Below are 47,339 nucleotides of genomic sequence, written 5' to 3'. Positions count from 1 at the left end.
TTCGTGACGACGATGCCGATCAGCATCAGCATGCCGATCATTGCCGTTACGCTGATCGTTTCCCCTGCGATCAACAGGCCGACCAGCGCCCCGATGACCGTAAACGGCAGCGAGAACAGAATCGTGAACGGCGTCAGGGCGCCGCCGAACGTAATGACGAGAATCAGGTAAACGATCGCGACAGCGGCCAGCATCGCCAGGCCGAGCTGGGTGAACGATTCGTTGATCTGCTCCGTCACGCCGCCCATCTCGACGGAAATGCCGCCCGGGAGATTCATTTCGTCCACGATCAACTGCACTTCCCGGGAGACGGCGCCGATATCTTTCACCTTCGCTTCCGCCGTTACTTCCGCATAGACGCGGTCATCGCGGCGGGTAATCGTGTTCGGCGATTCGCCTTCCTCGATCGTTGCGACGTCCTTGAGCGATACTTCCATGCCGAGCGGGGTTTGGATTTTGACGTTTTTCAGATCGTCCAGACCGGCATAAGTTCTTTCATCGGCTTTCGGGTAAACGTTCAGCTTCTTGCCGTCCTTCTCGATCGTCGTCAGTACGGGACGTTCCCGCTCCGGACTGAGCGCCATCGCAATATGGCCGGCAGTCAGCCCGTACCGGCTCAATTTCGCCTGATCGGCGACGACGCGGTACTGCCCGTACGCCTCGGACAGACTCGAGTCGACGTTGGCGAGCGATTCATTCTTTTTCAGACGTTCGACGATATCGGCGACGACCGGTTTCAACGTCTCCATGTCAGGGCCGTAGACGAGCAGGGAGAGGCTGTTGCCGCTAAGTCCGCCGCCGGCAAAGTCCATATTTTCCACTCGCCCTCTCCGCCAAGCTCCTGCAGCAAGCTGACGACCCGGGCCGGTTCGTCGGCAAAATCGGGAAAATCCGGATCGTAATTCAGGTAGAACAGCGCTTGTTTGGATGCGCCCGGACTGAACGGATTTTGCCCACCTACCGAATATTGCAGCGTCTCGACCCCTTCGCGCACGAGCAGCTTGGCCTCCGCGTCCAGCGCCAATTGCTCGACCTGATCCCGCGTTTCGCCGGGCGCCGGATTGTAGGTGATCATGAGCGATTTCTCCGCACCGCTGTCGATGAAGCTGGTGCCGACAACCGGTACGATGGAGAGGCTGGCGACGAGCAGCACGACGGCTGTGCCGAAGGCGATCGCTTTATGATCGAGCGACCATCGGAGCACGCTTTTATACCAGCCCGCCAGCTTACCTTGATGCCCGTCCTCGTCGTGCGCTTTCTGTTTTTTGCCCTGCAGCCCTTTGCGGAACAGCGAGTGGGCCAGCATCGGCACGACCGTGATGGCCACAAGCAGCGAAGCCAGCAAGGCAAAGACGATCGTCAGCGCGAACGGCATGAAAATTTCGCCGATCGGGCCGGACACGAGACCGAGCGGCAGGAAGACCGCGATCGTAACGATGGTCGAAGCCATAATCGGGACGAACATCTCCCGCGTCGCTTCCAGCATCAGCTCCTTGCCGCTCAGCTTCTCGCCGGGCAGCGACATGCGCCGGTAAATATTTTCGATGACGACGATCGAATCGTCCACCACCCGTCCGATCGCCACCGTCATGGCGCCCAATGTCATAATGTTGAGCGTAATGTCCAACTGGTGGAGCGCAAGCAACGCGATCAGGATCGAAAGCGGAATCGAAACGACCGCGATGATCGTCGAGCGGAAGTTGCGCAAAACAGCAGGATAATGATGATGGCGAACAAGGCGCCGAGCAGCGCTTTGCTCATCATCGTCTCGACCGACTCCTCGATCGGCTTGCCCTGATCGAACACGGAAACGGCGGTCAGCCCGTCAATCTCTTCCGACAGCTTTTGCATCTCGTCCTTGACGAGGTTGACGACTGCGACCGTATTGGCGTCTGCGGCCTTCACGATCGCCAGTCCGATCGATTCTTCCCCATTCGTCCGCGAAATCGATTCGGCCTTGCCGACGACGCGGATATCGGCGATTTCGCTCAGCTTGACTGTCGGAATCGCGAGCCCGGCTCCCGCACCTCCCGGTGCGGCTGCTTGGCCGCCGGCCGGCGCACCGGCCGCGCCTGCAGCACCGGCCGCGCCTGCAGCGCCGGATGGCGCCCCGGCGGCCGCTCCGGCCAAGCCTTGTCCGCCTTCCGCGCCGGGAACGGTTCCTTGCGCGCCGCCTGTGGCTCCCTGGCCGGGGACTCCGGCCGCACCGGCTCCCGGCTGTCCTGCCATGCCGCCTTGCGCTTGCCCGGCAGCGCCGGAAGGAATGACCGGAATTTCGATGTTTTTGAGATCTTCCTCGGTGACGATGCTGCCGTCGACAAGCAGCGCCTTCTCCGTATTCCCGAATTCGAAGATGCCGAGCGGGGCCGATATGACCGAGCCTTGCACGATGCCTTTGACGACATCCTCGTTAAGCCCCAGCTCCTTCATCTTGTCGGCTTTGAATTCAAGCTCCGCCTCCTGCACATGCTGACCGGAAATTTGGACGTCGGCGACGCCTTCCAGCCCCTGGATGGCCGGCACGATCCGTTCCTCGACCGTACGGGTCAGCTCCTGCAAGCTTTGCTTGTCGTTCGAAACGCTGAGCGACAGCACCGGGAAGGCGTTCAGGCTGAGCCGCGAAATCGAAGGCTCGCCCGCTCCTTCCGGCAGTTGAACGGAAGCGAGCGCCTCGTCGACCTCGCGCTGCGCCTTTTCCATGTCCTTGTCATAATCGTACTCGATGATAATGGAAGAAGCATTTTCGAACGATTGCGATGAAACGACGGTGACGCCGTCAAGATTGCGCACCCGCTGCTCGATCGGCTCCGTCACGTTCGCCGCCACTTCTTCGGGCGCCGCGCCGGGGTAGACGGTCGTCACGTTGACGATCGGCACGGTAATGTCCGGCATCGTCTCCATCTTCATGTTCAATCCCGCGTACAGACCGGCAAAGGTGACGATAAACGTCATGATCCATAATGCAAATTTGTTGTTCAGCGAAAATCGGATAACGCTTTTCAATTCGGCTCCACTCCTTTATCTCTCGTCTATACTTTGAATCGATAACCAACGCCCCATATCGTTTCAATATATTGGGGGTTGGACGGTTCCATTTCGATTTTTTCCCGCAATCGGCGGATATGGACGGTGACCGTGGCGATATCCCCGGCCGAATCCATCCCCCAGACCCGTTCGAACAGCTCGTGCTTCTCGAACACCCGATTCGGATGCGAAGCCATGTACAGCAGCAGATCGTACTCCTTGCCGGTCAGGGGCACTTCTTCACCGTTGACGGTCACTTTGCGCGCCGGCTTGTCGATCAGCAAACCGCGGATACTGATCCGTTCGCCTCCGGTCTTCTCGCCGGTCAGCCGCTCGTACCGGGACAGATGAGCCTTTACCCTGGCGACCAGCTCGCCGGGACTGAACGGCTTGGTCAAATAATCGTCTGCGCCGAGACCAAGTCCTCGAATTTTGTCGATTTCATCCTTTTTGGCCGAAACGAGAAGAATCGGAATATTGTTCCGCTGGCGGATTTGACGGCATATGTCGAAGCCGTCGATTCCCGGGAGCATGACGTCGAGCACGATCAAGTCGTATTCCGCCTGCAGCGCCCGCTTGAGCCCGGCGTCGCCTCTCGTCTCGATATCGGCTTCGAAGCCGTGGCTTTCCAGGTAGTCCCGTTCCAGCTCCGCGATCGAACGATCGTCTTCAATGATCAGAATCCGTTTCATGACCTCCCCCTGTCTCTCCGGTTTTGCGCAACGTGAACGAAATGATGAGTCCGCCTTCCGGATGATTGGCCGCCGTCACCTTGCCGCCATGGCCTTCGACGATTTGCCGCACGATGGCCAGCCCCAGGCCGCTGCCCCCCGTGTCCGGACTGCGTGAGCTGTCCGCGCGGAAAAAATGGTCGAACAGGTACGGCACCGCCTCTTCCGCAAGTCCGGGACCCGAGTCCCGGATATCGACGCGGGCGTATGCGCCCTCCTCGGTCAGCTCGATCTCGATGCGCTTGTCGGCCCCGCTGTCCTGGGCGCCCATATACTTTCGGCTGTTATCCAGGATGTTGGCGAATACGCGGCTCAGTTTCTCCGGGTCCGCCATGACCGGGAGAGGTTTCCCGCGCTTCGGCGGGACGAGCACGATGCCTTCCCGTTCCAGATCGAAGCGCATTTCCTCCGTGATCTGCTTCACGTATCCGTTCAAATCGATGACCCGGAAATCGAACGGCACGGCGTGAAGATCGAGCTTGGAATACAGAAACAGTTCGTCGATCAGTCGGTCCATGTCGCTCGCTTTGCGATAGACGGTGCGCAAATATTTTTCCTGTTTTTCCGGCGTATTCGCGATGCCGTCCAAAATCCCCTCGACATAGCCTTTGATCGAGGTGATTGGCGTTTTCAAGTCGTGCGAGATATGGGACAGCAGCAGTTTCCGGTTCTCCTCGTACTGCAGGCTCTGATCGATCGAATGTTTGAGCCGGCGCCGCATATGCTCGAACGCCTTGCCGACTTCGCCGATTTCATTCGGCAACGCCGCCGTCTCGATCGGCGTGTTCAGATCCCCCTCCGTCATCCGTTCGGCGGCGGCCTTCAGCTTGTCCAGCGACCGGATGATGCTCCTCGACATCCAATACGTCAGAATGGCGCTGGTCAGCGTAATGACCGCCAGACCGACGATGTTCAAAACATGAAGGATATAAACCGGCACAACGTCGATCCGGCGAAACAGCACCGCCACTCCCGCGCTGCCGTCCGGATAATCGTAAACCGCCCGGTCCACCCGGAACCGGTAACCCCCGAGCTTAACCTTCTGGGGCGGCTTATCGATGAAACGGTACCAGTTCTGCTCCGGGGACAGGTTCTGCAAAACGGCGATACGGCGGCTATTTTCCCGTCTTGAAAAAGGACAAGCCCGGCGAACAGCCCGGCAAGCCGCCGCTGCACGTCATCGAGGTACGTTTTGTCGCGGTACAGCTCGGTATCGCGGCGAAGTACGTAGTCCATCTCCCCGAACACGAGCGCCTGACGATATTCCAGCTCATTGGCCGACATGAACGCCTGGCGCCAATTCCCGTCGTTGACGACGAACAGCACGAAGAGCGACAGCGAGATCAGGAACAGAAACGGAACGATGACCATGGCCAGATACGAGACATACAGTTTTTTACGGATGGACATCGCATCATCCTCGCTATTGGTTGCGCAATATTTTTATCATAAACGATAATTCTAACAAGATTGCTAACCGTTTCTTACAAAAGTATAAACGAATGAATCGGCCGGATACAACGAAGGGTTAGCGGCGGGCGGCCGTCCCGGAAGCGAGCAGGGAAACGGCGGCAATCGCCCCCGAGAACCCCCACAAGTAGGCGATCCAGAGCGCCAGATCGAGCCGGGGATGAAGCAGCAGCCTATCGGCGGCGGCTTCTTGCGCCAGCTGATAGCCGGCCATGACGAAAAGGAGCATGACGAGTCCGGCCGCTGTCTGCGCCAGCTTGCCGCGGCGCCGTCCCGTCAGCAGCGCGGCCGCCACGAACAACCCGAACAGTGTAGCGGAGAACGGGGTGACAAACCAGATGTTGACGGCCAGCGGGTCGATGGATGTCTCCAGCTTCCGCCACAGCAGCAACGCTGCGGAGGCTGCGCCGATCAGCGGAAAGACGGCGGGAGCAGCCGAGGCTGCCGCTGCCGCGTCCGTCCTGCGGACGGATCTTCTCCGCCATTCGGACCAGCGGTATGTAAAATAAAAAAACGCAATCGCCGCCCCGAGCAGCGACAATCCGTATTGGAGCAAATGATAGACCGGTTCTCCCCCCGCCGCCTTGAAGCTCAAATAAGGAATGCGGGATACGAACCAGCCCGTACGGTGCGTCCAGCCGTCAAAAAACAGATGCGTCAGAAAGCCGACGTAGAGCGAAACGAGGAAGCCGACAATCTGCCGCGGAAACGAACGGCGGCGCCGCGGGTAGCGCGCAGCTTCCGCCGCTGCGAACCGGTCGATGCCGCCGATGGCCGGCAGCAGCGAAGGCAGCGCCGGCTTGATGACAAGATGGAACGCAAGCGCGAACGCGGCGGAAAGCGGTACGCCGATGAGCGCGAAGCCCGCCGTCGAGTGGCCTATGGTGCCGACGGCCTGCAGGGCGACGAAGTATTCCATATCCGGCGCCATGCTGCCGAGAATAAGGCCCGTCACATTGAGACCGGGCGCAAGCTTGCGCAGCGGGGCGGCCAATGCGGCATGGGAGAAAGTGAACGGCATCGCGCGAGTCCCCCTAAGTCAAATTAGTCGAACGGCCGGAACCGGAAAGCCGGACTGCCGGGACCGAAGCCGGCTGCTTCCTCTGTCAATCCAGAGCTCCGAATTGCGAAAGCGGCCACAGCCGGAATACCGCCCGGCCTTCCAGGCTCGACAGCGCAACCGGTCCGAACTCGCGGCTGTCCATACTATGCTCCCGATTGTCGCCCATGACGAAAACATGGCCTTCAGGGACCGTATACGGAAGCTCCATGCCTAGCGGCAGCGTCCTTCCTTTCGCATAAGGTTCCTGCTGCGGAATGCCGTTCAGCACGAGCCTGCCGTCCTTGATCTCGATCGTGTCCCCGGCGACGGCAACGACCCGTTTCACAAGCCGCAGCTCGCTTTCCGGCCCGTTGATGATGACGATATCGCCGCGCTTCGGTTCCACGAACCGGTAGGAAAGCTTGTCTTCGATCAGCCGCTGCCCGGCGACGAGCGTATCTTGCATCGAAACGTTCCGGACTACCGTTTGCGCCACCGCGTAATTTTGAATCAGCAGCGATGCGGCAACCGCGACGCCAAGCGTCAAGGCCCATTCCTTCAATTCCTTGCGCCACCGCGAGCGCTTGCCGGCTGCGGCGGGACGGCCCGGCGAGCGGTCCGATCGGCCACCGGAAAATGGATGCACAAGCCCTCTCCTCCTTGTTCAAAATCGTACATGCGATATCCTTAATACGATTGAGCCGCCTGTAAAGTTCCAATTTCCGGATGTCTCCCTGTATCGGCCGAATACGGGAATTGCGGGGGAGTGACAATACGGGGACGGTGCGGTAGAGTAATAAAAGCGATCTCATTTCAATGGCCGAAGGAGTTCTGAAACGTTGAAAAAACGACGATGTTCGATCACGTGTTGTTTATCGCGGTAACCGTAATCTATTGGATGAGTCTGTACGTCTACGTGCCGGTTTTATCGCTTTTTCTCGACGAGCGCGGGCTTTCGATGCAAATGATCGGACTGGTGCTCGGCAGCTACGGTTTCGTGCAAATTGTCGTGCGCTTTCCGCTCGGCATGCTTTCGGACAAAATCGGCCGGAGGAAGCCGTTCATTCTGATCGGCATGGCGACCGGCGCGGCGAGCTGCCTGCTGTTTCTTCTGCCCGGATGGCTCGGACCGCTGGCGGGCCGATTGATGGCCGGTGTGTGCGCCTCCACCTGGGTCGCCTTTACGGTGCTGTACGCCTCCTATTTCACCGCTGCGGATGCGACGCGGGCGATGGGCCGCATCAGCTTTATGACCGCGTCGGGGCAGTTGATTGGGATGACGCTCAGCGGGGTGCTGGCTGACAGGTTCGACTGGGGTGCGGTGTTCGGCGCCGGCTTTGCGGCCGCCCTGATCGGATTGCTGCTGGCGGCTGCCATTCGGGAACCGCGGGAAAAAGCCGACCGGCCGGCCGTTTCATTCGCCAAGCTGGGCAGCGTCGTACGCAAGCCGCTGCTTGTCAAAGTGTCGCTCTTGTCCGTTATCGCGCACAGCATTCTGTTTATTACCATGTTCGGATTTACGCCGCTGAAAGCGGAACAGCTCGGAGCGGGCGGCCTGGAGCTGACGTACGTCGTTTTCGCGTTCATGATTCCGCATGCCTTCACGTCGCTGTTCAGTGCCAGATGGTTTGCGCCAAGGCTCGGCTCCTGGCAGACGGTGATGGCCGGGTTCGCTCTGAGCGCCCTGTTTACGGCGGCCATCGCCTTTTCGCCGTCCCTCGGCTGGCTGATGGCGACGCAGGCGCTGAACGGCTTCGCGCAAGGGCTCCATTTCCCGCTTCTGCTCGGCATGTCCATTCAGGAGGTGGATCTGCCGGAACGGGCGACGGCAATGGGATTTTATCAGGCGGTCTATTCGGTCGGCATGTTCGCCGGACCGTTTCTGGCCGGATGGCTGAACGACAGCTTCGGCCTGACGAGCGGCTTCTGGCTGGGCGCCGTTCTCGGAGCGGCGGCGGCGATGCTCGCCGCCCGCTGGAGCCGGCCGGGCTCAAGCGGCGCATCGGCCGGCATGAGCGCCGGATCGTAACCGGCAGCGTCGCGGCATGAGCGCCGGTCGCAGGCGGCATGCGGTGCGGTTAACCGCCTTCATGCGGCGAACTCGCGCTCGGAGTCGCGCAGGCGGCGAGGCTTGCGCGCCGGATTGCTGCCGGCAGCGGCGCGGCTTGCGCTTACAACCATCGGGCCATGAACCACAACAGGCCGAACCATGCCGCGGCGGCCAGCACCAGCAGCCCGTCGCGGCGGCCCGGCTTGAGCCGGAAGCCGAACGTCGGGCGCCTGACGGCCGTCCCGTACCCTCTCCCCTCCAGCGCTTCCGCCACTTGATCGCCGAGCCGCAGCAGCGCGACCAGATACGGCAGGATGGCGGACCGCAGCATCCGCAGCGGCACCCGTCCCGGTCTGGAAGCGAATTTGCCGCGGGCGACAGCGATGCGCGAATATTTCCCCCATTCGGCCGCAAGCAGCGGGATGAACCGGAACATAAGCGCCACGGTCAGCGCGATGCGCTGAACGGGTATCCCGACCCGGCCGAGAAATCCGAACGTCTGCTCGAGCGCGCGCTGCATCCGCAGCGGCGTAACCAAGGCGGCCAGCGGAAGGCCGAGCACCATAATCGGCAGCAGACGTCCGAGCCGCAGCGCTGTCGCCGACACCGCGTCCCAGTCGACGCCGAAAGGCTGCGGCCGGATGCCGGCAATGAGCGCGACAATCGCCACGAGCAGCGCATAAGCGCGAATGGCGCCGATCCACGGGCGCAGCGTCGCGCGCAGCGGATAGAGTACGGCGACAGCGGTAAGCGACGCCGCCAGCAGTCCCGGCCAGCTTGACTGCATGAGCAGGCCGGCTGCGCCAAGCAGGTACGCGGCGATTAGCGCGCGCGGGTCGAACTGTTCCCATACCGAACCCTGTGCTACCGAACCATGTACTACCGAACCAGGCGAACGGCTCCCGCGCCGTTTCAACTCCGTGGCGCCGCTCCCGGACCGGTCTGCGGCTTGCGGATCGGCGCCGGCCGCAGGCGATTCCGAAGCCGCCGCGGCCGCAGAGCGGTCCGCACGCGATTTCGCCCACTCCGCGGCCAGCATCGCCTCCCGGACGACGCCGCCGTCGATCTCGACGACCCGATCGGCGACCGGCAGCAGCGCGTCCGGATCGTGCGTCGCGATTATGGCGCCGCCGCCGGCAGCCTTATGCGCGGACAATACGGCGCGCAGCCGCGACACGCCTTCGGCGTCCAGGCCGGCCGTCGGCTCGTCCAGCAGCAGCCAGGCGGGACCGCAGGCGAGCAGACAGGCGAGCGCCAGCCGGCGCTGCTGCCCCCCGCTTAGCGTCCACGGATCCCGCCCGGCCGTCTCCGGCGGCAATCCGACCGCCGCCAGCGCCGCCTTCGCCCGTTCCGCCGCTTCCGGCCCGTCCACTCCAGCGGCCCGCTGCGAATAACGCAGCTCATCGGCCGCCGTGGCGCAAAACCATTGGGCATGCGCCCGCTGCGGCGCGATGCCGAGCTGCAGCAGCACGCGGCGGTTCGGCTTGCCCCGCCGCTTCCACAGCGGCTCCGCGCCCAGATCGATCCGGCCGGCGGCCGGTTCCCGCAGCCCGGCCAACGCTTCGAGCAGCGTCGATTTGCCCGCGCCGTTGCGGCCGATGAGCAGCGTAATTTCTCCGCCGGCAAGATGAAGCCGCCGGCAGTCGACGAGATCGCGTCCGGAACGTCCGTCCTCTGTTATCCGCAGCCCGCTGACGCTTAAGCCGCCGCCCGGCGCAAGGCGGGGGTTCGGCAGCATGCCGCCCTCCGGCCTCGCCATGCCGGGCGTCCTGTTCTCCCGGTTATCCGGCGCATCGCGCCAACCGATCCGGTCGATCGCCCCTTGCCCCGGCGAAGCTCCCCAAAAGCCGGCCAAATCGCCGTCATAGGCGATTCGGCCGGCTTGCATCGCCACGATGCGGTCACCCGGCCGCAGTTCGTCCAGCTTTTGCGTCGCCCATACGACCGTCGCTCCTCGTGCATGAAGACGGCGCACCGCCTCATGAACCGCCTGCGCCGAATTCGGGTCGAGCATGGCGGTCGGCTCGTCGAGCACGATGAAAGGCGACTGCTGGACAAGTCCGCCCGCGATCGCGGTCAACTGCTGCTGGCCGCCCGACAGTCGGTCCACATGCCGATGCATAACAGCCGCGAGCCCGACTTCGGACATGGCGCGTTCCGTCAGCGCCGGTATCCGTTCGCCCGGCACACCAATCCGTTCCATTGCCAGAAGCGCATCCTCGTACGGCGTCGCGCCGACGATGGACGCCTCCGGATGCTGCATCACAATCGGCACCCGTCCCACAGTTCCGAACGTCTCCGGGTCCCGCTTCACCTTTCCTTCCACCTTCCCGCGCCAGCAGCCGGCCAGCAGCTTGGCCAACGTGCTCTTGCCGCTGCCGTTCGGTCCGATGAGATGCACCCATTCCCCTTTCCCGATCCGCAAATCCAATCCGCTCGCAATCGCCTTGCGTCCGCCTTCCGTACCGCCCGGCGCGTCCGGATAAACGGTCACGTCAGACAACTCTACTACCGTTTTCACCAAAAACTTTTCCTCCAACCTCTTCCGCATGAAGCGTTTCTATGGTAAAATCCAATTTGTTAACCACATTATATCGAAATAGGTTAACAATTAAAATAGGGAAAAGGAGCTTTTGAATCGATGTTTCATGAAATTCGTCGTCTCGTATTTATCGCCTTATTTGCCGCATTGTTTATCGTGATGAGCGCCATCAAAATCGATCTTGGCTTTACGCCGGTTCCGATTACGCTGCAAAATTTGGCCGTCATGCTGGCCGGCGCCTTTCTCGGGGCCGGTCCGGGCTTTGCCAGCATCGCCATCGTCGTCGCGCTTACCGCAACCGGCTTGCCGCTCTTGCACGGACAGGGAGGCATTACGTATATCGCCGGACCTACCGGCGGCTTTATACTTATCTTTCCGGTTTGCGCGCTGCTGATCGGCTTCTTCGCCGCCCGGCTGCTGCGCAGCGAGAAGTTCGCCGGCAACCGGATCCTGCTTGCGATTGCGCTGTTTTTCGTCTTCGAGCTGTTCGGCTCGGCGCTCGCCTATATCGGCGGCGTCCCGTGGTTTATGAACGTCACCGGCTATTCGCTCGAGCGCGCGCTCGCCGCAAGCTGCTATCCGTTCCTGCCGGGCGATGCGATCAAGTCGCTGCTCGCGGCGATATTGACGGTTGCCCTTCGGCCTTATTTGCCGGCGGTACGCGGTTACGGCAACCGGCGCGCAACGGAATAACCGTCGGGCGAACCGCCTTCGCGGCGGAACGATTCGGCCGCCCGACAAACAACGACCGCCAGTCCCTCCGGGACTGGCGGTCGTACTGTTAGGGAAGCTTGTCCGTCATGCCGGCCGAAGCGTTCAATCGCTGCAATCGGCGGGAGCGGCCTGTCTGTTGTCATTCTCCAGCTCCAGCTTCTCGCCGACCGTATCGCGAATGACCGAAACGACAAGCTGGAGCAAATAGTTGATATCCGATTGGCTCTGCTGAAATTCCGACACAATCGGAATGCTGTCGAGCTCGTCCTGCAGCTGCTCCATCTCGCGCTCGATTTTGGCAACCATTTTCTCGTTTTTGAACGTCGTCTCGAACGCGACGAGCTCCTTCTGCTTTTTCTTGATTTGGGCGATCAATCCCTGAACCCGTTCATTGGCCTGGATTTGCTTTTCCGCGCGGCGGAAATGCTGCACCTCTTCGGACGTGTAGATCAGTTCGGCAAGCTCTTTGGCTTTGGCCATAATATCCTCGCGAACGATCAAATCCCGGGTATGATAAACCGGAATGGAGCAGCCTGCGGACCCGTGGCCGTGCCGATGCTCCTTCTCATGCGCCCTGCCCGGCGCCTCGCTTGATTGTGTCATCGTCATCTCTCCTCAAACTTTTCGCCAGAAAAGTTTTTTCGTCAGCAATTGGCTTGCAGCAATCGGCATCCGGCTTTAGGATACCGCGCCCTGGACGGTTGCAAGCTCGACCGGCTCCGCTTTGATATACCACGTCTGCGGCTCCGTAACCCGCACATGAACGAATTGTCCGATCCATTCCTTCGGTCCTTCGAAATGGACGAGCTTGTTCGTTCTTGTCCGTCCCGACAGCATATTCGCCTTGTTTTTGCTTTCGCCTTCGACAAGCACTTCGACGATCTGCCCCTTCAGCCGCTCGTTGCTTTCACGGCTCAATTCGGCCATCAGATCGTTCAGCCGCTTCAGCCGCTCCTTCTTCGTCTCGGCCGAGACGTCGTCGGTCATTTCGGCTGCCGGCGTGCCCGCGCGGGGCGAATAAATAAAGGTGAAGGCGGAATCGAAGCGGACTTCGCGCACAAGCGAAAGCGTCTCTTCGAACTGCTCCTCGGTTTCACCCGGGAATCCGACGATAATATCGGTCGTCAGCACGACGTCGGGAATCGCGGCCCTGATTTTGCGCACAAGCTCCAGATACGATTCGCGCGTATATTTGCGGCTCATCTTTTTCAGAATGGCGGTGCTGCCGGACTGTACCGGCAAATGGATATGCTCCACCAGATTGCCGCGGCCGGCCAGCACTTCGATCAAGTGATCGTCGAAGTCGCGCGGATGGCTCGTGGTGAAGCGGACGCGCGGGATATCGATTTTCGAAATATCTTTCATCAGATCGCCGAAACGATAGTTGCGGTCCGTGAAATCTTTGCCGTATGCGTTGACGTTCTGGCCGAGCAGCGTAATTTCCTTGAAGCCTTGCCGCGCCAGTTCCCGCACCTCGGCGATGACGTCTTCCGGCAGCCGGCTCCGCTCCTTGCCCCGCGTATACGGCACGATGCAGTAGGTGCAAAATTTGTCGCAGCCGTACATAATGTTGACCCAGGCGCGCATCCCTTCCCGTTTTTCGGCAAGTTCTCAATAATGTCGCCTTCTTTCGACCACACTTCGACCACCATCTCCTTGCTGAAGATGGCGTTCATCAGCAGTTCCGGCAGGCGGTGAATGTTGTGCGTGCCGAAGATGAGGTCGACGAACGAATGCTTTTGCAAAATCCGGCTCACGACCGATTCTTCCTGCGACATGCAGCCGCAGACGCCGAGAATAAGCTCGGGCTTCTCTGTCTTGAGCGACTTCAGATGCCCGAGCTCGCCGAATACTTTGTCCTCCGCGTTTTCGCGGATCGCGCACGTATTGAGCAGGATGACGTCGGCCTCGTTACGGTCTTCCGTCGCCGTATAGCCCATCTGCTCGAACAGCCCTTTCATCACTTCGGTGTCATGCTCGTTCATCTGGCAGCCGTACGTATATATCAAATATTTCTTGTTCGTTCCGAGTGTGCGCAGCGCTTCCGGCACCGCATTGTCGTACAGCACTTTCACTTCTTCTTTGCCGCGCTGCTTTTCCTGACGATAATTGGGTTCGGATACGATATGAATATCGCGGCCGCCCAAGCGGATTTTTTTGCCATGCTCATCCTCGGAAATGACTTTGGCTCCCGAAAAATCGAAATATTTGCTGTAATCTTTCGTTTCTTTCGCCAACGTTGATCACTTCCCTCCGGTTGTATCCATCAAATTATAGCATGTTTTGCAGGAGGCCGCCACAAGGGTATTCCGAGGCATCGGGCCGGTCGCCGCTTACCCGATAATTTCGGCCGTATCGCCGCTTTGGACGCCAGCCGCGTTCGCTTCATCGGTATCGATGTGCATATCGAGCGCGAAATCCGGCGACACTCTGGCGATCACCTGCTCGAATACGAGTCCCCGTTCGCCGCCAACGCGCACCTTCAGCCTTTGCTTGTCGGCAATCCCCCACCGTTCGGCGTCGGTCGTATGAAAATGGATATGCCGCGCAGCGACGATGACGCCTTGTTCGATCGTCAGTTCGCCGGCTGGCCCTTTGATCGTGATCCCCGGCGTGCCCGCGATATCGCCGGATTCCCTGACGGGCGCGTCGATGCCGATCGCATACGCGTCGGTGCGCGATATTTCGAGCTGCGTCGCGCTGCGGGCCGGCCCCAGTATCCGCACTTTCGGGAACGAGCCTTTCGGGCCGACAACCTCCACCGTTTCATTGGCCGCAAACTGCCCTGGCTGCGATAGCGGCTTCATGACCGTCAGCTCGTAACCCGGGCCGAACAGCGCCTCCACATGCTCCCGCGAAAGATGGATATGCCTCGCCGATACGCCAACCGGTACAAGTTTTGCCATGAAAAGATCATCCTTTCGTTTGTCCCTGTAAAGTATACCCTATCGCCAGTATACGCCAAACATCTTCCGACAGCAAAAAAGCATGCGGCCGATTCGGCAGCATGCCCGGGCTTCTCCCGTTTATTTGAACTCGGCAAGCAGATTGTCGAACTGCTCGCGGGTAATATCGAGCGATTGCTTCGCCAACGCTTCCTGTGCGAATCCCGGGATGAGGTCCTCGTAACATTTGCGCGTTTTATCCTGATAGATCAGTCCGGTCAGCATCCCGTTCGTTTCCATAATTTTGTTCATCGCGGCAACCCGGTTGGTCGGATCGTAGTCCGGGAACTGATCCAGGTTGACGATGTTTTCCTTGAACCAGTCGTACGTGTTCACCTTGTTGAATGTTACGCAGGGGCTGAACACGTTAATGAACGAAAAGCCTTTATGCTTGATCGCCTCCTCGATCAGCAGCGTCAGCTGCTTCAGATCGCTGGAGAACGATTGCGCGACGAACGTCGCACCCGCGGACAGCGCGATTTCGAGCGGCGACAGCGACGTCTCGATCGAGCCTTCCGGCGTCGATTTCGTCTTGAAGCCTGCGGCGCTGCGCGGCGATGTCTGGCCTTTGGTCAAGCCGTAAATCTGGTTGTCCATTACGATATAGGTAATGTCCAGGTTGCGGCGAATCGCATGAACCGTATGTCCCATGCCGATAGCGAAGCCGTCGCCGTCGCCGCCGGAGGCGATAACCGTCAATTCCCGGTTGGCCAGCTTGACGCCCTGCGCGATCGGCAGCGCCCGGCCGTGAATGCCGTGGAAGCCGTAAGCGTTAATATAGCCGGAAATCCGTCCCGAACAGCCGATGCCGGATACGACAGCCAGTCCCTCGGGCTCCAAACCGACGTTGGCTGCCGCCCGCTGAATGGCCGCTTGCACGGAGAAATCGCCGCAGCCGGGACACCAGTTCGGCTTCACATTATTGCGAAACTCTTTGAATGTCGCCATCTTAGTTCAACTCCTTGCAAGCTTTGTACACTTCGGAAGGCAGGAACGGAGTCCCGTCATATTTCAAAATGCTGCGGATATTGTCGGCAAATCCGCAATGCAGCTTGATTTGCGCAGCGAGCTGCGCCGTCGCGTTGTTCTCCAGGACGACGATCCGCTTGGCGCTCTTCAGATACGGCAGCAGCAAATCGGCCGGGAACGGATGGATCTGGCGCACGGTCACATGATTGCTCGTCACGCCGTCCGCTGCGAGCCGCTGTCTTGCCTCGTCGATCGTGCCTCCGGTCGAGCCCATGCCGATCATCAGCAGATCCGGCGCTTCATGAGGCGCGTCGACGCGGATCGCTTCGCGGATGTAGACGCCTTTCAGCTTTTTCAGCCGTTTGTCCATCATCTTCTGGCGGTTCTGCGCATTCTCCGACGGGCGGCCGGCCTCATCGTGCTCGACGCCTGTCACGTGATGGAGGCCGTATTTCTCTCCCGGCAGCACGCGCGGCGAAACGCCGTCTTCCGTAAATTCATAGCGCTTGAACAACTCGTTCGGCTCAAGCGGCGGCGCGTCCTTCACCAGTTTGCCGCGTTCGATCGGTATTTTCTCATAGTCCAGCATTTCACAGGACTGCTTGCCGAGCGACAGCTGCAAATCGGTCATGACGATGACCGGCACCTGATATTTCTCGGCCATATTGAACGCCTCGATCGTATCGTAGAAGCAGTCCTCGATCGAAGCCGGCGCGATAACCAGCTTCGGAATTTCACCGTGCGTGCCGTATACCATCGCGTTCAGATCGGATTGCTCCTGCTTGGTCGGCAAGCCGGTGGACGGACCGCCGCGCTGCGTGTCGACGATGACAAGCGGCGTTTCGGTCATGCCGGACAAGCCGATCGACTCCATCATGAGCGACAAGCCGGGGCCGGCGGAAGCCGTCATCGCCCGCACGCCGGCGTATCCCGCGCCGATCGCCATCGTCGCGGCGGCGATTTCATCCTCCGTCTGAATCACGGTGCCGCCGAATTTCGGCAGCTTCTTAATCAAATATTCCATAATCTCGGAAGCAGGGGTAATCGGATAAGCGGACATAATTCGGCATCCTGCGACAATAGCGCCGAGCCCGATCGCTTCATTGCCGATCATAAACAATTTCTGGCGGCCGTCGGCCGGCTCGAGCCGGAACTCTTCCAAGGGACCTCCGGCAAGCTCGAGCACATACTCGGCGCCGCGCTTGACCGCCTCCACGTTTTTCTCGACGATGGCCGGTCCTTTCCGTCCGAACTCTTCCTCCACCGCCTTGTTGAATACTTCCAGCGGCAAGCCGAGAAGCGCCCACGATGCCCCGGAGGCGACCATGTTCTTCATCAACGAAGTGCCAAGCTCCTCGGCAATCGCCGTAATCGGCACGGCAAACAGCCGGGCGTCCACGCCATCCGGCAGCGTCGGATTGAATTTCGCATCGGCGACGACGACGCCGCCCGGACGCAGCTCGTGGCTGTTCAAATCGATGCTTTCCTGATCGAACGCGACGAGAATGTCCAGATCGTCCGAGATGGCCCGAATCGGCTTCGTGCTGATGCGAATTTTGTTATTCGTATGACCGCCTTTGATCCGGGAAGAAAAATGACGATATCCGTATAAATAGTATCCGAGCCGGTTCAGCGCCGTCGAAAAATGCGGTCCGTACTTTCGACGCCCTCCCCTTGCTGACCCCCGATCTTCCAAGACAATTGACTGATCAAAATGCCCATCTCCTCTTTTTGATGAACGGTGATAGTTCGACAACAAGCTATTTGAATGAAAGCTATTCGATTGTCACATAAATTTTAAGATTGGTAACCGTAAAAAGCAAGGCGTAATCGGTTTTTTTAAGATAATTCTTTTCGATTGAATTGATACCGGAACGAGATGGAAGACCATAATGTCATGTCGCAGGCAGCATCGCCGTCAAATAACGGAGCGCATTGCCGCTGAAAAAACGTTCCGTCTGTTCCGCCGAATATCGCTTCAGAAGCGCTTCTTTCAATCTCCATACATCTTCCGGACTGCGCAAATCTTCCATATGGCGATCTATGCCGTCGAAGTCCGATCCGAGCATAATATGGCGGTCGCCGCCGAGCGCGCAGACATGCTCGATATGGCGGAGCAGATCGTCCGTTGTGACGGGGGCCACCGGTCGCACGAACCAGGGGACGAACGTCATGCCGATCCGCCCGTCGACCGCGATAATCGCCCGTATCTGATCGTCCGTCAAATTGCGCGGATGGTCGCATACGGAACGGGCATTGGAGTGTGAGGCGATAAACGGGCGGCCGGCCAGGTCGCACACGTCCCAAAACCGGCTTCCGACAAATGGGAAACGTCGACGATAATGCCGAGCCGTTCGCACTCCCGGACAAACTCCTTCCCCTTGCCCGTCAGTCCTGCGCCGCGAGGCTCCATCACGCCGTCCGCGGCCCAGTTGGCGTGGTTCCAGGTAAGCCCGACCGCCCGCACGCCGAGCCGGTACAGGATGCGCAGCAGCGTCAGATCGCCGTCAAGCCGGTCCACGCCTTCCAGGGAAAGCAGGGCGCCGATCTGCCGTTCGCGTCCCGCCGCTTCCAGATCGGCGGCCGACCGGATCAGACGGATGCCGGGAATGGACAGCACTTTGCGGTAAAACAGGTCGATGCTGCGCCATACCGGCGTCATGCCGCCATGCTGCCGCTCCGGAATATAGACCGCAAATGTCTGAAGCAGGCTGCCCGCCGCCTTTAGACGAGGAAACGTCACGTCGAGCCCGTCCGATCCGGCGGCAAAATCGAGCCTGTCGTCGTCCAGAAGCTTGCACAGCACATCGCAATGAAAATCGATCATTTATCGTTCCTCCTGACGTTTGTCCGGCATGATGCGCAAAAAACCTGTTTACACCGGTCGTAAACAGGTTCTATTTCTTACGCGAGCATTTCTGTATAGGCATCTTGGGTTATCGCGGTTCAACGATCAGCTTGATCGCTGTCCGATCTTCTCCGTCGATTACAATATCGGTAAAAGCCGGAATACAGATGAGATCCACCCCGCTGGGAGCGACAAAGCCCCGGGCGATCGCCACCGCCTTGATCGCCTGATTCAACGCACCAGCCCCGATCGCCTGCAATTCGGCAGCCCCGCGTTCCCGCAAAACGCCAGCCAGCGCGCCTGCTACGGAATTTGGGTTGGACTTTGCTGAAACTTTTAATACTTCCATGACAAGTACCTCCTCGGGAATGATGGATGGAATCCACTATTAAATCTTTATTCGAGAGAGGTCAAAAAATTCCTGCTGATTTCATCCGAGTTCGCAAAGTCTTTTGAATTATCTTACTATTTAAAGAAAAAAAGAGTGGCCGATCAAGACATGATGAGCCACTCGTCCTCGGTCAGACGGATTTTTTCGATGGCGGTCGCCCGGCCGTTCGTCTCGTCCAATTCGGCGTACACACCGTGGAATTGCCATTTTCCTTCATCTACGACAAAACGGGCCGGAAGCTGCGTTTTGAATTTGGACAGCACCGCCGTTCGTTCCATGCCGAGCACCCCTTCGCGCGAACCGACCATTCCCGCATCGGTAATATAAGCGGTGCCCCCCGGCAAAATCGTCTCGTCGTTCGTTTGCACATGCGTATGCGTGCCGACGACGAGCGAAGCGCGGCCGTCCAGATGCCAGCCCATGGCGATTTTCTCCGACGTTGCCTCGGCATGAAAATCGACCAGCACGCATTTCGTTTCTTTGCGCACCCGTTCCAGTTGTTCGTCGGCTTCGCGGAACGGGCAATCGATCGGCGGCAAAACGTTCTGCCCTGCAAGTTGACGATCGCCAGCTTTTTGCCGTTTGCGCGGATGATCGCGGAGCCTTGCCCCGGCGTTCCCGGCGGAAAATTGGCCGGACGAACGATGCGCGGTTCGTCGTCGATCCATTCGAAGATGTCCTTATTGTCCCAGGTATGATTTCCCATCGTAATGCCGTGCACGCCCCAGGTAAACAAATCTTTCGCGATCGAAGCGGTAATGCCGCGTCCGTGCGCCGCATTTTCGCCGTTTGCGATGACGATATGAGGATGATATTTGTCGATCAGCGCCGGCAGCACCTGTTTGACTGCGGCTCTGCCGACGCTTCCGACGATATCCCCGATAAACAGCAGCTTCATTGTTGTTTTCTCTTCCTCCGCTTATGTTCCGTTAGACGGGAAAAGTGGCTGACTTTCGCAGCCACTTTCCGCCGATTGTTATCCTGCTTTATTTCGCGTATTCCACAGCTCGCGTCTCCCGGATGACGGTAATTTTAATATGCCCCGGATAATCGAGCTCGTTTTCGATTTTCTTCGTTATATCGCGCGCGAGGCGGAACGCCTCGATGTCGTCGATCTTGTCCGGCTGCACCATGACGCGAACTTCCCTGCCGGCCTGTATCGCATAGGACTTCTCGACGCCTTCGAACGATTCGGAAATTTCCTCGAGCTTCTCCAGCCGCTTGATGTACGTCTCCAGCGTCTCCCTGCGTGCGCCCGGACGTGCCGCCGACAACGCATCCGCGGCGCCGACCAGCACGGCGATAACCGACGTCGCCTCGCAATCTCCGTGATGGGATGCGATACTGTTGATGACGACCGGATGCTCCTTGTATTTCTTGCCCAGTTCCACGCCGATTTCCACGTGGGAACCTTCTACTTCGTGATCAAGCGCTTTGCCGATATCGTGCAGCAGGCCGGCCCGTTTCGCCAGCGTAACGTCCTCGCCGAGCTCCGCTGCCATCAACCCGGTCAAATACGCAACTTCCATCGAATGCTTCAAAACGTTTTGGCCATAGCTTGTTCGATACTTCAGACGGCCCAATATCTTGATCAGATCCGGGTGCAATCCGTGCACGCCGACTTCGAACGTCGCCTGTTCCCCGTATTCGCGGATTCGTTCGTCCACTTCCTTGCGGGATTTCTCGACCATTTCTTCGATGCGCGCCGGATGGATACGTCCGTCTGCAACCAACTTCTCGAGAGCGGTTCGGGCAATTTCCCGACGAATCGGATCGAAGCCCGACAATATGACCGCTTCCGGCGTATCGTCGATAATCAAATCGATACCGGTCAATGTTTCCAAAGCGCGGATGTTGCGCCCCTCGCGTCCGATAATGCGGCCTTTCATTTCCTCGTTCGGCAGCGCCACGACCGATACGGTCGTCTCTGCCACATGATCCGCCGCGCAACGCTGGATCGCCAGAGAAATAATATCGCGCGCTTTCTTGTCGGCTTCTTCTTTCGCTTGTTGTTCGATCTCCTTAATCATTTGAGCCGATTCATGGCGCACTTCCTGCTCGACGTTGGACAGAATGATCTGCTTCGCTTCTTCCATCGTCAGTCCGGATATCCGCTCCAATTCACTAAGCTGCTGCTTGTAAATGGAGTCGATCTGCTCCTGGGTTTCCTCGATTCGTTTCTCCTTGTTGGCTACTTGTTCTTCTTTGCGTTCCAGTGCTTCTAATTTTTTATCCAGCGACTCCTCTTTTTGCAGCAAGCGTCTTTCCAGACGTTGAATTTCATTTCGTCGCTCGCGAATGTCTTTCTCTGCTTCGGTACGGAGTTTGTGGACTTCGTCTTTCGCTTCCAAGACCGTTTCTTTCTTCTGCGCTTCCGCTTCCTTCCTCGCATTTTCGATTATCTGGGAGGCGGCTTGCTCCGCGCTCGAAATTTTGGCCTCGGCAATCGACTTCCGAATAAAATAACCAATCCCAAAGAAAATCGCGCCAACAACGAGAACGATCAAGAGCCAAGCCCAATCAGGCATCTTGTTCACCTCCTCGTTGCCATTCACCAAGGCAAACGCTTGGGATGATATGGGGTTTTAAGCCGGGTTCCATACCGTTTTACATTTGCATAACTTACATTCATCGTTTCGAATCAATTTGTGGAAGTGAAATCGATTCAAAAGGCAGGAATACACATTCATTTTAGCTTTTGCGAAAATCAATTGTCAAGCCATGGCAAGTCGTCGTCCCCATCTTCGGCAGTCCGGCGCAGCGCTTCGCGCACGATATCGCCCGGAAATCCGCGGCGCAGCAAAAATTGGGCGAGCTTGCGGCGCCGCTCGCTCTGCTCGCCGCGCAGCGTCCGCCATTTTTGACTGCCAGCGCAAGAGCGACTTCCAGTTCTTCGGCCGGATCGAGCGCATCCGCCGCTTCCGCCGCCGTCTCGCCCTTCACGCCCCGCTGCCGCAATTCCTGCACAATCAGGCGCCGTCCTTTGCCCGCGCTCCGCAGCCGCTGGCCGGCGAACAGGCCGGCATAGTCGCGGTCGTCCACCAGCCGTTCCCGTTCGAGCCTGTCGAGCGTCAGCGCGACCGCTCCGGCTTCCATCCCTTTGCGCAGCAAATAGCGCTCGACTTCTTTGCGCGTGCGGGGTTTGACGCCTAAATAGACGAGAGCGGCCATGTAGCAGCGGTATTTGTCGTCTTCGCCGCGAATTTCGTCCAGGACGGCGGGATCGACCGTCTGGCCTTTCAACAGACGGTAGCGGACCATAATGTCTTCATGGACCGACAATGCCGCCTCGTCGGCGCCGTCGATATAAATATGGTAGCGGCGACGCTCTTTGCGGTCCTGCTTGACCGCGGTAATGACGGCGGGCCGCTCGTGTCCGCCGGGCCGTTCCTTCATTTCACGTCCCCCTTCGACTGCCGCTGCAAATTCGAAAGAGCACCCGCCAGAGGTGCTCCCGTTCCGAATAGACGTATAGATTCGATTCGCCCGTTATTCAAAATCGAGCTCGAACGCCTCTTCCTCTTCCTTCGTCGGATGCTGAGGCAGCGGGTCCGTGACGACAGCGTTCAGCTTATGCGCCTCGCGAATCTGGTTCTCGATCGTCGCGGCAATGTCCGGATGATCCTTCAAAAACTGCTTGGCGTTCTCGCGGCCTTGTCCGAGCCGTTCGCCGTTGAACGAGAACCAGGCGCCGCTCTTCTGCACGATGTCCATTTCCGTGCCCATGTCGATAATGCTGCCTTCCTTCGAGATGCCTTCGCCGTACATAATGTCGATATCGGCTTGTCTGAAAGGCGGCGCTACCTTGTTCTTCACGACTTTAATGCGGGTCCGGTTGCCGACGACGTCGTTGCCCTGCTTGATCGATTCCACGCGGCGCACGTCAAGCCGGACGCTGGAATAAAACTTCAGCGCGCGTCCGCCGGGCGTCGTCTCCGGATTGCCGAACATGACGCCGACCTTCTCGCGAAGCTGATTGATGAAGATCGCAATCGTCTTGGACTTGCTGATCGCGCCGGACAGCTTCCGCAACGCCTGCGACATCAGTCGCGCCTGCAGCCCGACATGCGAATCGCCCATCTCTCCTTCGATCTCCGCTTTCGGCACGAGCGCCGCCACAGAGTCGATGATAATGATATCGACCGCGCCGCTGCGGACAAGCGCTTCAGCAATTTCAAGCGCCTGCTCCCCGGTATCCGGCTGGGAAAGCAGCAGTTCGTCGATATTGACGCCGAGCTTGCTGGCGTAAAGCGGGTCGAGCGCATGCTCCGCATCGATGAAGGCGGCTTGTCCGCCGATCCGCTGCACTTCTGCAATGGCGTGCAGCGCCACTGTCGTCTTGCCGGACGATTCCGGTCCGTATACTTCAATAATCCGGCCTCTCGGGTATCCTCCGATTCCGAGGGCGATATCTAAAGCAAGGGAACCGCTGGATACGGTTTCCACTTGCAGTTGCGCACTTTCCCCCAACTTCATGATGGAGCCTTTACCGAATTGCTTCTCGATCTGACGAAGCGCCATTTCCAACGCAGCACGACGATCTGACAACCAACTCACATCCTTCACTGTTTATAATGTTATGATACTCTTTTTTACCACGGTTGCCAAGCATTTTTTCGAACATACATTCGGTTTTTTGCGGAAGCGACGGCGGACGACAAAAAAGAACCGCAGCAAATGATACATCTGCCACGGTTCTTCCGTCAACTAAGGACAATTATAGACGCAATATGCCGCAAAGACAAGGCTCAGATGTGACGGAAATGTGGCAATCTTCAACGCCGTTCGGGTTTAATCGCCCGCGTCCGCCTTGATCGCCTGCCATAGCCGGTATAGCGCCGCCTTGACGACGCGCAGCCGGATCATGTCGCGGTTTCCGCTCATATGTGCCGTATGGACGACCGTTTCGCCGCCGCGCCGGGCGATCGCGAAGTAGACGAGCCCGACAGGCTTGCCTTCCGCTTCCTCCGGACCGGCGACGCCGGTCAGCGAAATGCCGAAATCGCTGTCCGTCCGCTCCCGCACCCGTTCCGCCATCATGGCCGCTGTCGACTCGCTTATCGCGCCCGGCGCCCCGGGACCTTCGAGCTGCGCCAGCGGAATGCCGAGCAGCGCGTGCTTCGTCGCGTTCGTATAAGAAACGACCCCGCCGGCGAACGCGCCGCTGCTTCCCGGCACGCTCGTCAGCAGCTCGGCCAGCAGGCCGCCGCTCAAGCTTTCGGCCGACGAGACCCGCCGCCCCGAGCTGCGCAGCAGCTCGATGACCGCCGCCTCCAGCGGCCGTTCTTCCGTCGCATACAGATGGTCCCCGACGCGCGACTTGATCGCTTCCGTCATCCGGTCGAGCTTGCCGAGCGCTTCCGCGTCGGTCTGCGCTTTCGTCGAGATGCGGACCGCCACCTCGCCTTCCTTCGCATAGGTGGCGACGGTCGGATCCGTCTGCCCGTCGATCAGGTCGATCAGCGCCGCCTCCAGATTCGATTCGCCGATGCCCGCAAACATCAGTACCCGGGAGTGAAGCGGAGCTATCGCCCCCATTTGGGAACGGAGCCATTCTGTTCCCGGTCCGTCGAACATCGGCTTCATCTCCCGCGGCGGTCCCGGCAGCAGCATATAGCGCGTCCCGTCCGCCTCAAGCGCGACGCCGACCGCGAGACCGGCTTCATTGCCGAGCGGCTCTGCGCCCTCGATCATCAGCGCCTGCCTGCGGTTGCTCTCGACCATATGGGCGCCCCGGCTCGCAAACAACGCTTCGATCTTGGCCATGGAAGGTTCGTGCACCACAAGGCGCCGTCCCAAATAATCGGCCAGCACATCCTTCGTCAAATCGTCCTGGGTCGGTCCCAGACCGCCTGTCATCAGCACCAGATCGGCGCGCTTGCGGGCGTTTACGATCGCTTCGCGAAGCCGTCCGGCATTATCGCCGACTACAGTCTGAAAATAAACGTCGATGCCGAGGTTCGCGAGCCCGCGGGACAAATATTGCGCATTCGTGTTTACGATCTGGCCGAGCAGCAGCTCCGTGCCGACAGCAATGATCTCGGCTTTCATTCCATCTCTCCTCTGCCTTGGCGTTGTCATCGGTCCAACCGGTTCATTTGGAAAGGGAAATCAGGTTTTTGTTTTTTACGAAATAGTCGAAGCCGGAGTAAACGGTAATAAGCGCCGCCGCCCAGCTGGCGATAAGATCAAAACGAAAATCGAGGAAGGCAAAAGGGAAATTGTTCAGCAGCAGCGCGATAATCATCGTGATCTGCACGCCCGTCTTCCACTTTCCCCACTTGCTCGCAGCCAGAACGGTGCCTTCGAGCAGCGCGATTTGGCGCAGACCCGTTACCGCGAACTCGCGGCTTATAATGATGATCGCGATCCATGCGTCCAGCTTGTCCATCTCGACGAGCGAAATGAGTACGGCCGCGACGAGCAGCTTATCCGCAAGCGGATCGAGCAGCTTGCCGAGATTGGTAATGATTTTGTTCTTCCTGGCGATATATCCGTCCAGCCCATCCGTACTTGCCGCGATAATAAAAATGAGCGCCGCTACGATCTGATTGACCGTGATGGAATAATCCTCGAATTTCAACGAGCCGAGATTCAGATTGACGAGAAGGAAAAACATAATAATCGGCACCAGAAATATTCTCGCCAGCGTAATCTTGTTGGCCAGATTCAAGCGATTCCCTCCCCGGACAAATCGAACTCGTAGGCGTGGGTAATGCGCACTTTCTGAATTTCGCCGATGCCCGCCGTACAGCCCGTGATGAACACTTCGCCGTCGATTTCCGGCGCATCGTACGGAGAGCGGCCGACATAGACGTCGCTTCTGCCGTCATAGCGCTCCACGAGCACATCGATCGTTTTTCCGATATATTTGCTGCTGTTTTCGCGCGACACTTCGCGCTGGATCTCCATCAAGGTGTTGGCCCGCCATTGTTTGACTTCGTCCGGCACGTGATCGGGCAGTCGTACCGCGGGCGTATCTTCTTCGGCGGAATAAGTAAAGACGCCCAGCCGGTCGAACTTGATTTCGCGCACGAAATCGCACAGCCGCTGGAACTGCTCGTCGGTTTCGCCGGGGAAGCCGACGATGATGCTCGTACGCAGGGCGACGTCGGGAATGCGGGCGCGGATTTTGCTGATCAGCTCGCGGACGTCGCGCTGCCGGCCGGGCCGTCTCATCCGCTTCAATATAAGATCCTCGCTGTGCTGAAGCGGCATATCGATATAATTGCACACCTTCGGGTTCGAGGCGATCGTTTCGATCAGCTCATCCGTAAAAAATCCGGGGTAGGCGTAATGAAGCCTGATCCAGGCAATGCCTTCCACCTCGCTCACCCGGTTCAGCAGCTCCGGCAGCATAAACCGGTTGTACAGGTCGGTTCCGTAATTGGTCGAATCCTGCGCGATCAGGCTGACTTCCTTGACGCCCTGGGCGGCCAGACCCCGCACTTCTTCGACAATCGACTCGATCGACCGGCTGCGGAATTTGCCTCTCATGAGCGGAATGCTGCAGAAAGTGCAAGCATTGTCGCAGCCTTCGGCGATTTTGACGTATGCCGTGTACCGGGGCGTCGTCACCTTGCGGGGCAGCTTCCGGTCGTAATCGAAAGCCGGATGCCCGACGCGCACCGGCTTCTTGCCGCGCAGCGCTTCGTCGACAATAGTATTAATATGATGAAAATCGCCGGTGCCGACGATGCCGTCGATTTCCGGCATCTCCGTCATCAGCTGCTCCTTGTACCGTTGCGTGAGGCAGCCGGATACGATAAGCGCCTTCAAATTGGCCGTTTCCTTCAGTTCCGCCAGATCGAGAATGGTGTTGACCGATTCTTCCTTGGCCGCGTCGATGAAACCGCATGTATTGACAATAATGACTGTGGCATCCTCCGCCTCCTCCACGAGCCGATAGCCGCGCTCATGAATAAGACCGGACATAATCTCGGAATCCACCAGATTTTTCTCGCATCCAAGCGTTACAATTTTTACACGTTCCGTCACTTTCGCAATCCCCCAGATCTCAACCGAAAAACTGTATGATCAAGTATAATATATGCCTATAAGCGTGTCAAAAACGCAAATAGTCCCGCTATTCGTTCCGGCAGCGGAACGGCGGGACGCTTTCCGAATTAACGGTAGTTCGTAAATTGCAGCTCCAGCGGCAGATCCGCCTCTTTAAGCAGCCGCATGACGGCCTGCAGATCGTCGCGGCTCTTGCCGCTAACGCGAATCTGATCGCCCTGGATCTGGCTTTTCACTTTCAGCTTCGAGTCTCGAATGAGCGTATTGATCTTCTTGGCGACATCCTGTTCGATTCCTTGACGGAGCCTGATGCGCTGCCGGACCGTGCCGCCCGCCGCCGGCTCGATTTTGCCGTAATCGAGATTTTTCACCGGCACGCCGCGTTTGGCCATCTTGGACAGCAATATATCGAGTACGCTCCGCAGCTTGTAATCGTCGTCCGATACGACGACCAGCTCTTCCTTTTCCATCGTAATGGAGCTCTTGCTCCCCTTGAAGTCGAAGCGCGTCTCGATTTCACGCTCCGTCTGCCGAATCGCGTTTTCCAATTCCTGCATATCCACTTTGGACACAATGTCGAACGAATTTTCCGATGCCATGAATCGGTTTCCTCTCCTCTTTACCGCTCCGTCACGATCAGCCGAACGCCGCTTATCGGCCCTCTCCGCCCGTACCGGATTGGCCGGTCTCATTCGCAGCGGAGCCGTCTTCGACGATCGGATGGAATATTATTTTTTCGAATTCGGCCGGTTGCCGTCATCGACGACGATATCATCGATTTTGATTTCCACATTGTCGGCCCGTCCCACGTTTACGTACAGCGGCTTATCCAAATCGTAGGTGAGCGTATTGTCCGGGTCAACCGTTTTCGAAATGCGCGCCTTTCCGCCTTTGCGCTCTTCCCGGACTTCTATCCAGCTTTGGCCGTTCGTCACCACGATTTCCAGCTTGTGGTCGCCAGCCGGCGCGACATCGTAATGGTCGATGTTGCCTTCCTTCTCTCTGAACGTCACCGTGGTCGCCGGCTTCTCCGGTTCGGTTTCCGGTTCGGCCGTTTCGCCGGTTCCTTGCGTGTCCGTTCCCGTGCCCCGGCCTTCGCCGGCCGTCTGGTCCGTACCGTTGTCGGACGGCGGCCTCACCTCGTCGGTGATCGACGTATTGTTGTCCGCCGTTTTCGGCGGCGGGCTGTCTTTGCGAATTGCGAACACATATACCAGAATTAAAATTAAAATAAGAAAGGACCACATCAGAACGGAAAATCCGACTTTGCCGAAACGTTCCGAACGCTGCGACGGCTGCGAACGGCGCGGCGGTCTTGCGGCGATCGACGGCTCGGTTTCCGTCTCCAGCGATGCCGAAGGAATTTCCTTTCCGTATTGGGACAAAATTTGATCGGCGTCCAAACCGACGGCCTCGCAATAATTTTTCACGAAGGCTCTTACATAGAAATTACCGGGAAGGACGTTGTAATTGCCTTCTTCGATCGCTTCCAGGTAACGTTTTCTGATTTTTGTGCTGTCCTGCACGTCGTCGAGCGTCAAGCCGCGTTCCAGACGGGCTCGGCGCAATTCGGCTCCCAGTTCGGACACGGTGCGCACCTCCTCCGGTCATTCATCGTGAATGGCGATATACCGTTAAAAATCGTTCAATCCCGAAGTGATCGAATCGTAACTGATCTCTTCTTCGGGCGTATTGCGAAGTTCGATAATCGTTGTAAAATGGCTGTAATCATAATGCGATTCCTTGACGAAAATATCCGGATGTTCGATAACTTTGGTCGCGGGCATAGCCATTATTTCTTGAAGCAGCGCATAATGCCGCTCATTCGCACGCATCGTGCTGACGATGCCGTCAATAATAAAAATGTTGTTCGGGTTCATTTCGTCGCCCGACAGCTGGCTGCGGACCGTTTGCCGCAACAAGGTGGAAGAAACGAACGTCCATCGCTTGTTGGAGCATACGCTGCCGGCAATAATCGATTCGGTCTTGCCGACGCGCGGCATTCCCCTGAGACCGATTACCTGATGGCCGTCACGCTTGAACAGCTCGCCCAAGAAATCGACCAGCAGGCCAAGCTCGTCCCGGGTGAAGCGAAACGTCTTGCGGTCATCCGAATCCCGCTCGATATATCGGCCGTGACGAACGGCCAACCGATCGACCAGCGTCGGAGGCCGCAATTTGTTCAGTGTTATATTATCCACTTTTTGCAGCAGTTTGCCAAGCAGCTCGATTTTCATTTCGTCGTCGGTTTGCAGCAGCATGCCGCGCGTGCGGTCCTCAACGCCGTTGATCGTCAAAATATTCACTTCGAGCATGCCGAGCAGCGAGGCGATGTCCCCAAGCAATCCCGGACGGTTTTTATGTATTTTGTATTCCATGTACCATTGTTTATACTCCATGCGAACACCACCGTTGCGTAAAATCGAGCTTGGCAGCCGGAAATCATCAACTTCAATAATGAAAATTCAACAAAATTCGTCAAAATCCTTCTTTATTATAAAAGTCATTGCAGAAAAGCCCCCTGTTCGGGAGCTTTCGCTGCCTTGTTTCGAATGACTTATAAAGCCCGATAAAAAATCCGGTTCGTATGGCTTACGAATTGGAAACGAGTTTCACCATCAGACGGGCAAGCGTACGGCGTTCCTCATCGTTGCCGGCATCCCAAAGCTCCTTCAGCAAACGTTCCTCGCCGTTTTTGGGATCGACTTTTTCATCGAGGAACGAACCGATTTCGAACGCGAGATTGGAAATCGTATCTTCGGACAGCCCCGCTTGCTTCCCTTGCGCGACACGATCGGCCAAAAAATGTTTCCATGTTTCGAAATTGGTAAGAACTGTTGACACTTCTTTCGCCTCCTTCGATTGTTGAAGATCAAAATCGTCAACAGTCGTATTTTGTGCGAGGCGCATACAGATTATTCGACGCATCGGCCAGTCAATTTGTTGCAGCCGCGAATGGCGCTAGGTGATCCAGCCCCCGTTCGGACTAATAATTTGGCCGGTAATATATCCGGATTCAGGCAAAGCGAGGAAGTATACCAGCGAAGCGATTTCGTCCGGCCTGGCGAGCCGTCCCGCCGGAATTTCCTGCTCGAGCGCCGCCCGTTCCTCGTGATTCAGATGGTCGAGCATGGCCGTGTCCACCGCCCCCGGAGCGACCGCATTGACGGTGACGCCCGACGGGGCGAGCTCTTTGGCCAGCGCCTTGGTGAACGCGTTAACGCCACCTTTCGCCGTGGAATACAGCACTTCACACGAAGCGCCGGACATGCCCCAGACGGACGAAATATTGATGATTCTGCCGAAACGCTGGCGAATCATCGCCGGCACGAACAGCTGCGTGCATAAAAACATGCCTTTCAGGTTAACCGCCATTACGTCGTCCCAGGTGCTCTCCTCGACATCGGAAAGCAAGCCGTAATGGGCAATGCCGGCATTGTTGACGACGATGTCCGGCATCATCCCGTGCTGCTCCAGCTTGTCGCGCATGCGCGCCAACTGCTCCTTCGAGCGCACATCGGCCGCGGCGGTGAGCACCTTGACCCCGGATTCCATGCAGAAGCGGGCGGTCTCGGCGGCCGCCTCATGGGACTGCAAATAATGGATGACGACGTTCACGCCTTCCGCGGCGAAGCGCTGCGCAATGGCAGCGCCGATCCCGCGGCTTCCCCCGGTAATCAGCGCCGTCATCTCGCTCAACGTTTTCATGGTCAGGACTTGGCGACGACGGACACGGCCAGCTGATTCCAGTCGAAATGCTCGCGCAGCCGTTCGTTCGCTTCTTCCAGCGTCGTCCGCTCGTACAGTGCAAGCTGCTCGAACAGGTCGCCGTCGCGAAAGCGATAGCGCGTAAACTCGCCTGCGATCGCCTCGGGGGAATTCAGCATGCGCAAATAACCGCCGATTTTTTCCGTTTCGCCCGCTCGAAAGAAGTTTTCTGCAAGCCGTCGGCAAGCGCCCGGTCGACGGCCACCCGGAATCGGTCGAGCAGCGCGTCGGGATCCGGCGTATCTCCGCCTATGACGGAGAACGCGTAATCCGGAGCGGAATTGTATTCGTGACCGAAAGAATCGGAAATGAGATTGTCGTCGTACAAGCTTTGGTAAAGCGGGGAACTCGGGCCGATCAGCGACTCGAGCATCAGCTTCGTGGCGGCTTCCCTGCGTTGCAGCTCGCGTCCGGTGAAGCCGGTCCGCTTTTCCTTGAAGCCGAACATGCATTTCGGCAGCGAAACCGGAAGAACGGCTTTCGTCTTCGGCTTTTTGACCGATTCCGGCTCCGCATCGAAGAAACGGCGGATTTCCTCCTGCGGAGGAAACGATTTTCGCGACTGGTTGTCACGCACAAGCCCGAAGATGCGCTCTGCGTCCACGCCGCCCACGACAAAGAGCATCATGTTGCCCGGATGGTAAAACGTCTCATAGCAGCGGTACAGCGTCGCCTTGTCGATCTGCCGGATCGATTCGACGGTGCCCGCGATGTCGATATGAATCGGGTGGTTGTGGTACATCGCATCGATCAGACCGAAATAGACCCGCCAGTCCGCGTTGTCGCGATACATATTGATTTCCTGCTCGATAATGCCTTTTTCCTTCTCCACATTCTCGTCCGTAAAATACGGATGCTGCACGAAATCGAGCAATGTGACGAGATTTTTCTCGATTTGCTCCGTTGCGGAGAACAAGTACACCGTCCGGTCGAAGCTTGTGAACGCATTGGCCGACGCGCCTTGCGAAGCGAACGTCGCGAAGATGTCGCCGGTCGGCTCCTCGAACATTTTATGCTCGAGAAAGTGTGCAATGCCGTCCGGCACTTCGATCGGCGGCCGGTCGCCGACGGCAAACCGGTTGTCGATGGAGCCGTAGCGGGTCGAGAAGGTGGCGTACGTTTTCCGGAACCCTTCCTTAGGCAATACAATGACTTCCAGTCCGTTCGGCAGCACTTCCCGGTACAACGTCTCGCGAACGTCGGAATATACGAGCCGCTCCATACGCTATTCCTCCTTGCCGTCCCGCAAAAAATAGATCGTGTCGAGCATGACGCGCTCCGCCACTTTGACGATATCCGCTTCCGTAACCGCCTGAACCCGGCCGAGCAGTTCGTCCGGCGAACGCTCCTTGCCGGACAATACCGCATTGAAGTCGTAGGCGATCTGCTCGTAGGCGGAATCCTGCAGCTCGCGCAGATGGTTGGCGAGCATCGCCTTCGTCTGGCTCATCTCGAGCTCCGACAGCTTGCCGGACCGCATGCTGTCCAGCTGTTCTTTAATAATTTGAACGGCCTTGTCGTAATTGCCGATCTCGATGCCCGATTGAATCGTCATCAATCCTTTATGCCCGTCAAGCCGGGAAGCCGCGTAATAGGCGAGGCTCGCCCGTTCCCGCACATTCATAAACAGCTTGGAATGCGGATATCCGCCCAATATGCCGTTGTACATAAGCAGCGCGGGATACCGGTCGTCCCCGTAATCGATCCGGGTGCGCAGCCCCATATTGAGCTTGCCCTGGCTGACATCCATCCGCTCGATGACAACTTTGACCTCTCCCGCCTCGCGGGTGACGTCCGGACGCTCGTAGGAAGCCGGCTGTCCGGCGGAAAGCTTGAACGATTCGGTCACGAGCCGCGCGACCTCCTCCATGGACGTGTCCCCGACGACGTACAGGTCGAAGGCCGCCCGTTCGAGCCAGTCGCGATAAGAAGCGTAGAGCGATTCCGGCGTGATGGCGCCGATCGCGTCGAGCTGCCCGAGCGGATGAAGCCGATACGGCTCTTCGGCGCACATCACCTCGATGCATCGTTCGGCCGCATAGCGGATTTTATCGTTCACAATCGCTTCCAGCCGCTTGCGCACCGTCGTTTTTTCGGCTTCCACGTATTTGCTGCGGAAAACCCCGCCCTCCAGAGCCGGTTCGGTCAGCACTTCCCCGAGCAACCGCATCGCGGCTTCAAGCAGCGAACGATCGGACGATACGAACTGGTCGTTGATGACGTCCATCCGGAACTGGACGATTTGCGAATCGCCTCTTTTGTATACGTCGAATCCGAAGCCGGCTCCGTACATGTCGTCCAGCCGCTCCCGGAACGCGATCGTTTCGGGCGTGGAGGCGGTGCCGCGGCGCAATACGAACGGAGTCAACGCTGTCGCCGTTACAGTCGATTCGGATAGAGGCACTCCGGCGAACAGCGAAATGGCGAACGTCTTAAACCGTTTGGTCGGCATAACATGAAGACGCAAACGGCCTATCGATCCTCTCTCAAAACGGTCCACGGTCACGCCCCAAGCTCCTTCCGTTGCGATCTACAAAGTCAATCATATTCCTAAAGACCGCTGCCTATAACCAATTATTCCTTTTCATTGTAACCGATCCGAAACAGAAGAAGCAACCCGCATCGCCGAATGCAAGGGCTGCTTCTGTCAAGTTTTATTACATGCAGAATATATGCTTGCCGATTGTCTTCACCTGCGGACGCGTCCAGATCCAGGCCGACGTTGCCGTTTCGGGATTGAAATAGTACAGGCAGCCGTTCGTCGGGTCCCAACCGCCGATCGCATCCATGACCGCTTTTCTCGCCGTCTCGTTCGGCGTCAGCCAGATTTGGCCGTCGGCCACGGCCGTGAAGGCGCGGGGCTCGAAGATGACGCCGGAGATCGTATTCGGAAAGCTCGGCGACCGGAGCCGGTTCAGAATGACGGCGGCTACCGCCACCTGGCCTTCATAAGGCTCTCCCCGCGCTTCCCCATATACGGCGTTGGCCATCAGCTTGATGTCGTTCTCCGACAGGCCGAGCCTGTTCGATTTGGCCACTTCGGTATTGCCGGTGCTTGGTCTTGACGGCTGGGCGGCTCCCCCGCCCATCTCCTCCGCTGTCGGCTGCCAATTCTTCGTAGCCTCCCACAGCTTCAGCTTCGTCTTCGGCCCGACGATGCCGTCGGCCTTCATGCCGAACTTCCATTGAAACCATTTGACCGAGTTAAGCGTCTCGTAGCCGAAAATGCCGTCGATCTTGCCGTGAAAATATCCGAGAAATTTCAACCGTCCCTGCAGCTCGTACACATCTTTGCCGGTGGAACCGTACTTGACGATCGCGTTGCTGAACGTCTCGGCCGTTTTGCCCGTACCGTTCTGATAAACGTTATAGGCGCCGAACAACAACGCGACGATGACGGCCGTTATTACAATCAGTCGTATTCTCATGTTGGGATCTGCCTTTCTCATAGCTAGTTGTTGGACTGTAGCGCAATCTGTCCCTAGTATGAGAAAGGGCGCTCCCTTCTATGCACGTCATTTCCGCATTCGGCAATCTCCGGCTTTTCCGGGGATCAGGAGCTGATGCGTCCGTGGTATTGCTCGGACGAAATGAGAACGTCGCGCGGCTTGCTTCCTTCGTACGGCCCGACGACTCCTTTCGCCTCCATCTGATCGATGAGCCGCGCCGCCCGCGTATAGCCGATCCGCATCCGCCGCTGCAGCAGCGAGACGGAAGCCTGCTTCGCTTCCAGCACGATCTGGACCGCCTGATCGTACAGCTCGTCCAGCATCTCGTCCTCATCGGCCGCGATTTCATCGGCTTCCGGAACGAGATCGTTGTTATATTCGGCCTCGCCCTGCGAGCGCACGTACGAAACGATGGCCTCCACCTCCTGGTCGGAGAGGAACGCGCCCTGGACGCGAATCGGTTTGGACATGCCGACCGGCAGGAACAGCATGTCTCCTCTGCCTAGCAGCTTTTCCGCTCCCGCCATATCGAGAATCGTTCGCGAATCGACTTGCGACGATACGCCGAAAGCGATGCGGGACGGAATATTCGCCTTGATGACGCCCGTTATGACATCGACGGACGGCCGCTGCGTGGCGATGATGAGATGGATGCCGGCGGCGCGCGCCATTTGGGCCAGACGGCAGATCGAATCTTCCACGTCATTGGCCGCGACCATCATCAAATCGGCGAGCTCGTCCACGATGACGACGATATAGGGCAGCACGGCGGCAGGATTGTCGGCCATCAACGTATTGTAGCCCTCGATGTTGCGCGTGCCCGACTTGGAGAACAATTCGTAACGCTTCTCCATTTCGACGACGATTTTTTCAGCGCGAGCGAGGCGCGCCGGGGATCGGTCACGACCGGAGCGAGCAGATGCGGAATGCCGTTGTAGACGTTCAGCTCGACCATCTTCGGATCGATCATCATAAACTTGACTTCGTCGGGCTTCGCCTTGTACAGGATGCTCGCGATAATGCCGTTGATGCATACCGATTTGCCGGAGCCGGTCGCCCCCGCCACGAGCAGATGGGGCATCTTGGCCAGATTGCCGACGATCGGCTGGCCGGAGATGTCCCGGCCGAACGCGATGGACAGCCTGGAAGGCGCGTTCAGAAACGCCGGCATTTCCATTACCTCGCGCATCGTGACGATGGACACTTCGGTATTGGGCACTTCGATGCCGATAGCGGATTTGCCCGGAATCGGCGCTTCCATCCGGATATCCTTCGCCGCCAGCGCAAGCGCGATGTCGTCGGTCAATCCGACGATCCGGCTCACCTTGACGCCGGTCGCCGGCTGCACCTCGTAACGGGTGACGGCGGGTCCCCGCACGACATCGAGCACCTTCGCGCGGACGCCGAAGCTTTCAAGCGTCGCTTCCAGCTTGCGCCGCGATTCGGCCGTATCCGCCGCATCGTTTCCTCTGCCGCTTCCGGTCGGCCGGTTCAGCAGCGATATCGGCGGCAGCCGATACGGTTTTGCCGGAACCGGTACGGCGGGCGCCCCTTCCGTCCCGCCCCCGCCGTCCGCATCGACGAGCGCCTCCGACAATTCCGCCGGACTGGGAGACTTGCCCGCGCCTTCCGGCATATCGGCGAACCGTTCGGCCGACTCGGTCGCGGACTCGACCGGCGGCCATTCCCGTTCCCAATCGGGAGCGGTTGTCGGCCGCCCTTTCTCGTCCTCTTCGTCCCACGGCGGTTCCTCATCCTCGTCGTCCCGGTCATGTTCGTCGGCGTGAAGCGCGTTCTCCCGCTCCTCTTCCTTCATCCAGGCAGATCGCCCGCCGGCATCGGAATATAGCGGATGCTCTTCCGTTCCGCTTTCCGCCGGCTCCTCTTCATCGCCCGAACGGTTCCGTTCTTTGCCGCCATCATTCAGGAACCATTGGAAAACATCGCTCTTTTCTTCGGGCGCCGGACCTCGGCTTCCGGCGCGTATTGTTCGTCTTCCCCTTCGTTCTCTTCGTCGTCTTCCTCATCGTCCGGCAGGGAATGGACCGTATGTACCGGAGACGCCGCCTTTACGTTGACGGCCGCCGGCGCAACCGGACGCCGCGTTTTCCGGCTCGCGGCGTATTTGGCCCTGAGCAGCGTATAGAGCCGCTGCAGCTTCTCTTTCCCGAGCTTCGCCATCTCCACGTAGGAGCGTCCCGTAATGAGCATGACGGAAATCGCAAACATGACGATCATGACGAATTTGGCGCCGAAATATCCGAACAATCCGAACAGGATCGAATATTGGATCGCACCTACATACCCGCCGCTGATCGCCTTTTGCATCATCGGCTCGTCGGGATTGCCGGCCCCGGACAAAAGCGCCCCGCGGATATCGTCTCCGAGTTGATTCAGGATGGTCGTCCAGGTGACTCCCTCGGCCCCCGCCAGCTTGGCATCGATTTCGGCGATGGAGCTGAACAGCGTCAGAGCGAGCACGAGCAGGACAAGCCCCGATTTCCGTTGCGACCAGCCTGTCGGCCAGCGCCGCTTGACCATTACCGCCAATCCGATGTAAATGCCTACAAGCGCCAATACAAAATAAAATTTGCCCAACACGAGACCGAACAGCTTGGATAGCGAGCGGCCGACTGTCGCTTCGCCCGACAGCGCGATGACGGAAATCGTGATGAGCAAAATGCCGTACACTTCGTATTTGAGACTGGTGCCCAGCGACGAACGCTTTCGTCTACGTTTAGCCAACGTTACTCACCTCTGGTACACCATTATACCACATGAGGAACAATGTTCCTATGATGTTCGCTTATTTGGCGTCCGGGGCGCTGCCGTAAGCGATTATCGACCCGGGCGACAGCTCCGGCTTCAAATAGTCGCTCAGCTCGCAGTCGAGCAGCCGCACAATTCGTCCCACGCCGGGCGCCACCGGCTCCACTTCGAGCAGCAGGCTTCCCGCCTTCACTTGCATAGTAGGCCGGCCGGGTCCGTTCACTCCGTCGAGCACGAGCTCGAGCGGCATCGTCGTATGCAGCGTCATGACACGATCCCTCCCGCGGGCGCGCTTGCGGCCCGCCGTTCCTCGATCCGCCGGTTCAGCTCCTTCAAGGCGTCGCCTACGCCGCCGACGGCGTCGATCAGCCCGATTTCAACCGCATCGGCTCCGATCACCGTCGTCCCGATGTCTCTTGTCAGTTCGCCGGTCTTGAACATCAATTCCTTGAACTTTTGTTCGGTGATGCGGGAATGGGCCGTCACGAAACGGACGACGCGCTCCTGCATTTTATCCAAATATTCGAACGTTTGGGGCACGCCGATAATAAGACCGTTCAGACGGATCGGATGGATCGTCATCGTCGCCGTCTCCGCAATGAGCGAATAGTTGCCCGCCACCGCAATCGGCACCCCGATGGAATGCCCGCCGCCGAGCACGAGCGTTACCGTCGGCTTGGACAGTGACGAAATCATTTCGGCAATGGCCAGCCCGGCTTCCACGTCCCCGCCTACGGTGTTGAGCACGATCAGAATGCCTTCGATTTTCGGGTTTTGCTCCGCCGCCACAAGCTGCGGAATGAGATGCTCGTATTTGGTCGTCTTGTTTTGGGGCGGGAGTACGAGATGCCCTTCCACCTGACCGATAATCGTCATGCAATAAATATTCGTTTCCGGCTGCGCCGGCGTCATCGTCTGCCCGAGCTGCTGGATCGTGTCGACCACCGGATTGCCTTTGCCTCCCGGATCGGCCGCCGGCTGTTGTTCCGATTGCAGCGTCGTCCCGTATTCGTTCCTGCTCATGTTCATCCTCCTGCCGTTGAAAGTGAGTATGGACTGCTCGTCCTAGTATGGTAAGGAGGACCGGGTTTTAGTCCCGTACAAGCGGAAACGGTCCTTCCGCCCCGGCCGAATGCCGGCTGGCGGAAGGACCGCTTCCTGACTGCGGTTACACTTCCATAATAATGGGCAAAATCATCGGGCGGCGCCGCGTCTGCTCGTACAGAAAACGTCCGAGCGCCTCCTTGACGTTCGTCTTGAGCGAAGCCCATTCGTTGACATTGTCGTTCATCAACTTGTTCAGCGTCGACGTGACGATGCGATTCGCTTCGTCAAGCAGTCCTTCCGACTCCCTTACATAGACGAAGCCGCGGGAAATAATGTCCGGACCGGACAAATTTTGCCGTCCTGCTTGCTGAGCGTGACGACGACGACGAGAATGCCGTCCTGGGACAGCAGCTTGCGGTCCCGAAGCACGATGTTGCCGACGTCGCCGACGCCAAGTCCGTCGATCAGCACGTTGCCGGCAGGCACTTTGCCGCTTTTGCGCGCAACGCCTCCCTGGAATTCAACCGTGTCGCCGTTGTCGATAATGAAAATGTTGTCTTTCTCGATGCCGATCGATTCGCCCAGCTTGGCGTGATGATGCAGCATCCGGTATTCCCCGTGAATCGGGATGAAATATTTCGGACGAATCAGGTTCAGCATAAGCTTCAGTTCCTCTTGGCTGCCGTGACCGGAAACGTGTACACGCGATACGGAACCGGGTCCGTAAATCACGTTTGCGCCAAGCCGGAACAATTCGTCGACCGTTCTGCCGACGTAACGTTCGTTGCCGGGAATCGGCGTTGCGGCAATAATGACCGTATCCCCGGGCAAAATATCCACCTTGCGGTGCGTCGAGCGGGCCATGCGGGTGAGCGCCGACATCGGCTCGCCCTGACTGCCCGTGCAAAGCACGACGACGCGGTCCGCCGCCATCTTGTTCACTTCTTCGGGCTCGATCAGCATGCCTTCCGGAATGTTCAAATAGCCGAGCTCGGAAGCGATAGTGACGACATTGACCATGCTTCGGCCGACGACGGCGATTTTGCGGCGGGTCGCCATCGCGGCATTGAAGACTTGTTGAATGCGGTGCACGTTCGAAGCGAATGTCGCGATGACGATGCGCTGCGTCGCTTTGCGGAATATCGCTTCCAATTCGTTTCCGATATTGCTTTCCGACGGCGTAAAGCCCGGGCGTTCCGCATTCGTGCTGTCCGACAGCAGCGCGAGAACGCCGCGCTTGCCGATTTCCGCGATACGCTGAAGGTCGGCGAATTGATCGTTGACGGGCGTATGGTCGAACTTGAAGTCACCCGTATGAACGACAATTCCTTCCGGCGTATCGAGGCAAACCCCGACAGAATCCGGAATGCTGTGATTCGTTTTGAAAACGACGCGCGAATCGAGCCGAGCTGCACTTCCGAGTCGGCGTTGATCAGAATGCGCTTCGTTTCGCCGAGAAGACCGGCTTCCTTCAGCTTTCCTTCTACAAGTCCGAGCGTCAATTTCGTACCGTATACCGGAACGTTCAAATGTTTCAGCACGTACGGCAGTCCGCCGATATGATCCTCATGTCCGTGCGTAAGCAAAATTCCCCGTACTTTGTCTCGATTGTCGGTCAAGTACGTAATGTCCGGAATGACGATATCGATGCCAAGCATATCCTCCTCCGGGAATTTCAGGCCGGCATCGACGACGACGATATCGTTTCCATATTGTACGACGTACATATTTTTTCCGATTTCGCCAACGCCACCCAGCGCAAAATAAGCAGCTTATCCTGGTTGTTCTTCTTTGACAAGTGTATCTATACCTCCTACAAATTTTCGAAGCCGCTATGACTTCGCGAATGTGCCATGGTCCGTTGGCCGCCGCTCCAACTTATTCGATTTTCAAATAATTGCCGCACCAGTCACTTGACCCCATTATACATGATCGATTTAACCGAACACAAGTCGTCGCGATTTCAGCCGTGAAACCAGTGTCTCCGAAAAACAAAAAGCCGATGCCGATGGCACCGGTCGAGATAGGAATGAATGCCCGATATCATCTTGATACAAGCCGGCGGATAAACGCTTCCTCCGCCTCGCTCGCTTGCGTGAGCGGCAGACGGACGCCGCCGACGGGCATGCCCCGCAAGCTAAGCGCATACTTGACCGGAACCGGATTCGGAACCGGGTGCGGACATTCGAACAAACCTTTGAAAATCGGGTGCAGCTGCCGATGAAGACGCGCCGCCTCCGCAACCTCGCCTTTCAAATAGGCTTCAATCATCGTTTTCATTTCCGAGCCGACAATATGACTGGCCACGCTGACAATGCCGTGTGCGCCGATGCTGAGCGCCGGCAGCGTCACGCTGTCGTCGCCGCTGTACAGGCGGAAGCCTTCCGGAGCGCCCGCGATAATTTGCGTCATCTGGTCGAGCGAAGCGCATTCCTTGACAGACGTCACATTCGGCAGCTGCGCCAGACGAAGCGTCGTCTCGGCGGTCAGCGATGCGCCGGTACGGCCTGGAACGTTGTACAGCATGATCGGCAGTCTGGTCGAATCGGCGATCGACTTGAAATGCTGATACATGCCTTCCTGACTCGGCTTGTTGTAATAGGGAACGACAAGCAGAATGCCGTCGACGCCGCAGCGCTCCGCTGCTTGGGTCAAATGGATGGAATGCTTCGTATTGTTGCTTCCCGTGCCGGCGATAATTTTGCACCGGCCGGCAGCTTTTTCCACCGCAAAGCGGAACAGCTCGATCTTCTCTTCGTCGGTCAGCGTCGGGGATTCCCCCGTCGTGCCGGACACAACCAGCGCGTCGCTCTTCTGCTCGTCGATCAAATATTGAATCAGTCGTTCCGTCGTCTCCCAATCGATTTCGCCGTTACGGTCGAACGGCGTCACCATTGCGGTGATCAATCTGCCAAAATCCATGCCGACTCCTCCTAGTCGTTCCATAGCCCGAGCGATCGGACCATTCGTCAAAAATGAAATTGCACCGTTTTATTCCAAATCAATATCCGCCAGCGGCTTCAAGGCCCAAATGGAGCTCGAACTTCGCATGAAGCGCACGCAGCGCTTCCGCCGTATTTTCCTCCCGGACGAGCACCCAGATGGTCGAATTGGAATCCGCCGACTGCAAAATCGGGATATTCCGTTCGGTCAACGCCGCCACAATCCGGGCCATTATCCCCGGAACGCCGTTCATCCCGCCGCCGATGACCGACACTTTCGTGCAGCCGCTGAGCGCCTTCGGCTTGTAACCGATCTCCTCCAGCACCCGCAGCGCCAGCGGAGCGTCGCTGTCAAACACGGTATAAACGGCTCCGCCGGGCGTAACATTGATAAAATCGACGCTGATTCCGTTTTTGGCCATGGCCTGAAACACCTGCAGCTGCACGTCGTTCCGCCCTTCCGGGGCAAAGACGGAAATTTGGGTCACGCCCTGCACATGGGCGATGCCCGTCACATGCCGGTCTTTGATGGCCAGCGCGGCGGCCCGCCGTTCGTCCGTTACCAGCGTCCCCTCATCGTCGGAAAAAGTCGAACGGACGCGCAGCGGAATGCCGGCCTGCTGAGCGATTTCGATCGCACGCGGATGAATCACCTTCGCCCCTTGCCTCGCCATATTGCAAATTTCGGCATAGCCGGCAACCGGCAAAAGACGCGCATCTTCGACAAAGCGCGGGTCGGCCGTCAATATCCCGTTCACATCGGTATAAATATCGACATATTCCGATCGCAATGCGGCGCCGATCGCCGTAGCGGACGTATCGCTGCCGCCGCGGCCGAGCGTCGTGACATCGCCATCCTTGTTCTGTCCCTGGAATCCCGTGACGATGACGACCTTGCCGCCGCGCATATGGTTCAGCATCGCTTCCGGCCGCACTTCCATTATGCGCGCATCGCCGAATCGGGAATCGGTCATCATTCCGGCCTGTCCTCCGGTCAGCACGACGGCGGGAACGCCTCTCGCATTCAGCAGGCTGCACAAGGTTGCCGCGGCGATCGTTTCGCCGCAAGCGAGCAGCATATCTTTCTCTCGCGGCGGGAGACTGTCCCCGTTCTCGCGGATCAGTCCGAGCAGCGTATCCGTCGCGTACGGATCGCCGCTGCGGCCCATGGCGGAGACGACGACCGTCAGGCCGTACCCCGCATTCCGTTCCCGCACGATGTGGGCGATTACGCGTTCCCGCGCCTGCTTGGTCGACAGCGACGTCCCGCCGAATTTTTGTACCAGGATGCGCAAATCGGCTCTCTCCTCTGTGACAAGTTGTCTGTCCGACAATCGTGTCCGCGGATGAGGAACGGCGAATGGTGACGGAGCTTGTTATACTTGTTTGGCTGCGAAATATTCGGCGATCTGTACGGCGTTCCAGGCCGCGCCTTTCAGCAGATTATCGGATACGATCCACATGTTCAGCGCGCGCTCGTTGCCGAGGTCGCGGCGCAGGCGGCCGACGAATACGTCCGGTTTGTCCGCCGCTTCCGTCGCCAGCGGATAGCGCTGCGCAGCGGTATCGTCGACAAGCGTAACGCCGGGCGCTTCCGCCAACAGCTTCCGGACGTCTTCCAGCTCGAAGTCGCTTTTCAGTTCGACATAAACCGATTCGGAATGGCCTTTTACAACCGGAATCCGGACGCAGGTGGCCGTTACTTCGATCGAATCGTCGCCCATAATTTTTTGGTCTCGCGGACCATCTTCATCTCTTCCAGCGTATAGCCGTTATCCTGGAATTTGTCGATCTGCGGGATCGCGTTGAAGGCGATCTGATGCTTGACCGGCAGCGAGCCGACCGGCAAAATTTCCGGTTTCGCCTCCTTGCCGTCCAGGACGTCGCGCGTCTGGCGCAGCAGCTCGTCGATCGCCCGGCTGCCCGCACCCGACACCGCCTGATAGGTCGATACGATGATGCGCGAAATGCCGTAACGGTCGTACAGCGGCTTGAGCGCCGCAACCATCTGGATGGTGGAACAGTTCGGATTGGCGATAATGCCTTTGTGCTCGTTCGCCTTCTCGATGTTGACCTCCGGGACGACCAGCGGCGTATCCGTATCCATCCGGAAGGCGTTCGTATTGTCGATGCAGATGGCGCCGCGCTCGACGGCATGCGGCGCGAGCGCCTTGCTGACGTCGCCGCCGGCGCTGAACAGGGCGATATCGATCCCTTCGAAGCTGTCCGGCGTTGCTTCTTCAACCGTAATTTCCCGACCCTTGAAGACGACGGTCTTGCCTGCGGAACGGGCGGAAGATAACAGCTTCAACCGATTGATAGGGAAATCGCGTTCTTCGAGAAGTTTGATAATTTGCTCCCCTACGGCTCCGGTCGCCCCTACTACGGCTACGTTGTACAATTTTTGATTCGACATCGATGTCGTCTCCCCTCTCCACATGTTATGTTCCGCCGGCATACGCAAAAGGTTCCCGAATGCGGGACGGCCGCCCACAGATCGGACGGCGGAATCATCTTTCTATCGGAACAGCGCCGGTAAGGCACATGCCGCGTTAATCGCGAAAACGCTCGATCAAAAGCGGCTGCAGTTGTCTGCCTTCAAGCGCCGCTTCGCACGCTTCCATCACCAGATCCATGCGCGCCACCAGCGAATTCGGCTTCTGCGCCGGGTTGTCTTGACCGAACGGCACAAAGTAAATATTTTGGCGACGAGCAGCTTGGCGATGTTGGCCGCATTGAGACCAAGGCCGTCATTCGTCGATATGGCCAGAACGACTGGCCGTTGATTGCGCATTTGCGCCTTCGCCGCCATCAGCACCGCACTGTCCGTCATCGCATTCGCGAGTTTGCTCGTCGTATTGCCCGTACACGGCGCAATGAGCAGCACGTCCAGCAGCTTGGACGGACCTAGCGGCTCCGCCTGCACGATCGTGGAAACGATCTCTTCCCCCGTAATTTCCTTCAGCTGCTGCTGCCAGTGCGCGGACGTGCCGAATCTCGTATCCGTCGTCATCAGCGTCTGGGACACGATCGGAATGACGCGCGCGCCGGCATCGACGAACCGCTGGATTTGCGGCATTACTTCCTCAAAGGTGCAATGTGAACCCGACAAGGCGTAGCCCACCGTTTTTCCCGTCCAATTCATAGCCCATTCCCCCGTTGCGAATGATCTTCCAAAATCAACCGGCCTAGGCATTCCGCCATAATACGTCCTGCTGTTTTGGGTGCAACGATTCCGGGAAGTCCGGGTGCCAGCAGCGCCTTCATTCCGCGCTTCTCGGCATAGCGGAAATCCGTTCCGCCGGGCTTCGAAGCGAGGTCGATAATAACGGCGCGCGAAGGCATATGGGCAATAATTTGCGCTGTGACTATCATAGTCGGAATTGTATTAAAAAGCAAGTCAATATTCCCGACGTGATGCTGCAATTGCTTGACGTAGAAAGGCTCAAAGCCCATTTCCCAGGCTCTGGCGTAATGCTCGGGGCGACGGACGCCGGCTTTCACTTTCGCCCCCAATCCTTGCAGCGTCCGCGCCAGCGTAAGACCCGTTCTTCCGAGTCCGAGCACGGTGCAGGACGAACCGTGAAGCGTAATATCCGTGTGCTGAATCGCCATCATAATCGCGCCTTCCGCGGTCGGTATCGAATTATAAATGGCAACGTCGTCCCTGTCGAACAGCTCTACGAGGGCAATCCCGTGATTTTCGCACAATTGGCGCAAATAAGACTTGGCCATGCCGGTATATACTTTGCTGTGCTTCGGCAGCCGGCCGATCATCTCCCCGGTCAGCTTCAGCTGGCGGTCGGTGAATACCGCCGTAACCGTTCCGTCGTCCTCGGTTCCGACCGCCGGGAGAATGACGGCATCGGCATTGTCGAACAGTTCCTCTCCGAGCTGCGCCGGCGTCGCCCCTTCCGGCGGCTGCTGCAAGCCGTCGAAACCGACGACCGTAACGGTCGCGTCCAGCTCGGCCAACTTGCGGATGACTTCGAGCTGCCTGGCGTCGCCGCCGATCAACAGAACATGAACTCCCGTCAGCATCCGGTCCCACTCCTTTCTGCGCTACACGCGGTTATGCACCATCATATGCGTACGCCTAAAAGGGGGTGAAACCGTCCGGGCCTTATTTGTCGTCCGGTTTGCGCGGCTCGTCCGAAGCCGAACAAAAAAGCCTCCGTCGCCGCCGGTTGTCGGCGGTGACGGAGGCTTCAGCCGCGGTCCGGCGGAGTTACACTCCGGTATGCCCGAACCCGCCGGTTCCGCGCTCCGTGTCCGGCAGCTCGTCGCATTCCTCGATCGACACGGCCGGAACGGTCTGAAATACCATCTGGGCGATCCGCTCCCCGCGCTCGATCGTGAACGGCTCGCTGCCGAGATTGACGAGCAGCACCTTCACCTCGCCCCGGTAATCGGCATCGATTGTTCCGGGCGAATTGAGGCACGTAATGCCGTGCTTGTAGGCCAGGCCGCTGCGCGGGCGGATTTGCGCCTCGAGCTGCGGCGGCATCGCCATGGCGAAGCCGGTCGGGATGAGCGCGCGCTCCCCGGGCGAAAGCACGAGCGGCTGCTCGACGGCGGCGTGCAGATCGAAGCCGGCCGCCCATTCGGACATGCGCCGGGGCAACGGAATATCTTCATTCCCGGACAACCGTTTAAACTTGACTGGATACAAAGATGTCCCTCCTTACCGAAGCGACGGCCTTGTCGTTCGTTCCGACCATCGCCACCGCGAACGGAACGGCCAGCATGCTTTCCGTCACTTCGCGAATATCGTTCATCGTCACCGCATCGATTCTTTCGAGCATCTCATCCAAAGTATAATGCCGGCCGAGCATCAATTCGTTTTTCCCGAGACGGTTCATTCGGCTGCCCGTACTTTCCAGGCTGAGAATGAGACTGCCCTTCAGCTGTTCCTTGCCGCGGTGCAGTTCGGCTTCGGACAAGCCTTTGGCCGCCAGTTCCCCGATCTGTTCGATGATCAGATCGAGCACCTCCTTCGTCTGTTTCGGCGCCGTGCCCGCGTAAATCGTAAACAGCCCCGTATCGGCATATGACGTATGGTAAGAATAGACGGAATAGGCCAGTCCCCGCTTCTCGCGGATTTCCTGGAACAGCCGGGAGCTCATGCCGCCGCCCAGCGCATTGTTCAGCAAAATGATCGCATACAGCTGCGGATCGGATATCGAACGGCCCGGGAACGACAGGCACAGATGGTTCTGCTCGGTTTTCTTCTTATGAAATAGAAGGCGCCCTGCAAATTCGGCCGGCTCCACCTGCCCTCCGCCTCCCCGGACCGCGAACCGTCCGAAATGGCGCTCGAGCAGTTCCAATAGCGGCTCGTCCTGCACGTTGCCGGCAACGCTGATGACCGTATTGTCGATCCGGTAATGCTCGTTCATATAATCGCGCAGCGAGTCGGGATTCATGGCGGAAAGCCGTTCCTCCAGACCGAGGATCGAATAGGCCAGCGGATGGTCTCCGAACGACGCGCGGGAAGCTTCGTCGTGAACCTTGTCGTCCGGCGTATCCTCATACATGGCGATTTCCTCGAAAATGACGTTTTTCTCCTTGGCCAATTCCTCTTCGTCGAACTGCGATTCGAAGAACATGTCGGACAATGCGTCCACAGCGAGCGGCAAATGCTCATCCAGCACCTTGGCGAAATAGCAGGTGTATTCTTTAGCCGTAAACGCGTTGACGTTCCCCCCGATACCGTCGAACAAATCGGCGATATCTTTGGCCGAACGCCGTTTCGTGCCCTTGAACAACATATGTTCGATAAAATGGGAGATGCCGTTGTTCTCCGCGGTTTCGTCGCGGGAACCCGTTCTGACCCAGATACCGAAAGAAACCGATCGGCAAGTGGGGATATTTTCTACTACGACGCGCAAGCCGTTGCTTAGCGTATATTTGTTCACCCGGTTTCCTCCTTATCCGTGTTTTCCGCTGCGGAAAACAGCGGACAAATCGTCTTGTTCGTCTCGCATGAATACCACTATAGCAAAATTAATGCCGGCCCTCAACCGGCGCCCGTCTGGAAGACAGCGTTTCGCTAACGGTCCCCAGGGCGTAGCCTTTCTTTTTGGCGGCGGCAATGATGCCGGCCAGCGCATCCCTCGACGTGGACGTCGGATGCATCAGAATGAGCGATCCCGGCTCCAGCTTCGCGGAAATTTTGGCGACGACCGCATCGGCCGGCGGTTTCTTCCAGTCGACCGTATCGATCGTCCACAATACGGTCTTCAGGCCGAGCTCGGCGGCAATTTCGACCGTCGTCTGGTTGTAGTCGCCCGAAGGCGGAGCGAACCAGCGGTTATCCGTTACGCCGAGCACCGACCGCAGCAGCTTCTCCGTCTTGTCGATCTGCTGGTAGGCGGCGGACCGGCTCAGCTTGCTCATATCGGGATGGGAATAGGCGTGATTGGAAATTTCATGCCCTCGTTTCTGGATCGCCTTCGCGTAGTCGGGGTATTTGGAGAGCCAGCTGCCGTCCAAAAAAAAAGTCGCCTGACCGCTTCCCGGTCCAGAGTGTCAAGCATCGGCTCCAAATATTCGTTGCCCCAGGCCACGTTGATCATGAGCGACACCATCGCCTTGCGCGGATTGCCCGGTCATATCG

General features: G+C 58.3%; 32 protein-coding genes and 12 pseudogenes. 2 read left to right on the top strand and 42 right to left on the bottom strand.

Annotated elements, in window-relative coordinates; translation table 11 throughout:
* From PACILC2_RS17125 to lepB, 6 genes and pseudogenes are all read right to left on the bottom strand, one after another.
* Positions 1–3,003 (bottom strand): annotated as a pseudogene (locus PACILC2_RS17125) (efflux RND transporter permease subunit); the annotation flags it as partial.
* 26 nt (positions 3,004–3,029) lie between these two features.
* Complete coding sequence (locus PACILC2_RS17120) at positions 3,030–3,716, bottom strand: response regulator transcription factor (protein WP_062492644.1); 687 nt, start codon at positions 3,714–3,716, stop codon at positions 3,030–3,032.
* The gene (locus PACILC2_RS17115) at positions 3,694–4,614 is read right to left on the bottom strand and encodes a sensor histidine kinase (RefSeq protein WP_372447160.1); all 921 of its coding nucleotides are present in this window, start codon (positions 4,612–4,614) and stop codon (positions 3,694–3,696) included. The genes PACILC2_RS17120 and PACILC2_RS17115 overlap by 23 nt, the downstream gene beginning before the upstream one ends.
* A gap of 53 nt (positions 4,615–4,667) precedes the next feature.
* Positions 4,668–5,165 (bottom strand): hypothetical protein, encoded by a 498-nt coding sequence (locus PACILC2_RS17110; RefSeq protein ID WP_213529711.1) that lies wholly within the window; start codon positions 5,163–5,165, stop codon positions 4,668–4,670.
* A 118-nt stretch (positions 5,166–5,283) separates the two neighbouring features.
* A complete protein-coding gene (locus PACILC2_RS17105; RefSeq protein ID WP_213529709.1) occupies positions 5,284–6,246 on the bottom strand; it encodes a DUF4184 family protein in 963 nt (320 codons plus the stop codon).
* An 85-nt stretch (positions 6,247–6,331) separates the two neighbouring features.
* Entirely contained in the window at positions 6,332–6,913 is a 582-nt protein-coding gene (lepB, locus tag PACILC2_RS17100) for a signal peptidase I (protein WP_062492641.1), read from the bottom strand.
* A 207-nt stretch (positions 6,914–7,120) separates the two neighbouring features.
* Here lepB and PACILC2_RS17095 point away from each other — a divergent pair, with 207 nt between their 5' ends.
* Positions 7,121–8,296: an MFS transporter gene (locus PACILC2_RS17095; protein ID WP_062496759.1), complete on the top strand. Its 1,176-nt coding sequence runs from the start codon at positions 7,121–7,123 to the stop codon at positions 8,294–8,296.
* Positions 8,297–8,438: 142 nt separating this feature from the next.
* Here PACILC2_RS17095 and PACILC2_RS17090 read toward each other — a convergent pair whose 3' ends face one another.
* Positions 8,439–10,838 carry an ATP-binding cassette domain-containing protein gene (locus tag PACILC2_RS17090; protein WP_244863584.1) on the bottom strand — a complete coding sequence of 800 codons (2,400 nt, stop codon included), beginning with the start codon at positions 10,836–10,838 and terminating at the stop codon, positions 8,439–8,441.
* 120 nt (positions 10,839–10,958) lie between these two features.
* Between PACILC2_RS17090 and PACILC2_RS17085 the strand changes: the two genes are divergently transcribed.
* Positions 10,959–11,552: a biotin transporter BioY gene (locus PACILC2_RS17085; protein WP_062492639.1), complete on the top strand. Its 594-nt coding sequence runs from the start codon at positions 10,959–10,961 to the stop codon at positions 11,550–11,552.
* A 123-nt stretch (positions 11,553–11,675) separates the two neighbouring features.
* Here PACILC2_RS17085 and PACILC2_RS17080 read toward each other — a convergent pair whose 3' ends face one another.
* The 35 genes and pseudogenes from PACILC2_RS17080 to PACILC2_RS16915 form a co-directional block, all read right to left on the bottom strand.
* Positions 11,676–12,176, bottom strand: coding sequence for a YlbF/YmcA family competence regulator (locus PACILC2_RS17080; protein WP_062496757.1), 501 nt, complete (start codon positions 12,174–12,176; stop codon positions 11,676–11,678).
* A 75-nt stretch (positions 12,177–12,251) separates the two neighbouring features.
* Positions 12,252–13,810 (bottom strand): annotated as a pseudogene (gene miaB, locus PACILC2_RS17075) (tRNA (N6-isopentenyl adenosine(37)-C2)-methylthiotransferase MiaB).
* Positions 13,811–13,906: 96 nt separating this feature from the next.
* Complete coding sequence (gene pduL, locus PACILC2_RS17070; protein WP_062492637.1) at positions 13,907–14,479, bottom strand: phosphate propanoyltransferase; 573 nt, start codon at positions 14,477–14,479, stop codon at positions 13,907–13,909.
* A gap of 120 nt (positions 14,480–14,599) precedes the next feature.
* Positions 14,600–15,466 (bottom strand): 2-oxoacid:ferredoxin oxidoreductase subunit beta, encoded by an 867-nt coding sequence (locus PACILC2_RS17065; RefSeq protein WP_062492636.1) that lies wholly within the window; start codon positions 15,464–15,466, stop codon positions 14,600–14,602.
* A 1-nt stretch (position 15,467) separates the two neighbouring features.
* Positions 15,468–17,200 (bottom strand): annotated as a pseudogene (locus tag PACILC2_RS17060) (2-oxoacid:acceptor oxidoreductase subunit alpha).
* Between the two features lie 182 nt (positions 17,201–17,382).
* Positions 17,383–18,314: pseudogene (locus tag PACILC2_RS17055) on the bottom strand (dipeptidase).
* A 109-nt stretch (positions 18,315–18,423) separates the two neighbouring features.
* Positions 18,424–18,684 carry a stage V sporulation protein S gene (locus PACILC2_RS17050; protein ID WP_006286829.1) on the bottom strand — a complete coding sequence of 87 codons (261 nt, stop codon included), beginning with the start codon at positions 18,682–18,684 and terminating at the stop codon, positions 18,424–18,426.
* 239 nt (positions 18,685–18,923) lie between these two features.
* Positions 18,924–19,624 (bottom strand): annotated as a pseudogene (locus PACILC2_RS17045) (TIGR00282 family metallophosphoesterase); the annotation flags it as partial.
* 88 nt (positions 19,625–19,712) lie between these two features.
* Entirely contained in the window at positions 19,713–21,254 is a 1,542-nt protein-coding gene (gene rny / locus PACILC2_RS17040) for a ribonuclease Y (protein ID WP_062492633.1), read from the bottom strand.
* A gap of 179 nt (positions 21,255–21,433) precedes the next feature.
* Positions 21,434–21,574: a hypothetical protein gene (locus PACILC2_RS29445; RefSeq protein ID WP_372447159.1), complete on the bottom strand. Its 141-nt coding sequence runs from the start codon at positions 21,572–21,574 to the stop codon at positions 21,434–21,436.
* 125 nt (positions 21,575–21,699) lie between these two features.
* Positions 21,700–22,122, bottom strand: a pseudogene (locus tag PACILC2_RS29890) (regulatory protein RecX); the annotation flags it as partial.
* Positions 22,123–22,215: 93 nt separating this feature from the next.
* Entirely contained in the window at positions 22,216–23,274 is a 1,059-nt protein-coding gene (recA, locus tag PACILC2_RS17030) for a recombinase RecA (protein WP_062492631.1), read from the bottom strand.
* A gap of 243 nt (positions 23,275–23,517) precedes the next feature.
* Entirely contained in the window at positions 23,518–24,777 is a 1,260-nt protein-coding gene (locus PACILC2_RS17025; protein WP_213529705.1) for a competence/damage-inducible protein A, read from the bottom strand.
* Between the two features lie 43 nt (positions 24,778–24,820).
* Complete coding sequence (gene pgsA / locus PACILC2_RS17020; protein ID WP_213529703.1) at positions 24,821–25,399, bottom strand: CDP-diacylglycerol--glycerol-3-phosphate 3-phosphatidyltransferase; 579 nt, start codon at positions 25,397–25,399, stop codon at positions 24,821–24,823.
* Positions 25,396–26,724, bottom strand: a complete 1,329-nt coding sequence (gene rimO / locus PACILC2_RS17015) for a 30S ribosomal protein S12 methylthiotransferase RimO (RefSeq protein ID WP_062492628.1) — start codon at positions 26,722–26,724, stop codon at positions 25,396–25,398. Before rimO ends, pgsA begins: the two co-directional genes overlap by 4 nt.
* Before the next feature lie 128 nt (positions 26,725–26,852).
* On the bottom strand, positions 26,853–27,344 hold the full coding sequence (locus PACILC2_RS17010; RefSeq protein ID WP_213529701.1) for a YajQ family cyclic di-GMP-binding protein: 492 nt from the start codon (positions 27,342–27,344) through the stop codon (positions 26,853–26,855).
* Between the two features lie 129 nt (positions 27,345–27,473).
* Positions 27,474–28,334, bottom strand: coding sequence for a helix-turn-helix domain-containing protein (locus tag PACILC2_RS17005; protein WP_213529699.1), 861 nt, complete (start codon positions 28,332–28,334; stop codon positions 27,474–27,476).
* Between the two features lie 45 nt (positions 28,335–28,379).
* A complete protein-coding gene (locus PACILC2_RS17000) occupies positions 28,380–29,144 on the bottom strand; it encodes a DUF3388 domain-containing protein (RefSeq protein ID WP_062492625.1) in 765 nt (254 codons plus the stop codon).
* 193 nt (positions 29,145–29,337) lie between these two features.
* Positions 29,338–29,589: a DUF3243 domain-containing protein gene (locus tag PACILC2_RS16995; RefSeq protein WP_062492624.1), complete on the bottom strand. Its 252-nt coding sequence runs from the start codon at positions 29,587–29,589 to the stop codon at positions 29,338–29,340.
* 117 nt (positions 29,590–29,706) lie between these two features.
* Positions 29,707–30,453 (bottom strand): elongation factor P 5-aminopentanone reductase, encoded by a 747-nt coding sequence (gene ymfI, locus PACILC2_RS16990; RefSeq protein ID WP_062492623.1) that lies wholly within the window; start codon positions 30,451–30,453, stop codon positions 29,707–29,709.
* Positions 30,454–30,455: 2 nt separating this feature from the next.
* Positions 30,456–31,735: pseudogene (gene yfmH / locus PACILC2_RS16985) on the bottom strand (EF-P 5-aminopentanol modification-associated protein YfmH).
* A gap of 3 nt (positions 31,736–31,738) precedes the next feature.
* Entirely contained in the window at positions 31,739–33,019 is a 1,281-nt protein-coding gene (gene yfmF, locus PACILC2_RS16980) for an EF-P 5-aminopentanol modification-associated protein YfmF (protein WP_062492621.1), read from the bottom strand.
* Between the two features lie 151 nt (positions 33,020–33,170).
* Positions 33,171–33,941, bottom strand: coding sequence for a spore cortex-lytic enzyme (sleB, locus tag PACILC2_RS16975; protein ID WP_062492620.1), 771 nt, complete (start codon positions 33,939–33,941; stop codon positions 33,171–33,173).
* A 125-nt stretch (positions 33,942–34,066) separates the two neighbouring features.
* Positions 34,067–36,707: pseudogene (locus PACILC2_RS16970) on the bottom strand (DNA translocase FtsK).
* Positions 36,708–36,768: 61 nt separating this feature from the next.
* Positions 36,769–36,999, bottom strand: a complete 231-nt coding sequence (locus PACILC2_RS16965) for a YlzJ-like family protein (protein WP_062492618.1) — start codon at positions 36,997–36,999, stop codon at positions 36,769–36,771.
* Positions 36,996–37,754, bottom strand: coding sequence for a ClpP family protease (locus PACILC2_RS16960; protein WP_372447156.1), 759 nt, complete (start codon positions 37,752–37,754; stop codon positions 36,996–36,998). Before PACILC2_RS16960 ends, PACILC2_RS16965 begins: the two co-directional genes overlap by 4 nt.
* 145 nt (positions 37,755–37,899) lie before the next feature.
* Positions 37,900–39,576, bottom strand: a pseudogene (locus PACILC2_RS16955) (ribonuclease J).
* 245 nt (positions 39,577–39,821) lie between these two features.
* Positions 39,822–40,700, bottom strand: coding sequence for a 4-hydroxy-tetrahydrodipicolinate synthase (gene dapA / locus PACILC2_RS16950; protein WP_062492615.1), 879 nt, complete (start codon positions 40,698–40,700; stop codon positions 39,822–39,824).
* A gap of 79 nt (positions 40,701–40,779) precedes the next feature.
* Positions 40,780–42,015 carry an aspartate kinase gene (gene dapG, locus PACILC2_RS16945; protein ID WP_213529697.1) on the bottom strand — a complete coding sequence of 412 codons (1,236 nt, stop codon included), beginning with the start codon at positions 42,013–42,015 and terminating at the stop codon, positions 40,780–40,782.
* Between the two features lie 81 nt (positions 42,016–42,096).
* Positions 42,097–43,136: pseudogene (locus tag PACILC2_RS16940) on the bottom strand (aspartate-semialdehyde dehydrogenase).
* 136 nt (positions 43,137–43,272) lie between these two features.
* Positions 43,273–43,865 (bottom strand): annotated as a pseudogene (locus PACILC2_RS16935) (dipicolinate synthase subunit B).
* The gene (gene dpsA / locus PACILC2_RS16930; RefSeq protein WP_062492611.1) at positions 43,862–44,761 is read right to left on the bottom strand and encodes a dipicolinate synthase subunit DpsA; all 900 of its coding nucleotides are present in this window, start codon (positions 44,759–44,761) and stop codon (positions 43,862–43,864) included. Before dpsA ends, PACILC2_RS16935 begins: the two are co-directional and overlap by 4 nt.
* 187 nt (positions 44,762–44,948) lie before the next feature.
* The gene (gene dut / locus PACILC2_RS16925) at positions 44,949–45,392 is read right to left on the bottom strand and encodes a dUTP diphosphatase (protein WP_213529695.1); all 444 of its coding nucleotides are present in this window, start codon (positions 45,390–45,392) and stop codon (positions 44,949–44,951) included.
* Complete coding sequence (locus PACILC2_RS16920) at positions 45,373–46,638, bottom strand: M16 family metallopeptidase (protein WP_062492609.1); 1,266 nt, start codon at positions 46,636–46,638, stop codon at positions 45,373–45,375. Before PACILC2_RS16920 ends, dut begins: the two co-directional genes overlap by 20 nt.
* Positions 46,639–46,726: 88 nt before the next feature.
* A pseudogene (locus tag PACILC2_RS16915) lies at positions 46,727–47,328 on the bottom strand (polysaccharide deacetylase family protein); the annotation flags it as partial.
* Positions 47,329–47,339 lie beyond the last annotated feature (11 nt).

It is taken from the genome of Paenibacillus cisolokensis (assembly GCF_018403665.1).
GTDB lineage: Bacteria > Bacillota > Bacilli > Paenibacillales > Paenibacillaceae > Paenibacillus_AH > Paenibacillus_AH cisolokensis.
This window is presented reverse-complemented; position numbering and strand designations above follow the sequence as displayed.

Excerpts from the sequence above, each read along its gene's own strand:
- PACILC2_RS17050 (WP_006286829.1), bottom strand. The coding sequence starts at position 18,684 with ATGGAAGTATTAAAAGTTTCAGCAAAGTCCAACCCAAATTCCGTAGCA.
- PACILC2_RS17000 (WP_062492625.1), bottom strand. The coding sequence starts at position 29,144 with ATGGAGTATAAACAATGGTACATGGAATACAAAATACATAAAAACCGT.
- PACILC2_RS17080 (WP_062496757.1), bottom strand. The coding sequence starts at position 12,176 with ATGACACAATCAAGCGAGGCGCCGGGCAGGGCGCATGAGAAGGAGCAT.
- dapA (WP_062492615.1), bottom strand. The coding sequence starts at position 40,700 with ATGGATTTTGGCAGATTGATCACCGCAATGGTGACGCCGTTCGACCGT.
- PACILC2_RS17025 (WP_213529705.1), bottom strand. The coding sequence starts at position 24,777 with ATGAAAGCCGAGATCATTGCTGTCGGCACGGAGCTGCTGCTCGGCCAG.
- PACILC2_RS16960 (WP_372447156.1), bottom strand. The coding sequence starts at position 37,754 with ATGAGCAGGAACGAATACGGGACGACGCTGCAATCGGAACAACAGCCG.
- pduL (WP_062492637.1), bottom strand. The coding sequence starts at position 14,479 with ATGGCAAAACTTGTACCGGTTGGCGTATCGGCGAGGCATATCCATCTT.
- PACILC2_RS17105 (WP_213529709.1), bottom strand. The coding sequence starts at position 6,246 with ATGCCGTTCACTTTCTCCCATGCCGCATTGGCCGCCCCGCTGCGCAAG.
- PACILC2_RS17120 (WP_062492644.1), bottom strand. The coding sequence starts at position 3,716 with ATGAAACGGATTCTGATCATTGAAGACGATCGTTCGATCGCGGAGCTG.
- PACILC2_RS17085 (WP_062492639.1), top strand. The coding sequence starts at position 10,959 with ATGTTTCATGAAATTCGTCGTCTCGTATTTATCGCCTTATTTGCCGCA.
- PACILC2_RS17065 (WP_062492636.1), bottom strand. The coding sequence starts at position 15,466 with ATGGCGACATTCAAAGAGTTTCGCAATAATGTGAAGCCGAACTGGTGT.
- PACILC2_RS16965 (WP_062492618.1), bottom strand. The coding sequence starts at position 36,999 with ATGACGCTGCATACGACGATGCCGCTCGAGCTCGTGCTCGACGGAGTG.
- PACILC2_RS17095 (WP_062496759.1), top strand. The coding sequence starts at position 7,121 with ATGTTCGATCACGTGTTGTTTATCGCGGTAACCGTAATCTATTGGATG.
- dpsA (WP_062492611.1), bottom strand. The coding sequence starts at position 44,761 with ATGCTGACGGGAGTTCATGTTCTGTTGATCGGCGGCGACGCCAGGCAG.
- sleB (WP_062492620.1), bottom strand. The coding sequence starts at position 33,941 with ATGAGAATACGACTGATTGTAATAACGGCCGTCATCGTCGCGTTGTTG.
- PACILC2_RS17115 (WP_372447160.1), bottom strand. The coding sequence starts at position 4,614 with ATGTCGAGGAGCATCATCCGGTCGCTGGACAAGCTGAAGGCCGCCGCC.
- PACILC2_RS17110 (WP_213529711.1), bottom strand. The coding sequence starts at position 5,165 with ATGTCCATCCGTAAAAAACTGTATGTCTCGTATCTGGCCATGGTCATC.
- ymfI (WP_062492623.1), bottom strand. The coding sequence starts at position 30,453 with ATGAAAACGTTGAGCGAGATGACGGCGCTGATTACCGGGGGAAGCCGC.
- PACILC2_RS17010 (WP_213529701.1), bottom strand. The coding sequence starts at position 27,344 with ATGGCATCGGAAAATTCGTTCGACATTGTGTCCAAAGTGGATATGCAG.
- rny (WP_062492633.1), bottom strand. The coding sequence starts at position 21,254 with ATGCCTGATTGGGCTTGGCTCTTGATCGTTCTCGTTGTTGGCGCGATT.